Origin of the sequence: Burkholderia aenigmatica, from assembly GCF_902499175.1 — a bacterium.
In the GTDB taxonomy this organism is placed as follows: domain Bacteria; phylum Pseudomonadota; class Gammaproteobacteria; order Burkholderiales; family Burkholderiaceae; genus Burkholderia; species Burkholderia aenigmatica.
Genome location: NZ_CABVQC010000065.1, coordinates 1 through 54,279 on the forward strand (window position 1 = coordinate 1; position 54,279 = coordinate 54,279).

48 protein-coding genes and 2 pseudogenes are annotated in these 54,279 nt (G+C 64.1%); 13 read left to right on the forward strand and 37 right to left on the reverse strand.

The window, feature by feature from the left end:
* Window positions 1-193 precede the first annotated feature (193 nt).
* A complete protein-coding gene (locus tag BDO18943_RS33290; RefSeq protein ID WP_027789049.1) occupies window positions 194-532 on the reverse strand; it encodes a P-II family nitrogen regulator in 339 nt (112 codons plus the stop codon).
* A gap of 355 nt (window positions 533-887) precedes the next feature.
* Here BDO18943_RS33290 and BDO18943_RS33295 point away from each other — a divergent pair, with 355 nt between their 5' ends.
* The 3 genes and pseudogenes from BDO18943_RS33295 (at window position 888) to BDO18943_RS33305 (ending at window position 3,102) form a co-directional block, all read left to right on the forward strand.
* On the forward strand, window positions 888-1,139 hold the full coding sequence (locus BDO18943_RS33295) for an accessory factor UbiK family protein (RefSeq protein WP_006489451.1): 252 nt from the start codon (window positions 888-890) through the stop codon (window positions 1,137-1,139).
* A gap of 372 nt (window positions 1,140-1,511) precedes the next feature.
* Window positions 1,512-2,549, forward strand: a pseudogene (locus BDO18943_RS33300) (YifB family Mg chelatase-like AAA ATPase); the annotation flags it as partial.
* A 307-nt stretch (window positions 2,550-2,856) separates the two neighbouring features.
* Window positions 2,857-3,102 carry a helix-turn-helix domain-containing protein gene (locus BDO18943_RS33305; RefSeq protein WP_105778828.1) on the forward strand — a complete coding sequence of 82 codons (246 nt, stop codon included), beginning with the start codon at window positions 2,857-2,859 and terminating at the stop codon, window positions 3,100-3,102.
* Window positions 3,103-3,206: 104 nt separating this feature from the next.
* On the opposite strand, the gene BDO18943_RS33310 is transcribed toward BDO18943_RS33305, so the two are convergent.
* The 4 genes from BDO18943_RS33310 to BDO18943_RS33325 all read right to left on the reverse strand — a co-directional run bounded on the left by BDO18943_RS33310 (window position 3,207) and on the right by BDO18943_RS33325 (window position 6,905).
* Entirely contained in the window at window positions 3,207-4,349 is a 1,143-nt protein-coding gene (locus tag BDO18943_RS33310) for a serine/threonine-protein kinase (protein WP_210771959.1), read from the reverse strand.
* Window positions 4,346-5,374 carry a protein kinase domain-containing protein gene (locus BDO18943_RS33315; RefSeq protein ID WP_175025626.1) on the reverse strand — a complete coding sequence of 343 codons (1,029 nt, stop codon included), beginning with the start codon at window positions 5,372-5,374 and terminating at the stop codon, window positions 4,346-4,348. The genes BDO18943_RS33310 and BDO18943_RS33315 overlap by 4 nt, the downstream gene beginning before the upstream one ends.
* A 64-nt stretch (window positions 5,375-5,438) precedes the next feature.
* Window positions 5,439-6,632, reverse strand: a complete 1,194-nt coding sequence (locus BDO18943_RS33320) for a PP2C family protein-serine/threonine phosphatase (RefSeq protein WP_175025627.1) — start codon at window positions 6,630-6,632, stop codon at window positions 5,439-5,441.
* Window positions 6,633-6,710: 78 nt separating this feature from the next.
* The gene (locus BDO18943_RS33325; protein WP_105855466.1) at window positions 6,711-6,905 is read right to left on the reverse strand and encodes a type II toxin-antitoxin system Phd/YefM family antitoxin; all 195 of its coding nucleotides are present in this window, start codon (window positions 6,903-6,905) and stop codon (window positions 6,711-6,713) included.
* A gap of 310 nt (window positions 6,906-7,215) precedes the next feature.
* Here BDO18943_RS33325 and BDO18943_RS33330 point away from each other — a divergent pair, with 310 nt between their 5' ends.
* The gene (locus BDO18943_RS33330; protein WP_235996257.1) at window positions 7,216-8,322 is read left to right on the forward strand and encodes a helix-turn-helix domain-containing protein; all 1,107 of its coding nucleotides are present in this window, start codon (window positions 7,216-7,218) and stop codon (window positions 8,320-8,322) included.
* Here BDO18943_RS33330 and BDO18943_RS33335 read toward each other — a convergent pair.
* A complete protein-coding gene (locus BDO18943_RS33335; RefSeq protein WP_175025628.1) occupies window positions 8,316-9,077 on the reverse strand; it encodes a hypothetical protein in 762 nt (253 codons plus the stop codon). The genes BDO18943_RS33330 and BDO18943_RS33335 overlap by 7 nt on opposite strands.
* 647 nt (window positions 9,078-9,724) lie before the next feature.
* On the opposite strand from BDO18943_RS33335, the gene BDO18943_RS33340 reads away from it, so the two are divergent.
* Together BDO18943_RS33340 and BDO18943_RS33345 are read left to right on the forward strand one after the other, a co-directional pair.
* Window positions 9,725-10,219: a 3'-5' exonuclease family protein gene (locus BDO18943_RS33340; RefSeq protein ID WP_175025629.1), complete on the forward strand. Its 495-nt coding sequence runs from the start codon at window positions 9,725-9,727 to the stop codon at window positions 10,217-10,219.
* Between the two features lie 96 nt (window positions 10,220-10,315).
* Window positions 10,316-11,380 carry a sensor histidine kinase gene (locus tag BDO18943_RS33345; protein WP_175025630.1) on the forward strand — a complete coding sequence of 355 codons (1,065 nt, stop codon included), beginning with the start codon at window positions 10,316-10,318 and terminating at the stop codon, window positions 11,378-11,380.
* A 28-nt stretch (window positions 11,381-11,408) separates the two neighbouring features.
* Here BDO18943_RS33345 and BDO18943_RS33350 read toward each other — a convergent pair whose 3' ends face one another.
* From BDO18943_RS33350 to BDO18943_RS33370, 5 genes are all read right to left on the reverse strand, one after another.
* Window positions 11,409-12,071, reverse strand: coding sequence for a hypothetical protein (locus tag BDO18943_RS33350; protein WP_175025631.1), 663 nt, complete (start codon window positions 12,069-12,071; stop codon window positions 11,409-11,411).
* A gap of 65 nt (window positions 12,072-12,136) precedes the next feature.
* Entirely contained in the window at window positions 12,137-12,553 is a 417-nt protein-coding gene (locus BDO18943_RS33355) for a hypothetical protein (RefSeq protein WP_146606243.1), read from the reverse strand.
* Complete coding sequence (locus tag BDO18943_RS43180; protein WP_407649941.1) at window positions 12,534-14,336, reverse strand: site-specific integrase; 1,803 nt, start codon at window positions 14,334-14,336, stop codon at window positions 12,534-12,536. Before BDO18943_RS43180 ends, BDO18943_RS33355 begins: the two co-directional genes overlap by 20 nt.
* Window positions 14,337-14,338: 2 nt before the next feature.
* A complete protein-coding gene (locus BDO18943_RS33365; protein ID WP_175025633.1) occupies window positions 14,339-16,024 on the reverse strand; it encodes a hypothetical protein in 1,686 nt (561 codons plus the stop codon).
* The gene (locus BDO18943_RS33370) at window positions 16,021-17,157 is read right to left on the reverse strand and encodes a tyrosine-type recombinase/integrase (RefSeq protein ID WP_175025634.1); all 1,137 of its coding nucleotides are present in this window, start codon (window positions 17,155-17,157) and stop codon (window positions 16,021-16,023) included. The genes BDO18943_RS33365 and BDO18943_RS33370 overlap by 4 nt, the downstream gene beginning before the upstream one ends.
* Window positions 17,158-17,247: 90 nt before the next feature.
* Between BDO18943_RS33370 and BDO18943_RS33375 the strand changes: the two are divergent.
* Window positions 17,248-17,847: pseudogene (locus tag BDO18943_RS33375) on the forward strand (ATP-binding protein); the annotation flags it as partial.
* 333 nt (window positions 17,848-18,180) lie between these two features.
* On the opposite strand, the gene BDO18943_RS33380 reads toward BDO18943_RS33375, so the two are convergent.
* Window positions 18,181-18,753, reverse strand: coding sequence for a hypothetical protein (locus tag BDO18943_RS33380; protein ID WP_175025635.1), 573 nt, complete (start codon window positions 18,751-18,753; stop codon window positions 18,181-18,183).
* 160 nt (window positions 18,754-18,913) lie between these two features.
* On the opposite strand from BDO18943_RS33380, the gene BDO18943_RS33385 reads away from it, so the two are divergent.
* Entirely contained in the window at window positions 18,914-19,450 is a 537-nt protein-coding gene (locus BDO18943_RS33385; RefSeq protein ID WP_166965148.1) for a TlpA disulfide reductase family protein, read from the forward strand.
* Between the two features lie 96 nt (window positions 19,451-19,546).
* Here the strand turns inward: BDO18943_RS33385 and BDO18943_RS33390 are convergent, their stop codons facing one another.
* The 9 genes from BDO18943_RS33390 to BDO18943_RS33430 all read right to left on the reverse strand — a co-directional run bounded on the left by BDO18943_RS33390 (window position 19,547) and on the right by BDO18943_RS33430 (window position 32,667).
* Window positions 19,547-20,902, reverse strand: a complete 1,356-nt coding sequence (locus BDO18943_RS33390) for a sigma-54-dependent transcriptional regulator (RefSeq protein WP_043187179.1) — start codon at window positions 20,900-20,902, stop codon at window positions 19,547-19,549.
* 94 nt (window positions 20,903-20,996) lie between these two features.
* Complete coding sequence (locus tag BDO18943_RS33395) at window positions 20,997-23,009, reverse strand: sensor histidine kinase (protein WP_175025636.1); 2,013 nt, start codon at window positions 23,007-23,009, stop codon at window positions 20,997-20,999.
* A 4-nt stretch (window positions 23,010-23,013) separates the two neighbouring features.
* Window positions 23,014-24,303 carry a dicarboxylate/amino acid:cation symporter gene (locus tag BDO18943_RS33400; protein ID WP_011353316.1) on the reverse strand — a complete coding sequence of 430 codons (1,290 nt, stop codon included), beginning with the start codon at window positions 24,301-24,303 and terminating at the stop codon, window positions 23,014-23,016.
* A gap of 356 nt (window positions 24,304-24,659) precedes the next feature.
* Entirely contained in the window at window positions 24,660-26,354 is a 1,695-nt protein-coding gene (locus BDO18943_RS33405; protein ID WP_175025637.1) for a cation acetate symporter, read from the reverse strand.
* An 11-nt stretch (window positions 26,355-26,365) separates the two neighbouring features.
* Window positions 26,366-26,671, reverse strand: coding sequence for a DUF485 domain-containing protein (locus BDO18943_RS33410; protein ID WP_089431721.1), 306 nt, complete (start codon window positions 26,669-26,671; stop codon window positions 26,366-26,368).
* 238 nt (window positions 26,672-26,909) lie between these two features.
* Window positions 26,910-28,115, reverse strand: a complete 1,206-nt coding sequence (locus BDO18943_RS33415) for a CaiB/BaiF CoA transferase family protein (protein ID WP_175025638.1) — start codon at window positions 28,113-28,115, stop codon at window positions 26,910-26,912.
* 30 nt (window positions 28,116-28,145) lie between these two features.
* On the reverse strand, window positions 28,146-29,282 hold the full coding sequence (locus BDO18943_RS33420) for an acyl-CoA dehydrogenase family protein (protein WP_175025639.1): 1,137 nt from the start codon (window positions 29,280-29,282) through the stop codon (window positions 28,146-28,148).
* A gap of 14 nt (window positions 29,283-29,296) precedes the next feature.
* Window positions 29,297-30,505 (reverse strand): acyl-CoA dehydrogenase family protein, encoded by a 1,209-nt coding sequence (locus BDO18943_RS33425; protein WP_175025640.1) that lies wholly within the window; start codon window positions 30,503-30,505, stop codon window positions 29,297-29,299.
* A gap of 29 nt (window positions 30,506-30,534) precedes the next feature.
* A complete protein-coding gene (locus BDO18943_RS33430; RefSeq protein ID WP_175025641.1) occupies window positions 30,535-32,667 on the reverse strand; it encodes a 3-hydroxyacyl-CoA dehydrogenase NAD-binding domain-containing protein in 2,133 nt (710 codons plus the stop codon).
* 249 nt (window positions 32,668-32,916) lie between these two features.
* On the opposite strand from BDO18943_RS33430, the gene BDO18943_RS33435 reads away from it, so the two are divergent.
* From BDO18943_RS33435 to BDO18943_RS33445, 3 genes are all read left to right on the forward strand, one after another.
* Window positions 32,917-33,879, forward strand: coding sequence for a LysR family transcriptional regulator (locus BDO18943_RS33435; protein ID WP_122946352.1), 963 nt, complete (start codon window positions 32,917-32,919; stop codon window positions 33,877-33,879).
* Window positions 33,880-33,951: 72 nt separating this feature from the next.
* Window positions 33,952-35,829, forward strand: coding sequence for a gamma-glutamyltransferase (gene ggt, locus BDO18943_RS33440; RefSeq protein ID WP_175025642.1), 1,878 nt, complete (start codon window positions 33,952-33,954; stop codon window positions 35,827-35,829).
* Window positions 35,826-36,422, forward strand: coding sequence for a hypothetical protein (locus tag BDO18943_RS33445; protein ID WP_175025643.1), 597 nt, complete (start codon window positions 35,826-35,828; stop codon window positions 36,420-36,422). The genes ggt and BDO18943_RS33445 overlap by 4 nt, the downstream gene beginning before the upstream one ends.
* A gap of 37 nt (window positions 36,423-36,459) precedes the next feature.
* Here BDO18943_RS33445 and BDO18943_RS33450 read toward each other — a convergent pair whose 3' ends face one another.
* The 6 genes from BDO18943_RS33450 to BDO18943_RS33475 form a co-directional block, all read right to left on the reverse strand.
* Window positions 36,460-37,422, reverse strand: a complete 963-nt coding sequence (locus tag BDO18943_RS33450; RefSeq protein ID WP_175025654.1) for an ABC transporter permease subunit — start codon at window positions 37,420-37,422, stop codon at window positions 36,460-36,462.
* Window positions 37,422-38,219: a taurine ABC transporter ATP-binding protein gene (locus BDO18943_RS33455; RefSeq protein ID WP_174946573.1), complete on the reverse strand. Its 798-nt coding sequence runs from the start codon at window positions 38,217-38,219 to the stop codon at window positions 37,422-37,424. The genes BDO18943_RS33450 and BDO18943_RS33455 overlap by 1 nt, the downstream gene beginning before the upstream one ends.
* A gap of 28 nt (window positions 38,220-38,247) precedes the next feature.
* On the reverse strand, window positions 38,248-39,264 hold the full coding sequence (tauA, locus tag BDO18943_RS33460) for a taurine ABC transporter substrate-binding protein (RefSeq protein ID WP_175025644.1): 1,017 nt from the start codon (window positions 39,262-39,264) through the stop codon (window positions 38,248-38,250).
* Between the two features lie 251 nt (window positions 39,265-39,515).
* Window positions 39,516-40,508 carry a lipoyl synthase gene (lipA, locus tag BDO18943_RS33465; RefSeq protein WP_175025645.1) on the reverse strand — a complete coding sequence of 331 codons (993 nt, stop codon included), beginning with the start codon at window positions 40,506-40,508 and terminating at the stop codon, window positions 39,516-39,518.
* Entirely contained in the window at window positions 40,501-41,259 is a 759-nt protein-coding gene (lipB, locus tag BDO18943_RS33470; RefSeq protein ID WP_175025655.1) for a lipoyl(octanoyl) transferase LipB, read from the reverse strand. The genes lipA and lipB overlap by 8 nt, the downstream gene beginning before the upstream one ends.
* 83 nt (window positions 41,260-41,342) lie before the next feature.
* The gene (locus BDO18943_RS33475; protein ID WP_175025646.1) at window positions 41,343-41,669 is read right to left on the reverse strand and encodes a DUF2917 domain-containing protein; all 327 of its coding nucleotides are present in this window, start codon (window positions 41,667-41,669) and stop codon (window positions 41,343-41,345) included.
* A gap of 102 nt (window positions 41,670-41,771) precedes the next feature.
* Here BDO18943_RS33475 and BDO18943_RS33480 point away from each other — a divergent pair, with 102 nt between their 5' ends.
* Entirely contained in the window at window positions 41,772-42,758 is a 987-nt protein-coding gene (locus BDO18943_RS33480; RefSeq protein WP_175025647.1) for a transcriptional regulator GcvA, read from the forward strand.
* Here BDO18943_RS33480 and BDO18943_RS33485 read toward each other — a convergent pair.
* From BDO18943_RS33485 to BDO18943_RS33530, 10 genes are all read right to left on the reverse strand, one after another.
* Window positions 42,742-43,050 (reverse strand): HP0495 family protein, encoded by a 309-nt coding sequence (locus BDO18943_RS33485; protein ID WP_011353335.1) that lies wholly within the window; start codon window positions 43,048-43,050, stop codon window positions 42,742-42,744. The genes BDO18943_RS33480 and BDO18943_RS33485 overlap by 17 nt on opposite strands.
* A complete protein-coding gene (locus BDO18943_RS33490; protein WP_175025648.1) occupies window positions 43,050-43,976 on the reverse strand; it encodes a D-amino acid aminotransferase in 927 nt (308 codons plus the stop codon). Before BDO18943_RS33490 ends, BDO18943_RS33485 begins: the two co-directional genes overlap by 1 nt.
* A 48-nt stretch (window positions 43,977-44,024) precedes the next feature.
* Window positions 44,025-45,338 carry a D-alanyl-D-alanine carboxypeptidase family protein gene (locus BDO18943_RS33495; RefSeq protein ID WP_175025649.1) on the reverse strand — a complete coding sequence of 438 codons (1,314 nt, stop codon included), beginning with the start codon at window positions 45,336-45,338 and terminating at the stop codon, window positions 44,025-44,027.
* 486 nt (window positions 45,339-45,824) lie between these two features.
* Window positions 45,825-46,469, reverse strand: coding sequence for an alpha/beta hydrolase (locus BDO18943_RS33500; protein ID WP_175025650.1), 645 nt, complete (start codon window positions 46,467-46,469; stop codon window positions 45,825-45,827).
* A 13-nt stretch (window positions 46,470-46,482) separates the two neighbouring features.
* Complete coding sequence (locus tag BDO18943_RS33505) at window positions 46,483-46,800, reverse strand: (2Fe-2S) ferredoxin domain-containing protein (RefSeq protein WP_011694422.1); 318 nt, start codon at window positions 46,798-46,800, stop codon at window positions 46,483-46,485.
* 147 nt (window positions 46,801-46,947) lie between these two features.
* Window positions 46,948-48,099, reverse strand: coding sequence for a VanZ family protein (locus BDO18943_RS33510; protein ID WP_175025651.1), 1,152 nt, complete (start codon window positions 48,097-48,099; stop codon window positions 46,948-46,950).
* A 19-nt stretch (window positions 48,100-48,118) separates the two neighbouring features.
* Window positions 48,119-48,757: an ABC-type transport auxiliary lipoprotein family protein gene (locus BDO18943_RS33515; protein WP_407649945.1), complete on the reverse strand. Its 639-nt coding sequence runs from the start codon at window positions 48,755-48,757 to the stop codon at window positions 48,119-48,121.
* Window positions 48,758-48,780: 23 nt separating this feature from the next.
* On the reverse strand, window positions 48,781-49,710 hold the full coding sequence (locus BDO18943_RS33520) for an MlaD family protein (RefSeq protein ID WP_043187140.1): 930 nt from the start codon (window positions 49,708-49,710) through the stop codon (window positions 48,781-48,783).
* A gap of 18 nt (window positions 49,711-49,728) precedes the next feature.
* The gene (locus BDO18943_RS33525) at window positions 49,729-50,643 is read right to left on the reverse strand and encodes an ABC transporter ATP-binding protein (RefSeq protein ID WP_043187138.1); all 915 of its coding nucleotides are present in this window, start codon (window positions 50,641-50,643) and stop codon (window positions 49,729-49,731) included.
* Window positions 50,640-51,764 (reverse strand): MlaE family ABC transporter permease, encoded by a 1,125-nt coding sequence (locus BDO18943_RS33530; protein WP_175025652.1) that lies wholly within the window; start codon window positions 51,762-51,764, stop codon window positions 50,640-50,642. The genes BDO18943_RS33525 and BDO18943_RS33530 overlap by 4 nt, the downstream gene beginning before the upstream one ends.
* A 293-nt stretch (window positions 51,765-52,057) precedes the next feature.
* On the opposite strand from BDO18943_RS33530, the gene BDO18943_RS33535 reads away from it, so the two are divergent.
* Window positions 52,058-54,127, forward strand: coding sequence for a bifunctional 2',3'-cyclic-nucleotide 2'-phosphodiesterase/3'-nucleotidase (locus BDO18943_RS33535; RefSeq protein ID WP_175025653.1), 2,070 nt, complete (start codon window positions 52,058-52,060; stop codon window positions 54,125-54,127).
* The last annotated feature ends 152 nt before the right edge of the window (window positions 54,128-54,279 follow it).

Here is a 54,279-nt window from a genome sequence, read left to right on the forward strand (position 1 = left end):
CGAAGCGACCGGCGCGGCGGCAGCCGAGGCATCGGAAGCCGTTGCGGCGGGCGCGGACGCAGCCGCGGCGGATGCCGCGTCGTCGGCGAGCGCGGAGCCGACGCCGGCCGCGATCAGCGAGCCGGCCATCAGCAGGGACATCAGAAGTTTGCGCATCTTGGGTTTCCTCTTGTCGCTTGTCTTGTCTGTTCTGTTACAGCGCGTCTGCGCCGGTCTCCCCGGTGCGAATCCGGATCACCTGTTCGATCGCCGTGACGAAGATCTTGCCGTCGCCGATCTTGCCGGTGCGCGCGGCCCGCTCGATCGCCTCGACCGCCTGGTCGACGAGATCGTCGGACACGGCGGCCTCGATCTTCATCTTCGGCAGGAAATCGACCACGTATTCGGCGCCGCGGTACAGCTCGGTATGCCCCTTCTGGCGCCCGAACCCTTTCACCTCCGTCACCGTGATGCCTGAGACGCCGAGGGCCGACAGCGCCTCGCGCGTCTCATCGAGCTTGAACGGCTTGATGATTGCGGTAATGAGTTTCATGAAGTCCTCTCGCTGGGTTGTCCCGTCGAATTGGTTGGAATGTTGTAACGGACTCTTCTCAGCAACTCGCATGCCATGTTGGCCCGAGCACCGTTTCAAAGGGCTTCATCAAGGGGTCGCATCCCGTGATGTAAGGTGCGGAAGCCCGGCCGAATGGTCAACATGGCCCGGTTTGCTGGCGCGGCGAAAGGATCGTTGCTAGAGTGCACGCACGTCCCGGATCACCGGGGCATTCACCCATGCGGGCGCCATGCCCGGAATTCGCGCTCCGGGCGCACCATTTCCGGTCATGCGTGCATCATGGGCACGTACGCAACTGAAGATGCACATTTTTTGTGCAAGGAAGGGGAATCACATGAAGCAACCCAGCGACGTTTTCAACGATCTGCAGTCGCGCGTCAGCGATCTGCTGAAAAACTCGCCGGCCAAGGACGTCGAGCGCAACGTGAAGGCCATGCTGTCGCAAGGCTTCTCGAAACTCGATCTCGTCACGCGCGAGGAATTCGACACGCAGGCCCAGGTGCTCGCCCGCACCCGCGTGCGCCTCGAGGAACTCGAGAAACGCGTCGCGGAACTCGAGCAAAAACTCGCCGCGCCGCAAGCCTGACGCCCCACCCGGCCGCAAGGTCCGGGCGCGGGCCGCCTCGTGCGGCCCGCGCCCGCCGCCCCCGAAGTACTGAACTGAAGTACTGAAGTCGCCCCCGCTCTTCGTCGTCCGTCGTTCTCCGCAGTACCCCCGCTCTTCGCTGTTCCTCGCTCTTCGCTGTCCCTCGCTCTTCGCTGTCCCTCGCTCTTCGCTGTCCCTCGCTCTTCGCTGTCCCTCGCTCTTCGCTGCACCCCGCTCTTCGCTGTCCGTCGTTCCGCAGTCCCTCGTTCTTTCCCCGCGCCACGCCGGCAAGCGCGCACCGATTCTCCGATTCCCGCGGCATGCGGCCCCGAACGGCCGTCGCCCGTCCGTCTTGTTTACAGGAGCCTCGCCATGTCGCTCGCCGTGGTGCGCAGTCGCGCGCCCGCCTCCGGCCGCGCGCCGGACGTCACCGTCGAAGTCCATCTCGCCAACGGGTTGCCGTCGTTTTCGATCGTCGGCCTGCCCGATCTCGAAGTCCGCGAAAGCCGCGAGCGCGTCCGTGCCGCGCTGCAGAACTGCGGCTTCGAATTCCCCGTGCGCCGCATCACCGTCAACCTCGCGCCGGCCGACCTGCCGAAAGAGTCGGGGCGGTTCGACCTGCCGATCGCGCTCGGCATCCTCGCCGCGAACGGCCAGATCCCGGCCGACGCGCTGGCCGGCCGCGAATTCGCGGGCGAGCTGTCGCTGACGGGCGCGCTGCGGCCGATGCGCGGCGCGTTCGCGATGGCGTGCGGGGTGGCGCGGGACTGGCAGGCTGCGGAAATCGGCGCAGCTTCCGGTTTGCGCTCCGGCGCCCTTTCCGATTCGGGCCACGGTGGCGGGGTGTCGGGTCCGGATTCGAGCGCCGCCGCCCTGTCGAGTGCCCCCGAGCTGTACCTGCCGCTCGCCAGCGCCGCCGAGGCCGCGCTCGTGCCGGGCGTCACCGTGTTCGGCGCGCCGGACCTGCCCGCGCTGTGCGCGCACCTCGCCGGTGCGCCGGACGCCCGGCTCACACCGGTCGCGGCGCCGTGCCTCGACGGCCTGCCGATGCCCGCCGCCCCCGATCTCGCCGATGTGGTCGGCCAGCGCGGCGCCCGCCGCGCGCTGGAAGTCGCGGCCGCGGGCGGCCATCACATGCTGATGGTCGGGCCGCCGGGGGCCGGCAAGTCAATGCTGGCCGCACGGCTGCCGGGCCTCCTGCCGCCGCTGACCGACGACGAAGCGCTGACCTCGGCCGCGCTCCTGTCGGCGAGCCGCCTCGGCTTCTCGCCCGCGCAGTGGCGCCGGCGGCCGTTCCGCGCACCGCATCACTCGTCGAGCGCCGCCGCGCTGGTCGGCGGCCGCAACCCGCCGCAACCGGGCGAGATCACGCTCGCGCACCTCGGCGTGCTGTTCCTCGACGAACTGCCCCTTAGGTATTGGGCTCCTGTCTGTCCACCCCGCCCACCTCAGTCAGCGGCCTCTGCAAGTAACTGCCCATGACTTCTTTGATGAGGCCTTGAATGGTTACTTTCTCCAATCGTCTCATCGAGAGCTCGGCCGATTGTCGAATCAGGGCATCCACCATCCCCTTCGGTAGCCGCAGCAGCACTTGTTCCGAATTGGGTTGACCTTCCCACGTTTGCATCTCCCGCCTCCTACCGGCCAACGCGCAAACGCGCCGAAATGGGTCGTAAATACCGTGGCCTTAAACAGATGATAAATGGACGATCGCCCTATGCAAAGGGTATCGTCCTCACCTGAATACGCCGAACACCTTGTGAGGCTGGGCTTGGCCATTCGATCGACAAGAAAGCAGCTAGCTCTCTCGCAAGAAGCGTTGGCTGATCTGGCTGGCATCGATCGTAGCCACATGGGGAAAATAGAGCGAGGCGAGCGCAACGTTAGCTTGCTCAACGTAGTACGCATTGCCCACGCTCTAGAATGCAAGCCGTCTGATCTGCTCAGAAGCGCTCAATTATGAACTGGCACGGTCCAGCCATTCAAAGATGACCGGACCTTCACATTCGTCGGCGAATGAATGCCTCGGGCTCTTGCCCATGTTGCGACAACCGACCAATTGCAGCATCACAAGTTTTCAGCGTCTTGCTCAGGCTCCCGGAGTTCTAAGACAGGGGATGCTCGAGCCTTAGGCTTGCCGGGATACACGCTGAACGAAACAGGTCGACCAACTTTGATCTTATTCGCCCCAAAGTACCCCGTTTTGTGGAAGAAAAATTCGCCCTTAGTGGCATCATCGGTGATATAGCCATAGCTTCCGCTGCCACCATCCAGATACTGCATTTTGTATTTCTGAATGACTCCAGTTCGACGTGTCGCAACGGCGTATAAGAGATCGTCACATGCACGAACAACCTCTTGAGCTTTGGGACGCGCTTCCGGGTCCACCTGAATGCAGCGCTCAATAATCTTCCAGAGATCGGTCTCCAACGCCTCGGTAGCCTTGTGCCCGCCGAACCACGAGGGTTCTTTCAACGTGATGCCCTTGACTGAGAGCATCGCGACATTCCGAATCGCCATGCGCCCATACCCGAATGGTGGCTCTCCGACGAGAAGCTGGTACGCAATGCACCCCAGCGCCCAAATATCCATAGGCTGTCCAGCCGACTTCCAGTCTTCCCAGCATTCTGGCGCCATATATGGCACCGCGCCGAGCAGCGTGTTGGACGAAGTCAACGTCGATTCGTCTCTATCAAAAAGCTCCATCTCGGCAGCAATCTCCGATTCCGCGAGCTTTGCGATACCAAAATCCGTCAACTTGATCGAACTCAAGCTTGGATCACCCGAGGTCATAATGTTGCTTGGCTTAAGGTCTCGATGACAAATCCCAACTCGATGCGCCTCGTGTATCGCCCGCGCAATGTGATGAACAACATGTGCCGCCAACGCCGGGTCCAAAAACATGAATTCATTCGAGAGCCTCCGCCCGAGATCCACACCCTCGATGAATTCTTCGACCAGGAAAGTGAGTCTTTCGTCCTCGTAATAATCAAACGTCGAGGCCACGTTCGTATGAACGACGCGCGCTCCCATTTCGGCCCCGCGCCTAAATCGACGATCCTTCACGCCATCCTTCGGCGTCTTCAACGCCACATGGCGATCTAAAGCTCGATCGTAGCAACGATAAACTTCCTGCATACCACCGGCCGCATGAAATCCTTTGATCTCGTACCGGTCTATCAGTACTGCACCAGGTGCAAATTTACTCACAGGATTACCTCCGGTTGTGACGACGTGAATGTCACCCACTGCCTATTCGATCCGAGGTCTGGGCTACCGTAAGTCAATACGCACGACTCGTGCAATATCATCCCCACAACGGCCGGGTCATTATTTATATAAACGTGTCCGGAAACGTCAGTCACCATGAAGGCCAATCCGTCATAATTCGCCTTCAACGTACCCAACGAGCCAACTGTTATGGTCACATTGGGTTTTGCATGCGACAACTCAAAAACCTCTCGATTCCCCTCCGTAAACAGCCCCTTGTGCCTTCCCCTAGTCAAATGGCGAGCAAAAACTTTGCTGAACTCATCTGCATCCGGTCGCAAACTCGGATCAGGTTCCAAGCATGCATCAATCATTCGAATGATTTCCGTATGAAGAAGACCCGGGAGCGCCGTTTCAATCGAAGGAGCAAGGGCCGATTCTTGAGGCGGGCGCTCACGTAGCTCGCGCGGATATGTATCAGACGCCAATGCCCACGCACAAACGCCGAGGGCATATATGTCCATCTCTGGGGTAATTTTGGCGTGGGGGACGTAAAGCTCCGGGGCTGCGTAGACGAGAGTCCCCCTATTCATCTTGGTGTTGTAATCAACACCCGAGACAGAGATACCAAAATCAAATAATTTCAGAACACCCGACTCGGAGCTTTTAATATTATCCAGCTTGAGGTCTCGATGAATGATGCCGACCGCATGCAAATCCCTCAGAGCACATCCAATTTGATATAGGATTTTTATGTACAAGTACGGATCATCTTTTGCTTTCAGATGAAAATCGGTATACCCATCCCCACCAAGATACTCGATGATAATACCTCGCACACCCCCACTTTTCGACGTTATCACGTCGTATATTTCCACTACATGACGCGATCGTGCTCGAGACAGCCCCCGAATCTCGTTAAGCAGCTGATCGTTGTTACTTTCGTCCTGCATCGACTTAAACAACACCGTGCGATCGAGATATGAATCCCGCACCTTTTGAACACTCCCGAAACCACCGGGCATTACGGTGCCTGTAAGAGGTTTATAGCGCGACGGAAGCATAATATAATCAACCCCGTAGTTATATTTATTCCGACTTTGGCGAATCGTCGTCAGTCGAAACTACAATTTTTGGTCTCGCCTCGTTGTACTGCTCGTTAGCCTTCTCCCCAACCTCAAGGTCAAGCTGCGGGTTCGGACTATTTTCAACTGAGCTCTTTTTCTTATTCTTTCCGGACGATCTTCTCCCCCCCTTTTTTTCAGGTTGGGGAGCAGGCTCGCCCACTCCGGCCTTTTCTTGCATCCTCGGTTCCGCTCGCTGACGACCATAGACATCTGTCAGAACAAGCTTTGTGTCAGCGAACCAGAAAGTTATCCGATTACGGGGGTATCCGCCAACTCCGTAGCTTGAGGCCAGAGCTATAAATTGCTCGACATCTTGAATGGCGACAACTGATACGTTGTCGATCCCGCCCATCCAGAACGCAGATGTGATTACACGGCGGACCAAGTCTGATGCCGACGGGGCATTCCTCACTATTGCTGCAAACCCCTCTGGCGCGGCTTTCCATGCACCGTCAGACGCAATAACAGCGCCCCTTGTGAATTCATTACGCCCAAACACGACGATACGCAAGTCCGCAGAAGAGCGACCCGCCTCACCAATTGCCTGCGACAAACTCCCTTGCAACCCCCGCTCATTGAGAGCAGAGATGTCTGCTCCGCGCAGATTTCGCAACTCATTCTCCAAGGTGTCATCGACGCTCACTTGTCGAAGCTGCTGCTCACCTTGATCCCACGCAAAGAGGCGACTATCACCAATGTTGGCTGCCGCAATGTCTCCCCTTGAGGAGGCTAGCAGAATACTTGCTGTAGTCGCCCCCTTTCCGGCAAGCGCTCGCCGCACCACATCGTCCATATTGCGGACGAGTTGAGGCAACAGATCTCGGACGGGCGTAGCTTGAGAAACCTCCGCAAGGTCACCAATGCACGTTGCCAGCGCAATCGCAGCGGCCGCATCGCCCATCTCAGATCCACCAACTCCATCGCAAACTAGGGCGACAGCGAAACCCTGGCCACACAGCGACTTCACATGAGCAACGCCGGCCCGGTCTTCATTGCGTGCGCGTTGACTGCCAGGATGGACACCGATCGCGACATCCAGTGCCTCTATTTTCCTCGCGATTGGAGTACTCCAATCCGCGTACAAAATCTCGGCTAGCAGCTCTGGACCTGCTGCCCCGGATAGTGCGCGACGAAGGTCTTCGATTGGTCTATTCATCGTAATTTTTAATAGATGAGGCCATAACGCTGGTGATATAGGTAACAAAACACCAGCCGTGGTACTAGTTGCGTCACGTCAAGAGTCAGATCCGGAAATGCCACTCTCCGGAGCGCCCTCCACGTCAAGTGTCTTCAACCTCACATATTCCTCGACCGACAGGACGACCACCACCGGACGTCCGTGCTTCTCAACCATAACCGGCTGCGCCCTAGCCGTGTCGATGAGGCGGCCAAAATTGTACTTGGCATCTTTTGCCGACAATGTTTGCATGACTTCACCCAGCAAAATTTTCCACTCACATTATGGCCAAAATGGCCAAAAAGCAACAATATCTGCCAGCTCACTCGATTTCGGCACATCCCCCGTTCGCCCGGCGCGCCAGCGCCCTCGGCTGACGGGGAGGGCAGAGCAGACACCCTCAAAATATCGGACCGCCGCGCCCGACACGGTCGAGACCTAAATTTTCGCTGGATATTCGAGTGTGCTTTTGCTAACGTAGAACTTGACAAAACTTGACGGCCGCTGCTTGGTTCGCTACCATCCGCCGACTATGCTCAATCTCAGATCCGTTCAAGCCAAAATGGCCGAACTTGGCCTCACACAAGCCGCCGTTGCGGAGCAGTGTGGGGTCAGCAAGGAAGCCGTTTCAAATTGGTTGTCAGGCGAGTCCATTCCGCGCCCGAAGAAGCTTCGAGCTCTGTCGGAGACGCTGGGGCTTGAGATCGACGTATTAACAGCCGGCGAGGGCGTGTTGCCGTCGCCGGTTGTGGCTTACCGCACAAAGAAGAATCGTCCCGCTAGCGGCCCGGCACTTGAAGCAGCCGCAGAAGTCGCAAGCCATTTGCGAGAATTGGTGCCGTTCACTCAAAGTGGGAGTCTATTTTCGCCGCCGGTACTCCAGTCTCCCTCACTGGATGAGGACTATATTCGTCGAGCTGCTCAACAGACGAGACAGCGCATCGGTATATCTGAAGTTGCTCCACTCACCAGAGAGCAATTAATCGACCTTCATCGCGCATTCGGCTCCATTCTCGTGCCAGTCTTATGGGGTGAAGGCAAGTCTGGCCATGAAAATGCATTGAGCGTTTATTTGCCAGAATCGAAGACTTCGTGCGTCGTATTTAGCTTGAATGCGCGAAACGACGATTTCAACTACTGGCTCGCGCATGAGCTTGCACATTGCTATACCCTGCACGCTCTCCAGGGAGATGACGGCGAGGCGTTTGCTGAGCGCTTTGCCCAGGAGCTGCTGTTTCCACATGCGGCAGCCGAGGCTGCGCTTTCGGACATTTGCTCAAGCCCTTCACCAATGGAGCGAGCTCGCTATTACGCACAAGCACACGACATCTCAATTGTTACGGTCATCCGACAAATTGATCGTGTCGCGAGGCTGCAAGGTGTCGCACCGTCAGGACTTGAGACCGATGAGTTCTGGGAACACTGGAATGCAAACCGCACCACTGTCCCAACAGTCGGGCATGCTCTCTTTGGAGCTGAAAAGCTCAACCTCGCCGCTTACGTGTGTGAATGCGAGAGAGTCTTCGGCACGCCGATTTTTCAGGCAATTGCTCGTTGGCAACAGCATGAAGGGGGACGGTCACCGTCGTTTATCGCGGCCGCGCTCAATATGAGCTTGGAGGACGCAGTCGAACTCTCCCGCTACTTGGTAACTCACTGCTCTCACTGAAGCGTCGGCGCGAGCTCGCCGAATAATTGCTGATACAACTCGCGCCAGGCTCGAGGCAATTTTTCGTCGCAGCGCAGCCACGACGTAACCGTGTTCCTCCGCTCACTCGCATCGAAACAACCGGCCTGTTCCAACATGTGCAGCACATGAAGGCTGGTGATGATTTCGATCTGGTAATCGTCTTCGGACGTCAGATCCTCGACGATGAGCTTGAGAGGCCACTCATCGCTGGCAATTACGGCCTCAAATACCGCAGCAGTCGCAAGAAGCTCAAGATCACGTGAGGATAGGCTCTTGGGCGGAATCCCCTCGCGCGCGCAGTGCCTCTCGAGATACGCCTTAGCGTACGGCCTGAGCTGCCTGACCTCCATTGCGACGTCCTCCCGATCGTGATCCGGCAGGTCGGGCAAAGCCCCATTCACTTCTTCGGCGGCCAGATCTGCCGCCACCCATGCATATTCGCGCCCCAACCGCGGACTTTGACGAAATTCTTCAAGCAAAGAGCCCAAAGTCAAGATTCGATATCCGCCAACATCGGTCCCGAGAAACGGACGCAACGAGGAATGGTAAATCCGCAAAAAGCAGTTGGTGTCGACCAGCAACAACCGCGGTTCTTGCTCAATGCCATCATCCATTTGCCCGATACCACCCTCAATAAGATAGTTGCCGCTGTCGCGGCAAATGAGCGGGATTACGGACACCCATCCATTGCCACCGAAAGAATCTGACCGCATTATAGCGTTCAGCGGCACCAAGATCTGCCCCCTTTCCTGGAAAGGCCAAGTTATCCACAGATTTGGTGCCAATTCTGGCACTTTCCCTCAATCCACATGTCGATGCCAAGCTTTGAAAATGCGAGAAGCTCCACTGCTGAGGAGATTTGCGCACGCATTGCGGATCGCGTTCGCGCGGAACGCCGGAATCTACAACTCTCCCAACAAGAGTTTGCTATCCAGTGCCAGGTTCCGCTTCGAACATACAAGCGCTTTGAACTTGGGGAGTGCGATTCACTTGCAACTTTCGTCAAGATAGTTGCCGCGTTCGATCGCATAGTGGCGCTTGAGTTGCTATTTCCCCCCAAGCAAGTTGACACCGCACCACGCAATGCGGTTGCCTTGCTGAGCCGCCTGGTCCAACGACTCGACGACAAGAAATAGCCGGGCTCGCCTTGCACGCATGCACGGGAGGCCATCTGCCGCACGGAGCGCTAATACAGCACTAAATCAAGTTTGTCGGACAATGGTGAAGAGCGATCTGGTCGCAGCGGCGCCATCTACAATCTCGACGTACTCCATGCGAGACGTACATTGCAAGGAGAACCATCTTAGGGATAGCACTAGCCCAAAACGCCTCAGGTCCGTACGGACTCGGCATCAAAGCATCGGCATCGGAGTTCCCCAACATGCTGCTATTTCTAGATACCGAATACACAGGCTTTGGTCAGCTGCAGCCGAAACTCATCAGTCTCGCCCTCGTAGCCGAAGACGGCAAGCGGGAATTTTATGCCGAACTGAGTGACACATGGCAGCATGATGATTGCACCGAATTCGTAAAGCAGCAGGTCCTACCGCTGCTCACTGGGCCCGGCACGCCTCTTGTAGAAGCCCGCTCAACACTACGTACGTGGTTCGCAGATGCACCGCGCTTTGCAAAGGTCGCATGTGACTCTCAAAAGGATTGGGGATTCCTGCTTGACCTCCTCGGTACGCCCCGCCCCGAAAACCTTGCCGACCAGTACTATGATCTACGTCCGCTGATCGACACGGCCGTCTACCATTCTGCGGTAGATGCGTATTTTCAACTGGATGCCCGGGAGCACCATGCACTAGTAGACGCGCGAGCCTACCGGCGTGCCTGGCTTGCGTGGATGGACCACAAGAAAACGTTAACCCGCTAGACAGGGCCCCTTTCTGAATGTCGACACCATCGACGTTAGATCAATTGTTACTTTAATATCTATTGATCAAATTTTCTTATTTTGATCGGAGAAAAATTGGCACGCGATGAATTTTCGAGCTCGGTTAAACGAGCCCTTGCAGAACGAGCCGGATATCGCTGCTCATTTCCGGGCTGCGACGCAGAAACCATTGGACCAAGCGACGAAAGCGAAGATGCAACGTCAAACACTGGTACTGCCGCACACATATCAGCGGCATCCAGCGGGAAGGGCTCGAGACGATATGATGCCTCGCTAACGCCGGAACAACGATCGTCCATTGAAAACGGACTATGGTGTTGTCGTCACCACGGAACCTTGATAGACACTGATGAGGTGACCTATTCGACGCAGATGCTAAAGAAGTGGCGTGAGATTGCGGAACGAAAAGCGCAGATCCGGCAACGCCACCCAGGCGTACGACTCTCTAGACATCCAGAATTAGTCAACATAGGGATAGCAGTTGAATGCCTGAAGTTAGCCGCCGACAATCGCATCAATCAAATTATCGGACAGGCTATTGTTCACTGTTACATTGAGGACGTTTGGGGAAAATCGTTTGCAGATTCAATAAGAGACTTTCTAATCGAATATGCAAAAAACGCCTTCGAACACGCAGGGGCCAAAAGCATTACGATTAAACTTCAATCGCGAGAGATTGTTATCGAGGATGACGGAAAGCACTTTGATCCGAACACATTGATCGAACATTCTCATGGTCGAGGCGGACGAGCTGCTTACCGTGCATTGCGCAACACACTAAGGCTACCCACGATTTCGTCGACCAATCAATCTGGGACCGGAAATCTCGTATACCTTCCGCTTGTCGCCAATGCTTGGGAACTCGAAACAACCAATCCCTGCACTGTAAACATCGACATTCATAATCTTCGCTCTTCACGCTTTTCGTTCAAGTCATACGACTCTTGCGATTGCATCTACATAGTTGCCCCAGAATACATAAGCTACAGCGACTGGACACCGCTTGGAGGAATCGTTTACTCGGCACAACAGACGGGGAAGCGAATTGTTGTCATCGTGTCGAAAGCATCTGCCGGCGTCATCGAGTTCGGTCGCGAGCAATTGCCGGGCGTTGAAATAGTTGAATGGGGGAGGGAATGACGTCCCTCCGATTACAAAACTATGCGCGCTAGTTCTCATATTGATATCGGACAGCAAACTCTTTAATTCTGGCAAACATCTTCCCCACTCTCACTCCAGCAAGTCTCTCAACAGCAGATTGCCAACCAAATCCTACCCATAGACACATTAAAGCACCTGAAAATGCTGCAGCGCCGAGCGAGAACGATACAAGCATTTTACTTGTCGTAGGATGGACGCCGTCGAAAATGATCCAGTCCGGGTGAAAGAAATGTGCGTATGTTGTAAATGACATCAAGACGCCCCCAGCGATCGTGAACGTTTTCGCGGCACCCCAAACAACAACGTTGTATGCTGCCGAGATGAATTTGGGGGTCACGGCGCACCCAAAAACTCCGCAACAAATGAAGGTTGCAGCTTGAGGCACAACCACCATCGAGAAGATCGCAATATAAAATCCTATGCCACCCAACAAATCATAAGAATGCTTGAGCAGTGTGTTTTTCAGGAATGAGCCAAATTCGGTAAGCGGCACTCCATCCGAACCGATCGCCCCAAGCGCGATCGCCGTCTCCGTCAGTATTGGTGTAACTACCGAAGTTAGCCAAAACACAAATGTGATTACCGCAATCACGTCGGCACGATTTCGACGCAGGTCAATGATAAATGCCGCGGATATTGCTGGAAAGAAGATAGCTAGCAAGACGTACATCGCTCAGTTTCCAATAAGATATTTTTATCTTTTAATCAGCAAGGCCTTTCGACTTGCAAGATTAATCAAACACTACGCTCGCGCGCTGCCGGGCTGCTGTTCGGCGGTGATGAGCTCAGTCGCACGCGCAGCGCCGAGATCTCTGCTTGTTGTTCGATGCACACGATCATTAACGCATGGTATTTAGTTTCGACATCTTTCAAGCGCGCAGCTAAGATCTTTGACTGCTGCCGGCGCTTCTTCTTGTGCGTCGCATCCGGCGCGGCAGAGGCATCTAGTGAAGACCTTAGGATTTCTTCAACAAGATCGCGATGGTTAGCATAGAGATTTGCCCGATTCACGCCGGCCGCCCGACAGATCCTGCTGACGGAAAGCTTCTGAGAGGCTCCCGCTCCTTCGAATAGCAAAAGCGCCGCCCGCACTCGCTCCGAAACGGTCAAATCCGATGTCCTATCGGCGTGATCACTGACATCCGTCATCATTCGTCACCAATTGGGATTTCTTGACAAGTTGCGCAAGCACATTTCGTGATGTTCTTAACCGTCCGTCTACAAGCAGCCTCGTTTGCTCCGGCAATCCAGGACGGGCCAAAAATGCTTCTTCGTCACGCACACGCGCTTCCCACCAGGATCGATGTTCGGCCGTAACTACGAAGTTCCGGCATCCTCCGCAAACGTCAGGTGAGCGATAGATCTCATTTGGCCCGCGATCGTCGCCTCGGCACGCAGAATGCACTTTGGAGTACACGCAATATCCCCAGTCACATGGCGCAAGCTGCACCCCTTTATCAATCAAATTGCTAACCAGCGCTGTAAGACTCTTCCTCCCCCGGAATTCCGCCGCCTGACTTCGGATACGTTCAATTGCAGATGCCGCCTTACCTCCAAGGCTATTGCACGTCAGAAGCTGCTCCAGGCCCCGGGCTAGCTCTAGCCTATCTTGCTCCTTAAGCAGCCGGAAAAGTTCGTGATCCGGCCTCACATAGCAATCGTCTGTAAACGACCGATACGCATGCCCGAGCTGTGCGGCGACTGATTCCAAGCGGCTTTTGTCACGCTTCACTGCAAGTTGCGCGAATGTCTTCCTCAACATATGTGGATGGATCGATGCAGCCTGCACGGCGTCCGCTCTAACGCCTGCTGCCGCAAACATTCTAAGCCGCCTCATTAGCGCAGTCGGCGTCCATCGCCGTAGCCGCCGACCATGCATGAACATAGGAGCACCTGTAGGTCGCTGCACTAACAATGCTTCAGATCTACGATTTCCCGAAATCCGAAACGACGTCAGCCTCGCTAAGTACTCCACAATTCTTGGAACGGGGTCACCGGCCACCCATCGTCGCATCGCTCCTCGTTTCTTTGCAGCAGGGCCGTTGAGATAGACCAGGGGAAAATCTTTGTCTACGCCGTCCGTAGCAAGACAATCAACATTCAGTGCTATCAGTTCACTGGCGCGAAATCCAACGAGAACGAGCAACAAGAAGACGCACGCACCCTCTGTAACGGAGAGGGCTAGACCAAGCGTCTGAGGCACAGGAGCCGTAATGGTCAGTGCGTCACACAGTTTCAGATATCGAGGGTCGGTGGCGACCATACTGTAGAACGTCTTCGACCGCTTCCTGCGTTCCCAGCGTCTTAGCCCCACTGACCTCTCGCTTTCCTTCCACGCATCGTGCACAACCTCCTGCACGAAGATCCCGAATTGATCGAGCCAGGTTAGACCGTCTCTTATCAGAGCGAAGGCCACATCGTCGTCCAGCGCAGACCATGGCCGAGCAGGCCGCGTCCTCACCCGTGTTCGTATCTCATTCTCTAACAAAGCGATATCGACGCGGATCGGATACGGGTACTTTCCTCTGAGTTCCCACATGAGACTGAACTCATAGATCCAGCGGTTGACGGTAGTTTCGCACGGCGAAGAACCACGTGGCTTGATTCCGTGAAAGAACTCCAAAAGGTGGTCCGCATCGATATCCGAAAAACGCCATAAGTTCCTCGCAACCATCCATCGTACGATCATCCTCAACCTGCTGAAACCCTGACAGAGCGTGGTGGGGCTGTACGACTTACGTCTCGGGTTCGTCGGTCCATACATCAAGAGGTAAAGCGCTTTTGCCGAGCTCAGAAGAACATGTCGCTGATGTTTCGTTCCAACACGTGCAGGAATCACGTCCCCCCAAGAGATCGTGAGATCACCGTCGGGCTGCAGTCTGCTTGCCTTAATACGCCATACTATTCGCCCTGCATCAGCAATACTCGTATCCATGTCTATTCCAAGCGAGGGATGTATGTCGATTGCGCCAATTGCTGCGCCTTAGATAAAACCGCTTTCGAGACGGCGGGCAAGATTGTTTCCGTGATAATCGATAGTGTATCCGCGTAAAGTAATTGATACCTTTTCGTCCGGCCGAGTCGCACCGCCTGGTCTCTGGCGTTTTCAATTGCTTGTTTCGCAGCGAGCAGTCGCGCGACTACGCGAGGGTCATCCAGTGGCACAAGTGAACCCGGGCAGGTGCTACAACGTGTGAAGTTCAAACAGCGACTCCCTATTGGCGACGTTCCATCGAGTCCTGCGAACGGATCGCGACACTCAAAACCAAATACAGTATCGGCGGCATTCTCGCTCCGAAAATTTGCATCGCTATCCTTCATAGGTGAACGATCGCCGCTCCGGGCGTGCCTAACCAGCTTCCCCTGAAACTCTGCAATAACTCGATGATGTGACAGTCCAATACTGTCCGCATGCGTGTATAGGGCAGTCGTGCGTGCATCCGCATGGTTTAGCCTACGTCTGGCTACGTCGATGGTCCCAGCCTGTCGATAGTGTGCCCAAGCAGAAGCTGGACGTAAGTCTTTGAAATCAAACTCCGGCAATTTATGACGGCGCAAGAAATCGGAAAGGTAATTATGAAGAGACTGCACGCTCGGGACTCTGGGCTCGTGACTTCTGACTCCCCGCGCAAGAAAAACGCAGTTTCGTTCAGCGATGCTCGCGTGCGGCCGGATCTCTTTGTTGAGAGCCGTCAACCTACGTATGAGATTGGGTGCAGACCACTCTTTACGAGTGGGAAAATCTACACGCTGTTCGCAATGCGCCCGTGGCTTATACCAACTCAGACATTCAAGATCGTCCCGCAGAGGATGAGCATTGATACAGTCGACTTGAATCATTCTAATCGACATTGGATTCCCGCCCGTTTGAATTAGTATCGCCAAGTAAAATGGCAAAACGTCTTCGATCGTCACGAAAAGGTCCTTGATGATTCTCATCAGGCCGCCGAGTTGTGCAACACGGCCAGCTAGAGCAAGACCGCTCCGGTTAACAACCTGTTGCCCCGGGATTTGACCTTGGCCAATTCTCAGCAAGTCACCGACTGTCTGCACAAAGAGTTGATGCAACAAGTCTCCTCTGTCACCAGCGACCATCAATTTCCGACTGGTCATCAAGCGTGATTCTGTGACTTCGATCTCTGCATAACAGGCCGCCAGCACATTGCGAATCGTGGACACTTCGATTTTCAACCTAGGAACCGGCGCCTCTCGTATAAAGGGTGCAGCTACGAGACATGCATTCTGCGGCACTATTCCAGGCACGTTGCGTGCGCACCAGCGGAGAATGGTGAACGCTGTCTGTTGATGACTTTGCGCGGTCGACTCCCTCAAATCAGCCCTCCCGATCCACTCATGAAACAACTCCGCAATTGATTCTGGGAGCGGCAACTTTCGATGGATCTTCTGTTCTTGCAGACAGAGGATCAGCTTCCTTATGCAACGATGGGCCTGCTTCTGCGTCTCGATGGCTGTGTGTCCGTACTCAGCAGCATGCGCCCGCAGAAATGCGGATGCCATTGCGGGCGAGACATCAAGTGCGGAAAGATCGAACCTCACGACGACTTCCCCGTCCTCGCCGACCAAGCTATCGCACAAGTGCGCCTTCTCGCGCCTCAATCTCATGCTGATGCTCCGTAAAGGTACTCAAGAGCGCTGACGACAGCATTATTGGTAACGTCCATTGCGCGCAAATATAGCTCGGTTGTTTCGCTATGCGCGTGCCCCATAAGCACCTGCAGTGTTTTAAGCGAGTTCCTCGCTTCACCTATTTGGCCGACACTGATGCGGTCCAAAAAGCGGAGCACATTTACGGCATATGTGTGACGCAAATGATGTAATGTGGCATCGGTGCCGATCAAGGTGGCACATCGTCTAAATTCTCCCGAAAGTGAACGACGAGAAAGAGGGCGGCCGTTTTGACCCAGAAAAACGTAGTCTTCAAACCCAGGATCAGGTTCATATCGATCAGTTATTACGTACCACTGAGTTTCCTCGATGAGCGATGTTGGCACGTACACCGTAAGTTCTCTGCCGCCTTTTCTGCTGATCTGTACTTTTGCCAGTCCATCTTCCTGAAATGGAAGAGTCTCAGGTCGCGGAAGTGCCGAGCACCGAAGAATCGCCAGTTCGAATCGGCGAAGGCCCGTGACTAGTGCCCAACGGAATGCAAGCTTGTACGGGTGTCGTACAAGGCTGAACAATCCCCGAAGCTCGTCAGGCCCCAATAGCCGCGGATGACGGCGAACCACACGAGGAGACAGCCTTCTACCGCATGCGTTCGGGGACAACAAATAGGCGCCCAACGGAGACGGATATCCATTGTTTTGGCACCACTTATGAAATTGGATCACAACAGCCACACGAAGGTTGGCAGTTGCGGTTGATGTTGAATTCCGTCCGTAGCCGCGAGAATGGCAGAGTTCGGCCCGAAACAGTTGAAGCAATTCCTCGCTGGCCTCATCCAAAGTCAGACCGACCGCGGAGACGTAGCGCAGCCATGAAAGAAGGCTTTCGCCATAGGTCCGAGCGGTGTCGTCTGTGACTCCGCGACTTGTAATGGCGCATCGCGCAAGAAACAAGGTGGGTGCCCAGACCGGTATCCCGAAGGAATCCACCACGGCTCTTAATGTTGGGAGAGGTGAATAGCGGCACAGGACATGTTCGAATGCAGTCACACCGGCCGCGTTACAGAGCTCGCGCCAAGTCCCGTAGACGTTCGGGCGAAGTGATACAAGGCGGAAAATTTCTTCCTGCATATGAAGCTCCCACGATAACGATGCATCGCCATCAAATACTCTGCTCGTGTATCTGGAGAAATAAAACATACAGACAACCGACTTCACCTAATCCCGGAATTCGACCGGCACGTGCTCGAAATGCTGCGCGAGCCGCTGGAGGCCGGCCGCATCACGATCTCGCGCGCGGCTCAGCAAGCCGACTTCCCGGCCGCGTGCCAGTTGATCGCCGCGATGAACCCCTGCCCGTGCGGCTGGCACGGCGATCCGTCCGGGCGCTGCCGCTGCTCGCCGGACGTCGCCGCGCGCTACCTGCGTAAGCTGTCTGGGCCGCTCGTCGACCGCATCGACATCCAGATCGACCTGCCCGCGCTGTCGCCGGCCGAACTGGCGACGCGCGTAACGGCGCCCGGCGAGCCGAGCGCCGCGGTGGCGGCACGGGTCGCGCAGGCGCGTGCGCTGCAACTCAATCGGCAGGGCAAGACGAATCACATGCTGAGCGGTCGCGAGACGGACGACCTGTGCCGCCCGACCAACGAAGGCGAACGGCTGCTGCGCGAGGCCGGCGAGCGCTTCGGCTGGTCGGCGCGCGCGTATTACCGCGTGCTGAAAGTCGCGCGGACGATCGCCGACCTGGCCGGCGACCCGCTGCCGACGGCCGCGCAGATCGCCGAAGCGATCCGCTACCGACGCGCGCTGACGGCGCTCTGAGCGCTCTCGGAGGACAAAATCCGGCTGTCAAGACTTGACTTATGCACAATTTCGCGAATCCGGCCCCGGATCCCGGCTCGGCGAGACCTTTGCGGCACGGAATCCGTATCCCATTGTTTTGATTGATTTTTCTCAAAACGCGAGCGATCCGCCAAACGGGCCGAAAGGCCGTCTGGCGTGGCTCAGCGGGAAATTCGGGCAACTTTTCAACAAAGTTATCCACATGCGCTGTGGATAGCCGAAAAAACCCCGCAAAATCCGACGACTAGCGCCGAAAGCTGCGAATGAACTTTCAGTTGTCACAGAGTGTCTGAGCGCCCTCGCCGGCCGCCGTCAGTCGAGTTTGAAAGACCCGAAAAACTGGTCGAGCTGCTCCTGCGTGAGCGGCCCGTCGGCAATCACGACCGCCTGGTACGCGTGCCGGCCGCGCGTGACGAGCCGCGCGACGATCGTCTTGTGCGCGCGATCGCCGCCGGCGGCCGCGCCGGCGATGCGCAGCTCGAGCCCGTTCACCGCACCGCCGGCCGCGAGCGGCACGGGCACCGCAGCCGTCTGCGGCGCGCCTTCGAGGTTGCGGGACAGCCCGGCGCGCAGGAACTCGAGCGCCGCACGGCGCGTGTCGTCACGGTCGTCCGGCAGCGTGAGCGTGCCGACCGCGAACACCGCGCCGTCAACGTGCGCGGCCTGCATCCGCATCGGCATCGATGCGCCGCCGATCGCCACCGGCTGATTCTCGACGGTCGGCTTCGCCGGCAGGTCGATCGTGTAGCCGGCATCGTTGTGCAGCGTGCGCCAGTCGTACGACGGCGAGCACGCGGCCAGCGCAACGCTCACGCACGCGAGCGCGGCGAAGTGTCGCAGCGGACGAAAAAGGGGGCACAACGAAACGGTGACTTCCTTCGGCATGGCGTGGGTCGGGCAGGCAAAACGGGCATTATCCGCCGAACGTGGATTCCGGGATGTGTGGCCGCCGCCGGTGCGCGCGCCGCATTCGCGCTAAAATGAGCGCCGAATTTCGATGTCCTTTGCATTGATCCGCGTCATCGACCGACTCCGAGAGCACCAGATGAACACCACGCCTCCCGCCCGGCGCAGCGCCGGCCCCGTCCGCTACATCGTCGCCGCCGTCGTCGTCGCGGCGATCGCCGTCGCCGGCTTCTTCGCATTCAACGGCAAGTCCAGCGTGCCGGACGCCACGTTCACGCTGCTGTCGGGCCAGAAGGTCTCGACTGCAGGCGATCTGAAAGGCAAGGTCTATCTCGTGAACTTCTGGGCGACGAGCTGCGCGACCTGCATGCAGGAAATGCCGCAGATGGTCGATACCTACAATCGCTTCAAGGGCCAGGGTCTGGAATTCGTCGCGGTCGCGATGAACTACGATCCGCCGATGTACGTCGCGAACTATGCGCAGACGCGCCAGTTGCCGTTCAAGGTCGCGCTCGACGACGGCAGCGTCGCGAAGCAGTTCGGCAACGTGCAGCTCACGCCGACGACCTTCGTCGTCGACAAGGACGGCAAGATCCTGAAGCGCTACGTCGGCGCACCTCAGTTCGCAGAACTCGACGCACTGCTCAAGAAGGCACTCGGCAGCAACGCGGCCTGAGCGCCGCCGATCCGGCTCGAAGGGCCGCGCACCGCGCCCTTCTCCGCACGACGGACCGCACGACCGGGCAACCCGGTTCCGCGGTCCGTCTGCTTTTCAGCGCTCGGTTTCGCCTTTCGCCGACAACCCGTAGCGCTTCATCTTCTCGTACAGCGTCGCCTTGCCGACATGCAGCCGGTCGGCCGTCGCGGCAACCGCGCCGCCCGTCTGGTTCAACGCCTCGGCGATCACCGCGCGTTCGAATTGCTCGATGCGCTCCTTCAGCGTCTGCTCGTTGTCGGCTTCGTCGCCGCCCGCGCCCGTCTCCTGCGGCATGTCGGCCACGCCGAGCACGAAGCGGTCGGCCGCGTTGCGCAGTTCGCGCACGTTGCCGGGCCAGTCGCGCTGCATCAGGCTCGCGCGCTGCCGGTCGGTCAGCACCGGCGCGGGCCGCGCGTAACGTACGGCCGCATCGAGCATGAAATGCTCGAACAGCGGCACGATGTCCTCGCGGCGCTCGGCAAGCGGCGGCAGCGCGATCGTCACGACGTTGAGGCGGTACAGCAGGTCACGCCGGAACGTGCCGGCCGCGACGAGCTCGCTCATGTCGCCCTTCGCAGCCGCCACCACGCGGCAGTTCACGCGGATCGGCTGGTTCGAGCCGAGCCGCTCCAGCACGCCGTCCTGCAGCACGCGCAGCAGCTTCACCTGCAGCGCGAGCGGCATGCTTTCGATTTCGTCGAGAAACAGCGTACCGCCCGACGCGTATTCGAGCTTGCCGACCCGGCGCTTCGCGGCACCGGTGAACGCACCGGGCTCGTAGCCGAACATCTCCGACTCGAACATCGGCTCGGGCAGCGCGCCGCAATTCACCGCGATGAACGGTTTGTCGCGGCGCGGCGACAGCTCGTGCAGGCTGCGCGCGATCAGCTCCTTGCCGGCGCCCGTGTCGCCGTTGATCAGCACCGACGCATCGGTCGGCGCGACGTTCGCGATCAGCTTGCGCACCTGCTCGATCGCGGGGCTGCGGCCAATGATGCGCGGCGCGACGACGTTCTGCCCGGCCAGCTCGCGCCGCAGCGCGTGGTTCTCGAGCACGAGCTCGCGCCGCTCGAGTGCGCGGCGCACCGTCTCGATCAGGCGCTCGGCCGCGAATGGTTTTTCGATGAAGTCGTACGCGCCGTCGCGCATCGCCTGCACGGCCATCGAGATGTCGCCGTGCCCCGTGACGAGGATCACGGGCACGTCGGGCACGCGCTCGCGGCACTGCGCGAGCACGTCGAGCCCGCTCGCGCCAGGCAGCCGGATGTCGCTGACGATCGCGCCGGCGGTATCCGCGACGATCGCCTTCTCGGCCGCTTCGGCCGACTCGAAGCCGGCGACGTCGAACCCCGCCAGCTGAAGGCTCTGCACGCTTGCCCGGCGAACGAGCGCATCGTCTTCGATATAGATCACTTGCAGCCGGTTGGCCATCGTACTCACTTGCTCCTGACGGGCCGCGCGGCGGCAGCGCGCGCGGCGTCGTTGATACCGATCGTGCGCCGATCGGGCGGGCGGCGGGGCGCGCCTAGCGCGGCGTGCCCGCCGGCTCGGACACGGAGTCCGGATGATGCGTGCGCGTGCGCCGCAGCGTCAAGACGAACAGCGCGCCGCCCGACGGCGCGTTGCGCGCGGTCAGCGCACCGCCCGCGTCGCTCGCGATCGACGACGAGATCGCCAGGCCGAGCCCGAGCCCGCGCCCCATTTCCTTGGTCGTGAAGAACGGCTCGAACAGGCGCGGCAGCAGGTCCGGCGCAATGCCGCAGCCGTTGTCGCGCACCTCGACCGCGAGCGTGGCCGCCGACACCGCGATCGTCACTTCGATCGCCGGCGCCGCAACGCCGGCCACCGCGTCGAGCGCGTTGCCGAGCAGGTTGATCAGCACCTGTTCGAGACGCAGATCCTCGCAACGGGCGACGAGTTCGGGATAGTCGCGCGCCAGGTCGAGCGGCGCATCCTGGGCGGGCGACACGGTCGCGTCCTGCAGCGTCAGCGTGAGCGCGACGCCGCGCAGCCGCTCGTCGAGCAGCGACAACACGCTGCGCAGCGCACGCACGACGAGCGCCTGCTCGTTGCGCGGCTTCGCGCGGCCGACGAACAGCTTCAGCTGGTTCGTGATCTTGCCCATCCGCTCGGTGAGCGCGGCGATCGCCTCGAGGTTCTCGCGCGCGGCGCCCTGCTCGCCGCGATCGAGCAGCACGCGCGTGTTGTCCGAGAAGCTGCGCAGCGCCGCGAGCGGCTGGTTCAGTTCGTGCGTGATGCCGGCCGCCATCTGGCCGAGCGCGGCGAGCTTGCTCGCCTGGATCAGTTCGTCGTGCGCGGCGCGCAGTTCCTGCTCCGCGCGGATCCGGTCGCCGACCTCCTTCTGCAATTGCTCGTTCGCTTCCGACAGGTCGGCCGTGCGCTCCTCGACGCGCCGGTTCAGCTCCGCGTACGCCTGCTGCAGCAGCGCGCGGCCGCGGATCATTTCGCGCACCCGCGCGCGGCGCATCCGCCAGTAGAACGCGAGCAGCGCGACCGACACGAAGCCGAAGCCCGTGACGATCGTCGCGTTGCGCGCATCGGCGTCGACGGGGGCGACCGGCGCGAGCGTGACGAGCAGCCAGTCGGGCTCGCCGATCCGCCGCTTGCTCGCGAGGAAGCGCGGCGCACGCAGGCCGGGGCCGAGGCGCACGATCTCCGCATCGGGGCCGAGCACCTGTTCGATGCGCAGCGGCAGCGGCGTGACGGGCTGCTGCGCGTACTGGCGCGTCTCGTAGATCGACGCGGCGACGGGCCCCGTCAGCGGCCGCAGCGTGTGGTACTTCCACGCGGGCACCGACGACAGGAACACGACGCCGTGATCGTCCGCGACGACGAGCGGCTCGGACGCATCGGCGCCCTGGAACCATTCGAGGTTGAGCTTCACGACGACGACGCCCGCGATCCTGCCGTCGCGCCACACGGGCTGCGAGATGTAGTAGCCGGGATCGCGCGAGATCGTGCCGATCCCGAAGAAGCGGCCGACCTGCCCGTTCATCGCGTCGAGAAAATACGGGCGGAAGCGGTATTCGATCCCGACGAAGCTTTCGGGCGCGCGCCAGTTGCTCGCGGCGACGCACAGGCCGTCCGCGCCGATCACGTAGGTGACGGTCGCGTGCGCGTGTTCGTTGAGGTCTTCGAGATAGCGGTTGACGCGCGCGGTGTAGTCGGCGCGCTTCGGCTCGGCGAGCAGGTCCTGCACGTACGGATGGCTGCCGAGCAGATAGGGCAGCGATTCGTAGCGGTCGAGTGTGCTCTTGAGCGCGTTGGTGGTGCGGTCGACGCGCACTGCGGCGTTGCGCTGCAGCTCCGCGACGCCTCGCCGCCAGGTGATCGTCCACGTCAGCGTGCACGCCGCGGCGAGCACGGCGGCAAGCACGACGAGAATGAGCAGGCGGCGCGTCACGGTCGAGGCTTCCTGGCGATGCGGATCGCCTATTGTGTCATAGGCCTCCGCCTCGTCGCCCTGGCCGCCGCGGGCCGCGCCGCCGGCGGGCGGTGCCGCCGCCTGCTCGTTCATGGTGTCAGACGCCAGCCGTCTCGGTCGTCGTGACCTCGCCGCCGCCCGTCAGCGCCTGGCGCAGCTTGTTGCGGTCGAGCTCCTTCTCCCAGGCCGACACGACGACCGTCGCGACGCCGTTGCCGACGATGTTGGTCAGCGCGCGGCATTCGCTCATGAAGCGGTCGATGCCGAGGATCAGCACCATGCCCGACAGCGGGATCGTCGGCACGACGGCGAGCGTCGCGGCGAGCGTGATGAAGCCCGCGCCCGTGACGCCGCTCGCGCCCTTCGACGTCAGCATCGCGACGGCCAGCAGCGTGAGCTGCTGCATCCACGTCAGTTCGATGTTGGTCGCCTGCGCGATGAACAGCACGGCCATCGTCATGTAGATGTTGGTGCCGTCGAGGTTGAACGAATAGCCGGTCGGCACGACGAGGCCGACGACCGAACGCGAGCAACCGGCCTTCTCGAGCTTTTCCATCAGCTGCGGCAGCGCGGCTTCCGACGAGCTCGTGCCCAGCACGATCAGCAGCTCTTCCTTGATGTACGACACGAAGCGGATGATCGAGAAGCCCGTGAAGCGCGCGATCGTACCGAGCACCACCAGCACGAACACCACCGACGTCAGATAGAACGTGCCGATCAGCTTGAGCAGCGGCACCAGCGAGCCGACGCCGTACTTGCCGATCGTGAACGCCATCGCGCCGAACGCGCCGATCGGTGCCAGCTTCGTGACGATGTGCACGATGCCGAACAGCACGCGCGTGAGCCCGTCGATGAAGTCCGTCACCACCTTGCCGCGCTCGCCGAGGTGCGCAAGCACGCTGCCGAACAGCAGTGCGATCAGCAGGATCTGCAGGATCTCGCCCTGCGCGAACGCATCGACCATCGTGTTCGGGATGATGTGCATCAGGAAGTCGACCGTCGACTGCCCGTGTGCCTTCGCCGCATACGACGCGACGGCCTTGCCGTCGAGCGTCGCCGGATCGATGTTGAAGCCGACGCCCGGACGCAGGATGTGCGTCGCCGCGAGGCCGAGCAGCAGCGCGAAGGTCGACACGATCTCGAAGTACAGCAGCGCCTTGCCGCCGACGCGGCCCACCTTCTTCATGTCCTCCATGCCGGCGATGCCGGTGACGACCGTACAGAAGATGATCGGGCCGATCACCATCTTGATCAGCTTGATGAACCCGTCGCCGAGCGGCTTCATGTCGGTGGCGAGCGCCGGGTAGTAGTGGCCGAGGATCACGCCGACGATGATGGCGAAGATCACCTGCACATAGAGCACTTTGTAGAAGGGTTTCTTCTTCACGATGGTTCCTGCTGAAGTAGATGAGCCGATGGAAACGGCGTCACGCGCGCGGACGAATGTCAGGGGAAGAATCTTTCGCCCGCGCGGCTGCCGTGCCGCAACAAGCGATGCCTCAGGACGTCCGGAGGGGAAGGAAGGCAGTGGTCATCGATTGTCTCCTTGCTTGCTGTAGTAGTTCGGCCGGGGGATGGCCGTGCGCTTTATATTGCAAGGTCGATGCCAGGTGTCCGGAAGCCCTCAAGCCGTTGTTTTTATTGTATTTCTCATAATGTGGCAGGCAAGGAAATCCGGGATTCCGGATTTCCGGAAAACATCCGTCCGGCGATCCGGACGGATATCCCATTTCGTCTAATGAATCAATGCTGCACGGCGCGGCCGGCGAGCACGCCCGTCTGCGCGTAGAACTCCTGCTGCGCGAACGCGTCGCGCTCGCGCCGTGCGCGCTCGCCGCGATCCAGCAGCGAGCCGACGACGATCCCGATGAACGCGAGCGGCACCGATACGAGCGCCGGGTTGTCGAGGAACACCGGCGCATGCGCGTGGTGCAGCACGTCGACCCACACCGACTTCGACAGCACCGTGAGCGCGACCGCCGACGCGAGGCCGAGGCCGCCGCCGAGCACCGCGCCGCGCGTCGTCATCCCGCGCCAGAAGATCGACATCGCCAGCACCGGGAAATTCGCGCTCGCAGCCACCGCCGCGACGAGCCCGACCATGAACGCGACGTTCACGTGCTCGAACAGGATCGACAGCCCGATCGCCACCGCCGACAGCGCGATCGTCGCCGCGCGCGAGATGCGCATCTCGACGCGTTCGTCCGGTTTGCCGCGCGCCCACATCTGCGCGTACAGGTCGTGCGAGATCGTCGTCGCGCCGGCGAGCGTCAGGCCCGCGACCACCGCGAGGATCGTCGCGAACGTGACGGCCGCGATGAAGCCGTAGAACCAGTTCCCGCCGACCGCCTGCGCGAGCTTCACCGCGACCATGTTCGAGCCGCCGAGCAGGTCGTGCGTGAGGTTGAACGAGCCGTCCGCGCCGAGCTTGAAGAACTCCGGATGCTGCGCGAGCAGCACGATCGCCGAGAAGCCGATCACGAACGTCAGCAAATAGAAGTAGCCGATGAAGCCGGTCGCGTAGAGCACCGACTTGCGCGCCTCCTTCGCGTTCGGCACCGTGAAGAAGCGCATCAGGATGTGCGGGAAGCCGGCCGTGCCGAACATCAGCGCGATGCCGAGCGACAGCGCGTTGGCCGGATCGCGGATCAGCTTGCCGGGGCCCATGATCGACAGCGCGCCCGGATGCACGGCCACCGCGCGGCGGAACATCTCGTCGACGCTGAAGCCGAATTCGCTGAGCGCGAGCACGACGAGCAGCGTCGCGCCGCACAACAGCAGCACGGCCTTGATCACCTGCACCCAGGTGGTGGCCGTCATCCCGCCGAAGAACACGTACACGACCATCAGCACGCCGACGATCAGCTCGGCCGTGCCGTACGACAGCCCGAACAGCAGCTGGATCAGCTTGCCCGCGCCGACCATCTGCACGACGAGGTACAAGACGACGATGGTCAACGAATTCGCGGACGTCAGCAGCCGGATCGGCCGCTGCGCGAAACGGTACGCGACGACGTCGACGAACGTGAACTTGCCGAGGTTGCGCAGCGGCTCGGCGATCAGGAACATCACGAACGGCCAGCCGACCAGGAAGCCGATCGAGTAGATCAGCCCGTCGAAGCCGAACATGAACACCATCCCGGACAGCCCGAGGAACGACGCAGCCGACATGTAGTCGCCCGCGATCGCGAGCCCGTTCTGCAGCCCGGTGATGCCGCCGCCGGCCGTGTAGAAGTCGCGCGTCGAGCGCGTGCGGCGCGCGGCCCAGCGCGTGAGCGCGAGCGTCGCGAACACGAACGCGAAGAACATCCCGATCGCGACCGGGTTCAGTTCGACCTTGCCGGGCATCGGGCCCGCAACGGATACCGCGTGGGCGGCGGAGGAAACGAACGCTACGGGAACGGCAAGCGCGCCGAGCGCGATCGAGGGTCGTCGCATGTGGGCCTCCGTCACGAACGCTGCAGGATCGCGTCGACGCGGCGGTCGAACGCACGGTTCGCGCGCAGCACGTAGCACGCGGTCAGGCTGATCGCGACCAGGATGATCGCGACGCCCGTGGCGATTCCGACCGTCATGGTCGCGCCGCGGTACAGCGGCGCGGCGAGCACGTGCGGCGCGAGCGCGACGAGCAGGATGAAGCCGTAGTACGTGGCGATCATCAGCGCCGTCAGCGTGAAGCTGAAGCGGCGCCGCGCACGCACGAGCTGCTGGTAGTCACGGCGCGCCGTGACCGATTCGATGACGGAAAGCTCCATGGTGTCTCCTGTCGACCAGAGTTAGCGCTTTAGCGCTTACTCGGGTCCCATGCTTCGCGGTCGACCAGAGTTAGCGCTTTAGCGCTTACTCGGGTCCCATGCTTCGCGGTCGACCGGAGTTGGCGCTTTAGCGCTTACTCCAGTCCCCGCAGGGCGACCTCCTCGTCGTCGCGAGGGGTGTTTTGTGGATGGCCGGCGCGTCTACCGATCCGCCCGCGCCGCGGCGGCAAGAAATGCGCTACACGACGCGATCCGCACGCAGCCGCGCGACCTCGTCGGCCGACATCCCGAGCCAGCCACCGAGCACCGCATCCGTATCCGCACCGAGCACCGGTGGCGCACCGCGCACCGGCAGCCGTGCGCCGTCGAACCGATACGGCGGCGCAAGCACGTCGACGCCGCCCGCGACCGGGTGCGGCTGCCGCGTGACGAGCCCCGCGCTCGTCGCGCGTTCCGACTTCAGCGCTTCGTGCAGCCCGAGCACTTCCCCGCACGGAATGCCCGCATCGGCGAGCGCCGCGAGCAACGTCGCGCGCGACCGGCTTGCGAGTTCGCGACGAATCTCCGGCAGCAGATCGGCGCGACTCTCCGAGCGGCCGAGGTTGGTCTTGTAACGCGCGTCGGCCGCGAGATCGGGCCGCTCGATCGCCTCGCAGAAGCGCGCGAACTGCGTGTTGTTGCCGACCGTGATCACGAGCGGGCCGTCGGCCGCGTCGAACACGCCGTACGGCACGATCGACGGATGCGCGTTGCCGTAGCGCGGCGGGTCCTCGCCCATCAGCAGCGCGTCGAGCCCGTAGTACGCGGTGATCATCAGCCCGCAGTCGAACAGCGCCATCTCGATGCGCCGCCCGCGCCCCGTCGTATGGCGCTCGTACAACGCGGCGAGGATCGCCTGCGCCGAATACATGCCGGTGAACAGGTCGACCGCCGCGACGCCGAACTTCAGCGGCGGCTGGCCGGCTTCGCCGTTCAGCGCCATCAGCCCGGCCTCGCCCTGCACGACGAGGTCGTAGCCAGGCCGTGCGGCCTCGGTGCCCGAACGGTCGTAGCCGGAGATCGCGCAGTGCACGAGGCGCGGATTCAGCTCGGCCAGCGCGTCGTAGCCGAGCCCGAGCTTTTCCGCGCCGCCGAACTTGAAGTTGTGAAGCACGACGTCGGCCTGCGCGGCCAGTTCGCGTGCGAGCCGCTGCCCTTCGTCGGTCTGCAGGTCGAGACAGATCGAGCGCTTGCTGCGGTTCACGCTGTTGAAGTAGGTCGTCTCGGTGTCGCCGATCCTCAGGCCCCAGTCGCGCGTATCGTCGCCGCGCGCCGGATGCTCGACCTTGATCACTTCCGCGCCGAAATCGGCGAGCACCATCGCGCACCACGGGCCCGCGAGCACGCGCGAGAAATCGAGCACCTTCACGCCGGCCAGCGGCAATGCGCGCGATTCGTTCGTCATCCTTGTCTCCTCCATTCGCGTCGTTCGTTCTTACGGTTTCGACAGCGCGATATAGCGCGCGAGATGGTGATCCTCGTCGCCGAGCTGGTGATCGATCATCACGAGGCGCTTCGCGTAATGCGACAGCGGAAGCTCCCACGTCATCCCGATCCCGCCATGCAACTGGATGCTCTCCTCGGCGACGAGCGTGCCGATCCGGCCGATCGTGTACTTCGCCGCCGCGAGCGCGCGTTCGCGCACCGCGCGCGGTGCATCGAGCTGCGCAGCTGCGTTGATCACGGCCGAGCGCGCCTGCTCGACTTCGAGCAGCAAGTCGGCCATCCGGTGCTGCAGCGCCTGGAAGCTGCCGATCGGCAAACCGAACTGCTTGCGCGTACGCAGGTAGTCGAGCGTGTATTCCTTCGCGACGTCCATCGCGCCGAGCGCTTCCGCCGACAGCGCAAGCAGCCCGTAGCCGAGCACGCGCTCGAGCAGCTCGGCACCCGCTTCACCGTCATGCGCGCCGAGCGCGGCATCGGCCGGCAGCGCGACGCGTTCGAAGCGCACTTCGGCCGCGCGGCCGCCGTCGATCTTCTGGTAGTCGCGCAGCGATACGCCCGGTGCGTCGGCCGGCACGACGAACAGGCCGATGCCGGACGCATCGTCGTCGTGACCCGACACGCGTGCGCTGACGACGAAGAACGCCGCCTGCGCGGCCTGGTCGACGACACCCTTCGCGCCCGTCAGCAGCCAGCCGTCGCCCGAGCGCTCGGCGCGCGTGCGCACGGTCGTCAGTTCGTAGTGCGAGCCCGGCTCGTCATGCGCGAACGCGGCGCTCGCACTGCCGTCGATCAGCGCGGCGAGCCGGTCGCGATGCGCCGCGCCGCCGGCGAGCGACAGCGCACGGCCCGCGAGCAGCGCGCCGAGGAACGGCTCGACGACGAGCCCGCGCCCGACGCATTCGAACACCACGGCGATGTCGAAGCCCGCGCCGCCGAAACCGCCGTCGGCTTCGGAAAACAGCGCGCCGACCGTACCGAGTTCGGCAAAGCGCTGCCACATCGCGCGATCGAACCCCTCGGCCGACTGCGCAATGCGATCGCGCACCGGGAACGCGTACTGTTCGGCGATGAAGCGGTTCAACGTATCCGCCAGCATCCGGCGGTCTTCTGTGTGCTGAAAATCCATCGTCGCGTCCCTCGTTACAGCCCGAGCATCATCTTCGCGATGATGTTCTTCTGGATCTCGTTCGAGCCGCCGAAGATCGACAGCTTGCGGTTGTTGAAGTACTGCTGCGCGGCGCTCGCGGCTTCGTCCGGGCCGACCGGCTCGCCGTCGTAGTCGGCATCGAGTGCTTCCTCGACGAACGGCTGCGCATACGGCCCCATCGCGCGCCGCATCAGCGCGGTGATCTCCTGGCGGATCTGCGTGCCGCGAATCTTCAGCATCGAGCTTTCCGCACCCGGCGCGCCGCCGCCCGCGACCGCGGCCAGCACGCGCAGGTTGGTCGTGCGCATGTTCTCGAGTTCGATCTCGACCCGCGCGATACGCGCCGCGAAGAACGGATCGTCGGCAAGCGGCCGGCCGTTCTTCGTGACCTTCGCAGCCACCGCGCGCAACCGGTCGAGCGCGGCCGTCGAGAAGCCGATTCCGGCGATGTTGGTGCGCTCGTACGTGAGCAGGTATTTCGCGTAGGTCCAGCCGCGGTTCTCTTCGCCGACGAGGTTGTCGGCCGGCACGCGCACGTCGGTGAAGAACACCTCGTTCACTTCGTGCTCGCCGTCGAGCGTAATGATCGGACGGACCTCGACGCCCGGCGTGTTCATGTCGATCAGCAGGAAGCTGATGCCTTCCTGCTTGCGCACGTCGGTCGCGGTGCGCACGAGGCAGAAGATCATGTTCGCGTAGTGGCCGAGCGTGGTCCACGTCTTCTGGCCGTTCACGACGTAGTGCTCGCCCTGCGCGTCGATGCCGCGCACCGCGCTCGTCTTCACCGCCGCCAGATCGGAACCGGCGCCCGGCTCCGAGTAGCCCTGGCACCACCAGTCGGTGCCGTCGAGGATGCGCGGCAGCCAGCGGCGCTGCTGCGCTTCGTTGCCGTACTTGATCAGCACAGGGCCGAGCATGTTCACGCCGAACGGCACGATGCGCGGCGCACCCGCGAGCGCACACTCGTTGTCGAACAGGAACTTCTGCGCGACGCTCCAGCCGGGGCCGCCGTATTCGCGCGGCCAGTGGCTCGCGAGCCAGCCGCGCGCGTTGAGTGTCGCGTGCCATTCGCGCATGTCGTCGCGCGTGAGATGCAGGCCGCCCTTCACCTTGCGCGCGATGCGCGCGGGCAGTTCGGCTTGCAGGAAGCGCTGCACTTCCGTGCGGAAGGCTTCCTCTTCGGGAGTGAAATTGAGGTCCATCTTCGGTCCGTTACGAATGCGGTGAGCGTTCAGTCGATGCGGTTCAGGCTCGCGAAATCCGCGCCGCGCGCGACGAGATCGACGAGCAGCGGCGACGGCTTCCAGAACAGCGGATCTTCCTTCGCGAACGCACGGATATCGGCGAGCACGTTCGCGAGGCCGACCGTGTCCGCGTAGTGCATCGGGCCGCCGCGATAGCGCGGGAAGCCGTAGCCGTACAGGAACACCGCATCGACATCGAGCGGGCGCAGCGCGATCTTCTCGTGCACGACGTTTGCACCTTCGTTGATCATCGCGGCGAGGTAGCGGCGCATGATTTCGTCGTCGGTGAATGTGCGCGGCGTGACGCCCTTCTTCGCGCGCTCTTCGGCGACGATCGCTTCGACTTCCGGGTCCGGTGTGCCGACGCGCGCGCCGTCCGGATACAGGTAATAGCCGCGCGCCGTCTTCTGGCCGAACCAGCCGCGCTCGCACAGCCGGTCGGAAATCTCCGCGTAGCGTGCCCGCGGGTCACGCGTCGCCGCGCGGCGCTTGCGGGTCGCCCAGCCGATGTCGCCACCCGCGAGATCGACGACCTGGAACGGCCCCATCGGGAAACCGAATTCGCGCACCGCGCGGTCGATCTGGTACGGCGACGCGCCGTCTTCCATCAGGTAGTCGGCCGCCGTCCGATAAACCGCGAGGATCCGGTTGCCGATGAAGCCATCGCACACGCCCGCGCGCACCGGCGTCTTCTTCAGCTGCTTCGCCAGCGCGAACGCGGTCGCGACGACGTCCGCGCTCACGCGCGCCGGCACGACGATCTCGAGCAGCTTCATCACGTTGGCCGGCGAGAAGAAATGCAGGCCGATCACGTCGGCCGGCCGGTCGATGCTCGCGGCCAGTTCGTCGATGTCGAGATACGACGTGTTGGTCGCGAGCACCGCGCCCGGCTTGCACACGCGCGCGAGTTCGGCGAACACGGCCTGCTTCACGGCCATGTCTTCGAACACGGCCTCGATCACGACGTCGGCCTGCGCGAGCGCGTCGTACGACGTGCTGCCCTTGAAGCGCGCGAGCCGCGCCGCGTGCGCGGCTGGCGTCATCCGCCCTTTCGCGACGAGGCCGTCGTACACCTTCTCGACGTGCGCGCGGCCGCGCGCGAGCGACGCTTCGTCGCGTTCGATCATCGTCACCGGCAGCCCGGCATCGAGCGCCGCGACCGCGATGCCCGCGCCCATCGTGCCGCCGCCGACCACGCCGATCCGCTCGACCGGCCGTGCGCTCGCGCGCCGCGCCTCGGGCGCCTTCGCCGCTTCGCGCTCCGCGAAGAACGCATGCACGAGGCCCGCGCGCTGCGGGCTGTCGACGCACTGAAGGAACAGGCTGCGCTCGAACTTCATCCCCGCGTCGAACGACTGCGTGAGTGCGGCCTCGACCGCGTCGACGATCTTCGCGGGCGAGAACAGGCCGCGCGATTTCTTCGGCAGCTCCGCGCGCGCCGCATCGATCACGGCCTGCGCGGCCGCGCGGTCGGCCAGCCCCTGCGCGTCGCACGTGCGGCGCACCGGTGCGCCGAGCGACACGAGTTCCTGCGCGTAGGCCAGCCCTTCGGCGAGCGTGTCGTCACTGTGCGCGACGCGGTCGACGAGGCCGAGCGCGAGCGCTTCGTCAGCGCTCGCGTGACGGCCCGTCAGCATCAAGTCGAGCGCGGCCTTCGCACCGATCAGGCGCGGTGCGCGCTGCGTGCCGCCCGCGCCGGGCAGCAGGCCGAGCGTGACTTCGGGCAACCCGAGCTTCGTGCCGGGCACCGCGAGCCGGTAATGCGCGGCGAGCGCGACTTCGAGGCCGCCGCCGAGCGTCGCGCCGTGCAGCGCGACCACGACCGGCTTCGTGCCCGATTCGATCCGCTCGCACACGTCGGGCAGCGACGGCGGCACCGGCGGCTTGCCGAATTCGCGGATGTCGGCACCCGCGATGAAGTTGCGGCCGGCGCCGACGATCAGCACCGCGCGGATCGCGTCGTCGGCCTGCGCGGCGTCGAGCGCGTCGGCGAGGCCGCGCCGCACATCGGCGGACAGCGCGTTGACAGGCGGATGGTCGATCGTGACGACGAGCACCTTGTCGCGCCGCTCGCGCGTGACGGTGCCCGCCGGGCTGATGGGGGAAGCGGGTGAATTCATCGTGTCTCCTTGACGCGGCGGCCGGTGCGTCGACGCCGGTTCGTGGCTCGCGGCATCGCGAGCGGCGCCGGGGCACCCGCCCCGGTCCCGCACGAAGCGGGACAAGATCCGGCCATACGCCGGGCATGACCCGATTCTCGATTGATCGAGATTCATTGACAATTCCCTCTCGCTTTTACAAGCTGTCAAGTCTGACTTGACACTGAATGCTTCCAACCGTTAAACGGGACGGATCAGGAGACGCGACGCATGGACCTGAACGCGCTGACGCTGCTCGTCGAGATCCTCGACGCCGGCAATCTCAGCAAGGCCGCGCAGCGGCTCAAGATGAGCCGGGCGAACGTCAGCTACCGGCTGAACCAGCTCGAACGCTCGATCGGCCAGCAGCTCGTGCGGCGCACGACGCGGCGTATCGAGCCGACCGAGATCGGGCTGAAACTGTACGAACACGGCCGGCGCATCCGCAACGAGCTGCTGGCCGCGCAGGAATCGGTGACGACGCTCGGTCAGGACCTGCAGGGCCGCGTGCGGCTGTCGGTGCCGAGCGGCTACGGGCAGATGGTGATGTCCGACTGGCTGCTCGCGTTCAAGCGGCTGCATCCGGGCATCGTGCTCGACGTCGTGTTCGAGAACCGCGTGGAAGACCTGATGCGCGACGAGATCGACATCGCGGTGCGCGTGATGCCGGAGCCGCCGCAGAACCTCGTCGCGCGCGACATGGGCGCGGTGCGCTACGTCGCGTGCGCGTCCGCCGCATTCGCGGCCGAGCACGGGATGCCGGCGAGCCTCGGCGCGTTGTCGGCCTCCCCCGTCGTCACCGCGACGGTGATGGGCCGGCAGCTCCGGATCGCCGCCTATCTCGGCGACGAGCGCCACGAGGTGCTGCTCGAGCCGACGCTGGTTTCGGAGAACTTCCTGTTCCTGCGGCAGGCGATCCTCGGCGGGATCGGCGTCGGCATCGTGCCCGACTACGTGGTGCACGACGACATCCGGCGCGGCACGGTCGTCACGTCGCTCGACGCGTACCGGCTCAGTATCTTCGGCACGCACATGTACATGCTCTACATGCCGAACCGGCACCACACGCGCGCGACGTCGACGTTCATAGAGTTCATCCTCGAACAGGCCGGAAAGACCGGCCGGGGCGGGCCCGGCGCGATGGGTCAGGGTTTCCTGTCGGGTGACAAGCCGCCGGCCGCGCGGCGACAATAGCGCGCCCGGGGCGGGCAGCCGCGCTGCGCCGGCACCGTCGCCTCCTTCGAATTCACTGCTGCCGAGGGTTCAATGTTCGACCGGATTCGTCCGCATTCGCGCTCCTGGACGCTGCTCGCCGCCGTCGCGCTCGTCGCGTTCAATGCCGGCTGCACGTCCCCGTCCACGCCGCCGTCGGGTGCGGTGGTGCCCGTCGCCGCCGCATCGGGTGCCGCCGTGCCGCTGCCCGGCGTCCACGCGCCCGAGCTGTCGTCCGGCTGGACCGACAAGCCGGGCTGGACCTCGCAGCACTTCATGATCGCGGCCGCGAACCCGCTCGCGACGCAGGCCGGCTACGACATGCTGAAGGCGGGCGGCACCGCGATCGACGCGGCGATCGCCACGCAGATGGTGCTCGCGCTCGTCGAGCCGCAATCGTCGGGGATCGGCGGCGGCGCGTTCCTGCTGTACTTCGACGGCAAGGCGACACAGGCCTACGACGGCCGCGAAACCGCGCCGGCCGCCGCGACCGACCGCCTGTTCTACGGGCCGACCGGCCAGCCGATGAGCTTCTACGAAGGTGTCGTCGGCGGGCGTTCGGTCGGCACGCCGGGCGTGCTGCGCATGCTCGACGCCGCGCACCGCGCGCACGGCAAGCTGCCGTGGCGCCGGCTGTTCCAGCCGGCGATCCGGCTCGCCGAGCACGGTTTCACGATCAGCCCGCGGCTCGCGATGCTGATCGCGAACGACAAGTACCTGAAAAACGATCCGGCCGCGCGCGCGTACTTCTACAACAAGGACGGCACGCCGAAGGCGGTCGGCACCTTGCTGAAGAACCCCGCGCTCGCGACCGTGCTGCGCCAGGTCGCCGAGCGCGGCGCGAACGCGTTCTACAGCGGCGCGATCGCGCGCGACATCGTCACGAAGGTGCGCAAGCACCCGACCAACCCGGGCCTGCTGTCACTCCAGGATCTCGCGCGCTACAAGGCGAAGGTGCGCACGCCGCTGTGCGCCGATTACCGGCGCTCGGTCGTGTGCGGGATGCCGCCGCCGTCGTCGGGCGGCCTCGCGATCGCGCAGATGCTCGGCATCCTTGAAGCGATGCCCGACTGGCAGCAGATCGGCGCGCAGAAGCCGGTGCGCAACGACGTCGGCTACGAGCCGACGCCGTTCGCCGCGCACCTGTTCAGCGAAGCCGGGCGCCTCGCGTATGCGGACCGCGCGCGCTATGTCGCCGATCCCGATTTCGTGCCGCTGCCGGGCGGCAGCTGGGCGAGCCTCACCGACAAGACCTATCTCGCGCAGCGTGCGCACCTGATCGGCGACAGCAGCATGGGCATCGCGCAGGCCGGCACGCCGCAGGGCGCGACGCTCGCGATGGCCGACGACCGCAGCCCCGAGCTGCCGTCGACGTCCGACATCGCGATCGTCGACCGCTACGGCCAGGCGCTGTCGATGACGACCAGCATCGAGGACGCATTCGGCTCGCGGCTGATGGTGCGCGGCTTCATGCTGAACAACCAGCTCACCGATTTCTCGTTCGTGTCGAACGACAACGGCCGGCCGGTCGCGAACCGCGTGCAGCCCGGCAAGCGGCCGCGCTCGGCGATGTCGCCGGAGCTCGCGTTCGACAAGAAGACGAAGCAGGTGACGATGGTCGTCGGCTCGGCCGGCGGCCCCGCGATCATCAACCACGTCGCGAAGACGCTGGTCGGCGTGCTCGACTGGGGGATGACGATGCAGCAGGCGATCGCGCTGCCGAATTTCGGGTCGATGAACGGGCCGACGCAGCTCGAACGCGGCCGCGTGTCGGACGCGCTCGCCGACGGGCTGAAGGGCCGCGGGCACGACGTGCAGGTCGTCGAGATGAACTCGGGACTGCAGGGGATTCAACGGTTGAACGTGCAGGGGCAGACGGTGTGGTTCGGGGGGGCCGACCCGCGGCGGGAAGGCGTGGCGATGGGCGAATGAGCGACAACTTCACCTACCTGGTCGACCCGGCGATTTCGCTTGCCGACGCATCTGCCGAAGCGCAGCGCATGATCGCGTGGCTGCAGGCACGCAAGATCGTCGGCGCCGCGACGCGCGTCGGCGATCTGTATCGCGACTGGGGCCGAACCCATGGCTTCGACGCCGGCGAACTCACGGAAGACGACGGCCTCGCCTATCCATTCGGGTCCGGTTATGCCAGCGCGTGCGACGCCCGTGCACGCGTGCCGCCGCCGGTCCCGAACTGGCTGACCCTGATCATCGAGCGCCGCGTCTTCGATGCCGGCGGGAACGGTCTGGAGATCGTCTGCCCGGCCTGCAATGCGGAGCAAACGGCATTGGGCCAGGCGTGGGGCGATGCGTTCACACGGTGGTTCCACGGGGACGACGACGCGCCGCTCCAGTGCGGTGCATGCGGCCATCGGCAAGCCGTCACGCAGTGGCGCTACGATCCGCCGTGGGCATTCGGTCATCTCGGCTTTTGCTTCCACAACTGGCTGCTGAGCGAAACCTTCATCGACGAATTCGGCGCGGCATACGGCCGGCCGCTGACCGTCGTCTATCAGCACATCTGAATACCCCGCCGATACGACCGATCGCGCAGCGCCCTGCCTACCCGCGCCCCTTCCACGGCACCACCCGCCGCTCGACCCAGCGCATCGCGAGATCGAACAGCCACGCGATCGCACCGATGATCAGGATGCCCATCACGACGATGTCGGTGCGCAGGAAGCTCGACGCGTTGAGCACCATCTGCCCGAGTCCGGCCGTCGCGGCAACCATCTCGGCCGCGACGAGCGTCGTCCAGCCGAAGCCGATCGCGATCCGCAGCCCGGTGAGGATTTCCGGCAGCGCGGCCGGTAGCACCACGTGGCGCACGATCTGCGCGAAGCTGCCGCCGAGCGAATACGCGGCATTGATCTGCTCGACCGTCGCGGCGCGCACGCCGGCGCGCGCGGCCATCGCGATCGGCGCGAAGCACGCGAGGAAGATCACGACGAGCTTCGCCGTTTCGTCGATACCGAACCAGATCACGACGAGCGGCAGGTACGCGAGCGGCGGCAGCGGCCGGTAGAACTCCAGCAGCGGATCGAGCACGCCGCGCGCGACGCGGCTCACACCCATCAGGATGCCGGCCGGCACGCCGATCGCGGTCGCGAGCAGGAACGCGCCGAATACGCGCGCAGCACTCCACAGCAGATGCTCGGACAACGGCAGGCCGCCCTGGATGCGCCCGTGCCATGCGTCGACGAATGCCGCCCACACGGCTTCCGGTGCGGGCAGGAACAGCGGCGGCAGCCACTGGCGATGCGTGGCGACCCACCACAGCACGGCCAGCACCGCGACCGTCGCCGTGCTCAAAGCCGCCGTCTTCCCCTCCCCCGGCAACCGGTAGCGGCGCGACGACGGCGCACGACGCGCGGCCGCCCGTACCTGCGTGCGATCGCCCTGCTCGAAACCTGCGGCCGTCTGGCCGGCCGTCCACGAATCCTGCGTGCTCATGCTGTCCTGCCTGTGCAAAGTGCTGATCCGACCGCGTCCGACCGACGCGCCCTGTCGCGCGAGTTCGTGCATCACGCGGCCACCTCGGCAGCCTCGTCGCGATGCAGGTACGCGATCAGCCGCTCGCGCCACGCAATGAAATCCGGTGAAGACTTCACGGCACGCGCATCGCGCGATTCGACGTAGCGGCGCGCGAACGGCAGCTCGAAGGTTTCCGCGATCCGGCCGGGGCCGGGCGTCATCACGACGAGACGCGTCGCGAGGAACAATGCCTCCTCGACATCGTGCGTGATGAAGAACACCGTCTTGCCGGTGCGCGCCCACACGTCGAGCACGAGCGCCTGCATCGTGCCGCGCGTCATCGCGTCGAGCGCGCCCATCGGCTCGTCCATCAACAGCACGCGCGGATCGCTCGCGAGCGCACGCGCGATGCCGACACGCTGCTGCATCCCGCCCGACAGCTCGTACACGCGCGCATGCGCATGACCGTCGAGCCCGACGAGCGCGAGCATCTCCCGCGCACGCGCTTCGCGTTCGGCCTTCGACACGCGCGCGAAGCGCAGCCCGAGCGCGACGTTGTCGAGCACGTCGAGCCACGGCAACAGCGCGTACTTCTGGAACACGACGCCGCGATCGGCGCCGGGGCCCGTGACCGGCACGCCGTCGACGCGCACGTCGCCGGTCGTCGGCGCGACGAAGCCGGCCATGCAGTTCAAGAGCGTCGTCTTCCCGCAGCCGGACGCGCCGAGCGCGACGACGAATTCACCGGCATCGATGCGCAGGTCGACGCGCGCGAGCGCCTGCGTCGTCGGCCTGCCGCGCTCGCCCGGATAGGCCACCGATACCTGACGAACTTCCAGCGTACTCATGCTCGGGACTCCGCGATGATCGCCGCGCTCAGCGCGCGGCCTTCTGCACGAACTGCGGATCGACGCCGGTCGAATAATCGGCGAGCACCGTCTGGATCGTGCCTTGCGATTTGAGGAACGTGGCCGTCGCCGCGAGCGACTTCGCGGCACCCGACTGCGCACCACCGCCGAGCCACGTTGACGATGCCTGCTCGGCCGGCGTCGGGAATGCATAGAGCGCGAGGCTGGCCGGCACGTCCTGGGCGTTCGCGCCCGATACCTTCGCGACCGCCGCGACCTGCGGCGAGCCGACCTTCCACGCCGCCGCATGCGCGCGGTAGTCGGCATCCGCGGCCGCGAGCACCTTCACGAAGCGCGTGACGAACTCGGGGTTCTCGCGCGCAAACTTGCGGCTCACGACGAAGCCGTCGAAGGTCGCCTTGCCACTTTCTTTCGCAACCTGGCCCGACGTGGTCAGCACGGTGCCCGACTGCTTGACCTTCGCGAGCACCGGATCCCAGATGTAGGTCGCATCGATGTCGCCGCGTGCCCACGCGGCCGCGACTTCGGGCGGACGCAGGTTGACGATCTTCACGTCGTTCGGATTGACGCCCGCGGCCTGCAGCGCGACGAGCGTGTGAAAGTGCGACGTCGACACGAACGGCACGCCGACCTTCTTGCCCTTCAGCCCCGCGACGGTCGTCACGCCCGAGCCGTTGCGCGCGACGAGCGCCTCGGCATCGTTGATGTTGTCGAGCACCCAGAACAGCGAGATGTCGAGCCCCTGCGACAGCCCGGCCGCGATCGGGCTCGAGCCGGCCTCGCCGAGTTGCACGGAGCCCGACGCGAGCGCGCGGATCACGTCGGCGCCGCTGTCGAGCTTGCGGAACGTGACCTTGTAGCCGGTCGCCTTTTCGACTTCACCGCTCGCCTGCGCATAGCGCCACGGCACCACCATGTCCTGGTACGCGATCACGACTTCGCGCGATTCGGCGTGCGCCGCACCGAGCGCGGCCAGGGCGGTCAGCGCGACGACGGCGCGGCGGATGAAGCTGAAACGGGACATGCGGCTCTCCTTCGGAATGCGGGCATTGCTGCGGGAGAGCCGACTATAGGAGCTTTGTGCGCCGCGGGAGCGAACTTATCCTGCGAAGCTATCGATGCCGTTTCAGCTTTGCTTTCCACGTTCGACTGGATTGTGTGTCCGGTCGGGTGGCGATTGCCATGCGAACGCAGGAATGGCATCCGCACCAACAAAAAAGCCCGCATCGCTGCGGGCTTTTTCGGTTTCGCCGGAAGACGGCGAAGCAAGGACGCTCAGACCACTCCGGCCCCGTGCGCCTGCAGATCGGCGTGATAGCTCGACCGCACCATCGCGCCAACGGCCGCGTGCGTGAAGCCCATCTTGTACGCCTCTTCCTCGTACATCTTGAACGTATCCGGATGCACGTACGCGCGCACCGGCAGGTGGTGCTCGGACGGCTGCAGGTACTGGCCGATCGTCAGCATGTCGACGTCGTGCGCGCGCAGGTCGCGCATCACCTGCAGGATTTCCTCTTCGGTTTCGCCGAGGCCGACCATCAGGCCCGACTTCGTCGCGACGTCCGGATGCAGCGCCTTGAAGTCCTTCAGGAGCTTCAGCGAGTGCGCGTAGTCCGAACCCGGGCGCGCTTCCTTGTACAGGCGCGGCACCGTTTCGAGGTTGTGGTTCATCACGTCCGGCGGCGCGGCGTTCAGGATCGAGATCGCGCGGTCGAGACGGCCGCGGAAGTCCGGCGTCAGGATCTCGATGCGCGTATCCGGCGACTGCTCGCGCACTTCGCGGATGCACTCGACGAAGTGGCCGGCGCCGCCGTCGCGCAGGTCGTCGCGGTCGACGCTCGTGATCACCACGTACTTGAGCTTCAGCGCGCCGATCGTGCGCGCGAGGTTCTTCGGCTCGTCCGGATCCAGCGGATCGGGGCGGCCATGGCCGACGTCGCAGAACGGGCAGCGGCGCGTGCACTTGTCGCCCATGATCATGAACGTCGCGGTGCCCTTGCCGAAGCATTCGCCGATGTTCGGGCAGCTCGCTTCCTCGCACACCGTATGCAGGTTGTGCTCGCGCAGAATCGTCTTGATCTCGTTGAAGCGCGAACTGCCGGTGGCCGCCTTCACGCGGATCCACTCGGGCTTCTTCAGCTTCTCGATCGGAATGACCTTGATCGGGATGCGTGCCGTCTTCGCCTGCGCCTTCTGCTTGGCGGTCGGATCGTAGGCAGCGGTCGCGGCCGAATCGGCCGGTGCGGGGGAAGCGGTAACGTCAGTCATTCGAATGTTGTTCCAGTGCCTGCGGCTTGTCGGCGGCCGCGGATGCGCCGTCGAGGTTGGCGATCAGACGGCGCACCAGCGTATGGGCGACGTCGTTCCAGTCGGCGGCAACCTCGAGGCTCGCCATGTCGACAGTTTCCAGTCCGGCATAGCCGCACGGGTTGATCGCAAGAAACGGGCGCAGATCCATCTTCACGTTCAGGCTCAGCCCGTGATAGCTGCAGCCGTTGCGGATCTTCAGGCCGAGGGCGGCGATTTTCGCGCCCTCGTGCACGCCGGATGCCACGTAGATCCCGGGCGCACCCGCCTTGCGGACCGAAGCGAGATTATACGCCGCGAGGGTTTCGATCACGGCCTCCTCGATCTTCGTCACGAGCGTGCGCACCATCAGCTTGCGCCGGCGCAGGTCCAGCAGCAGGTAGGCGACGATCTGGCCGGGGCCGTGGTAAGTGATTTGCCCGCCGCGGTCGACCTTCACGAGCGGCACGCCGCTGTCGGCCACCAGCAGGTGGGCCGGGTCGCCGGCCTGGCCGAGCGTGTAGACGGGCGGGTGCTCGACCAGCCAGATCTCGTCGCCGGTGTCGGCCGTGCGCGTGTCGGTGAACGCGCGCATCGCGTCGAAGCTCGCTTCGTAGGTCTCGACGCCCCGCCAACGCACGGTGACCGGCGGAGCCGGCTGACCCGGGGACCCGGCGGACGATGCGGAAACGGCAACAGGCGTGGACACGATGGAAACCGGCGAAACGGACATGGGCGGTAGTTTACCGAAAACCCGTGGGTCTCGCCGGCCTTGGAGGGGGACGGATCGCCGGTATCCGTCGGAGGAAATGATGGTCAGACGGTGCGCCATCCGTCATGGAGCAGCGCGCTCACGCGTTCGCGCAGCCGTGCCAGCCCGCCAAGCGCGACTTCCCCGGGCGGCCGCGACACCGAGAACGCCACGCGCGTGCCCTCCCGGCCTTCCGCGCTAAGCCACAGCCGCTCGCCGCGGCGCAGCTTCAGCGTTTCGCCGTCGACCAGGAAGTAATCGTTGACGTCGTTGCTGCGCGTCGCCCACACCGGCCCGCTCTGGACCACCAGCCGCGTGCTGCGTCGTACCTTCATCGGCACGGTTTCGCCCGCGGGGATTTCGAACGTGATGCTTGAAGAAATTTCTTGCATGATCGACTCCGCCAATAAGTGCTTCGATGGCTACAATCGTAGTCACTTCAAGGCGTCTGACAAAACGACCAATTTTCACGTCGATGTGAGGAAAATTAGCAAATGGACCTCCGCCAGCTACCTGCGCTGAACGCGATTCGCGCGTTCGAAGCCGCCGCCCGTCACGAGAATTTCTCGCGCGCCGCCGACGAGCTGTACGTCACGCACGGCGCGGTCAGCCATCAGGTACGCGCGCTCGAGGAGGAGCTCGGCGTGCAGCTGTTCACGCGCAACGGCAAGCGGCTGTGCCTGACCGACGTCGGCATGCGCTACGCGCAACAGATCCGCACCGCGCTGATGGTGATCGCCGACGCGACCCGCGACGTGCGCGCGAGCGACCGCGACCGGCGGCTCGTGGTGTCGATGCTGTCGTCGTTCGCCGCGCGCTTCATCACGCCGCGCATCGGCACGTTCATCGAGCGGCATCCGGAAATCGACGTCGAACTGCAGTCCACCAACTCGCTCACCGATTTCGCGCGCGACGACGTCGATCTCGCGATCCGCTTCGGCCACGGCAACTACCCGGGGCTGCATGTCGAGCCGCTGTTCGACGAGGTGTTCTTTCCGGCGTGCGCGCCAACGCTGAACGGCGGCAAGCTGCCGCAAACGCCCGCCGATCTCGCGCACTACAACCTGTTGCGCTCGGACGACGAGCTGTGGCGGCCGTGGTTCGACGCGGCCGGGCTCAAGACGCTGACCGAGCCGAAACGGGGGATTCTGTACCAGGATTCGTCGAACCTGCTGCTGGCCGCGATCGACGGCCAGGGCATCGCGCTGGTGCGCCGCTCGCTCGCGGTGCACGACCTGCTCGACGGGCGCATCGTGCGCCTGTTCGACATCGACGGGCCGAGCCCGTGGCACTATTTTTTCGTGTGTCCGCCGCCGCTCCTGAACACGCCGCGCGTGCAGGCGTTCAGGACCTGGCTGCTTCAGGAAGTCGCCGAATACAAGCAGCTGTGCGACGAGCTGGACGCGCGGCGCGCAGCGGGGAAGACCCCCGCCGAGTGCGCGCAAGAGGGAGGCTGGAAGGCGCTTAGAGTACGACCTTGACCATCGGATGGCCGGTCAGTGCGCGGTAGATGTTGTCGAGCTGTTCCTGGCTCGTCGCCCGCACGGTGATCGTGAGGCCCGTGTAATTGCCGCCGCTCGACGCGCGCTCTTCGATCTTCTCGACATCGATCTCGTTGTCGTGAACGGCGACGACCTTGAAGATCGTGTCCTTGAACTCCGGGTGCGCCTTGCCCATGATCTTGATCGGGAAATCGCACGGGAACTCCAGCAGCGACTCCTTCCGGGTATCGATCGCGCCGGTCACCTCGATGGTTTTGGTCGGTTCGCTCATCATTTGCTCCGGGTTAGGTCAAACTGTTCAAACTCGCGCGCTTTCGCGCGCTGGTACGCGTCATACAACGCCGCGAACACGGGGCCCGGCTTGCCGCCCTGCACGGGCAGATCGTCGAGCGACGTGACGGGCAGCACTTCCTTCGTGGCCGACGTGATCATGATTTCGTCGGCCGCGCGCAACTCCACTTCGCTGATCTCGCGCGCGACGAACGGGATCTTGCACTCGTCGGCCAGCTCCTCGATCAGCGCGTAGCGGATCCCCTCGAGGATCTTGTTGCTGCGCGGCGGCGCGAGCAGCTCGCCGTTCTTCACGATCCACACGTTCGACGACGAGCCTTCCGTCAGGTTGCCGTCGCGCAGCTGCAGCGTCTCGAACGCATCGTGTTCGGCCGCATGCTGCGCCATCAGCACATTGCCGAGCAGCGAGATCGACTTGATGTCGCAATGCAGCCAGCGGCGATCCTCGGCCGTCACGCAACGCACGCCCTGCGCGCGTTCTTCGTCGGACGGCAGGCGCAGCGGGCTCGTCATCACGAACACCGTCGGCACCGCGTTCGCCGGGAACGCGTGGCCGCGCTTCGCGACGCCGCGCGTCACCTGCAAATAGACCAGCGCGTTGCCGTCGCCGAGCCCTTCGGCATTCGCCGCGACGACGCGCTCGATCAGCGCACGCCAGCCCGCGTCGTCGTGCGGGCTGACGATGCCGATCTTCTTCAGGCTGCGCTCGAGCCGCGCCAGATGCTGTTCGATCCGGAACGGCACGTGCGCGCCGTCGTGCGCATAAACGGGGACAACTTCATACACGCCGTCGCCGAAGATGAACCCGCGGTCGAGCACCGGTACACGGGCTTCCGACAGCGGCACCATTTCCTCCTGCGACGACACGCTGAGGTAGACGATCGGTTCAAATTCGGCTTGGCTCATAGCAATGACAGATGGGGATGAAGTCGTAAAAACAAAGGCCCGTCGTGCTTACTTCTTCTTGCTGAACATCAGCAGGATCGAGTCCCAGATACGCCCGAAGATACCCGCTTCCGGCACCGCCTGCAGTGCGACGACCGGGAATTCCGACAGCGTCTTGCCGTCGGCGACGATCTTCACGGTGCCGACCTGCTGGCCTTCCGCGAGCGGCGCGATCAGCGGCGCGTTCACGTCGACTTCCGTCTTGACCTTGTCGCCGAGGCCGCGCGGCACGGTCGCCCACTGGTCGCCCTTCACGCCGACCTGCACGGTGTTTTCCTTGCCCTTGTAGATGCGCGGCGTCGACATCGCCTGACCGCCCTTGAACAGGCGCACCGAATCGAACGCGCTGTAGCCGTAGTTCAGCATCTTCATGCTGTCCTGCGTGCGCTCGCCTTCCTTCTGCTCACCCATCATCACCGACACCAGGCGGCGCTGGCCATCCACACCCGGGATCGCGCGCTTCGCCGACGCGATCAGGCAGTAGCCGGCCGCTTGCGTATGGCCCGTCTTCAGGCCGTCGACCGTCGGGTCGAGCCACAGCAGACGGTTGCGGTTGCCCTGGCGGATGTTGTTGTACTTGAATTCCTTCTCCGAGAAGATGCTGTAGTACTGCGGAAAATCGCGGATCAGGTGCGCGGACAGCTTCGCGAGGTCGCCGGCCGTCGTGTAGTGGTTCGGGTCGGGCATGCCGTTCACGTCGGCAAAGTGCGTGCCCTTCATGCCGAGGCGCGCGGCCTCGTCGTTCATCAGCGTGACGAACTGCCCTTCGCTGCCGCCGACGAGTTCGGCCAGCGCGATCGCGGCGTCGTTGCCCGACTGGATGATCATCCCGTACACGAGGTCGTGCACGGACACCGGCTTGTTCGCCTCGATGAACATGCGCGACTCGTCGCGGCCGACGCGGCGCACGGCGTCGCTCGGCGTGACGATCTGCTCCATCGAGATCTTCTTCTTGTCGAGCGCTTCGAACACGAGGTACGCCGTCATCAGCTTCGTCAGCGAGGCGGGCTCGACGCGTTCATCGGCATTGCCCGACGCGAGCACCGTGTTGCTGGTCGCATCGACGAGCACCCACGAGTGCGCATTCACGCCCGGCGGCGGCACTGCGCCCGGCATGTAGGTCGCGGGCGCGCCGGTGAATTGCTCGGTGGCGGCCGGCGCCGCATGCGCGGCCTTGGCCTTGGCGGCCGGCTTCGCCTCGGCGACGACGATCGTCGACGCGAGCGCGACGGGCAGCATCACGCCGAGCGCGACGTTGCGCGCGGCGGTGCCGAAGGCGATGGAGGAAGCGAGGGACTTGAGGCCTTGGGGAGACAGACGCATGATCGATTCAGGCTGATGGCAGAAAGTGCGGTGCGAAACGCGCAGGGTTGAACGGCAAGGCGGCGGGCGTTTCGGGCACTCGCCCGAAATCGTCGGGCGACGCGAAACGCGCCGGTTGGACTCGTGCGGACGCGTTCGGTTCGCTGCCGTCGCGAGCGGGCGGACAGGCGGCGAAACGAGCGCCGCATGGGCCCAGCCGGGCCGCGGGCAACGCGGATTGCGGCCATTATACGTGGCCGCGCAGGGCGTTTTCGCGAACCGGGCGCCGGACAGTTGCGCATCCGCATCGGGCTCAGGGTGCCGGCAAGCTGCACGTCATCGCACGCGAAGCTGTGCGAAAGGCTTACGCAGGCGGTATGGAAGTCGGGTTGCGCCGCGCGGCGGCGGCGCGATGTCGTGCGGGGGAACACGCATCCAGCGCATGCCGGATGTCGTGTATGCGACGCGACGCAGGCAGCCGGCGTCATGCCGGCACCCGCGCGCCGGCTAGCGCCAGGCGTCGACGATGATGCGCTTCAGCACGTGCAGCTTGCGATGCAGGAAGTGCTCGGCGCCAGGGATCACGACGACCGGCAGTTCCTGCGGCCGCGCCCAGTCGTACACCGACGCGATCGGCACCGTGTCGTCGGTCTCGCCGTGGATCACGAGCGTGTTCTCGGGCACGTCGGCTACCTGCCAGCGGCTCGCGGCCGTGCCGACGAACACCATCCGTTCGATCGTCCCGCCCGCGTCGCGCAGCCGCTTCGCGACGTGCGACAGCACGAAGGTGCCGAACGAGAAGCCCGCAAGCACGAGCGGCAGGTCCGCATACGCGGCCTGCGCGCGCATGTGCGCGAGCACCGCGAGCAGGTCGTCGGCCTCGCCGGTGCCGTTGTCGTGCACGCCTTCGGTCGCGCCAACGCCGCGGAAGTTCGACCGGAACACGACGTAGTTCAGCTGCACGAGCGTGCGCGCGAGTGTTTGCGCGACCTTGTTGTCCATCGTGCCGCCGAACAGCGGATGCGGATGTGCGACGAGCGCGATGCCGCGTGGCGCGGCAGTGCCTTCGCGCACGGCGTCGGGCAGGTCGACCGCGATTTCGATCTGCCCGACCGGGCCCGCGATCAGCGACTTCTGCGTATGAACGTTCATTCGGCCGGCCCGCTCAGATCTTCAGGCGGTCGACGACCTTGCCGTCGCGCAGGTGCGATTCGACGATCTCGTCGATGTCGGCCTGGTCGACGTACGTGTACCACGTGCCTTCCGGATACACGACCATCACGGGCCCTTCCTCGCAGCGGTCAAGGCAGCCGGCCTTGTTGATGCGAACCTTGCCGGGCCCCGCGAGGCCGAGCTCCTTCACGCGCTTTTTCGCATATTCCTGCATGGTCTGCGCGTCGCATTGCGCGCAGCTCGGGCGTTCGGCGCCCGGTTCGCGCTGGTTCAGGCAGAAGAAGACGTGGTGCTGGTAGTAGGAATCCATGATGGTGACGAGCAGCCCGGCGCGAGGCCGTGCGGAAAGAGGATCTGCGGCTGCCGCTGCGCGGCGCAGCGGAGGATGCGGAAGATTATAGCGAGCGGCGCAGCCAGCTGCCCGCGATACCACTGCCGCGCCGCCGCAGCCACTGCTTCAACGACGCAACGCGGCCGGCAGCCACGCATGCTCGACGCGCTGGCCGAGCCAGATCAGCGCCGCGTAGGGCCAGATCCACGCGAGCCAGCGCGCGAGGCTGTTGAAGTGCACGTAGCGGCCCTGCCGCCAGCCCGACAGCGTGAAGTCGAAGAACGGATTGACGGGCAGCAGGTTCACGAGCGCCACGCCGGCCAGCAGCGAGAGCGCCGCGAGCGTCGCGCGCCAGGTCGCCGGCACGTGCAGCGCAACGAGCGCGGCCGCGAACCCGAGTTCGATCCCGAGCCGCGCGCCAGGCGTCGCCCATACGACGACCAGGCCGGTGGCCGACTGCATGAAGGTTGCGGCCGCCTTCAGCACGAGCGTCGCGGCGACGAGCGCGATCAGGAGCCGGATGCGCGGCGCGCGCGGCCGCATCGCGAGCGACGCGATCGTCAGCGCGGCGAACAGCATCAACCCGCCGAGCGCGGCCTCCCACGCGGAGTCGGACAGCCAGCCGTCGACGCGCTCGGGCCATTCGCCCACACGCCACGCGGCCGGCAGCCACGCGAGCAGCGCGTCCTGCATCGACGCGTCGGCACGCTCCCACAGCGCGGCCGGCCAGTCGCCGATGCCGAACAGGAACGGCGACGGAAACAGGATCGCGAACGGCCATAGCCCGGCGAGCAGCAGCGGCGTCGCACCGTCGTCCTCGAACCATGCGAAGCGCAGCCGGCGCAGTGCGCCGCGATCGAGCAGCGCACCGGTGGCCGGCGCGACGAGCGCCGCGCCCAGCAGCGCGCCGAGCGCGTTGGCCGCGAGATCGAGATTCGACGCGACGCGCGTCGGCAAGTAGGTTTGCAGCGCTTCCATCGAGCCCGACAGCAGCACGCCGAGCCCGGCCGCGATCAATGTCGCGGCCACGCCGCGCCAGCGCGGATGCAGCGCGAGCACGGCAAGCGCCCCGAACGGCATATAGCCGAGCACGTTCGTGACCACGTCGAATGCGGTCACGTAGCGCTGCATCGGCGCGAACAGATAGTCGAACGGCCCGATGCCGAGCGACACCCAGCCTTCGAACGGATACAGCGATGCGTAGACGATGAGTGCCGCATAAGCGGCAAAGGCCTGCCGCGCGAGCGGCGATGCGCGAGGGGTACCGGTCGCGCTCATCGCGGCTGCGCGGCACGCGTCACGGCGTACCCGCGTAAGCCTGCATGCCGACCCATGCGGCAATCTGCGACACGAGCTCGTTGCTCGCCGTCGCGAGCGCACGGGCACCGCCCGCTGCGTCCGGCGTGCTCGACGGCGCACGCGCGACGAACGTGCGCTGGCCGAGTACCTTGCCGTCCAGCGTCAGCGTCGCGCGCGCGGTGACGGCGCCATGGCTCTGCGACTGGCCGTCGAACACCTGTTCGAATTCGTTCAGGTCGACCTTGAGCGTCGGCGCACGCACGCCGTCGGACCCTTCGAGCACCGTGCCGCGCGACGACAGCGCGCCGCGCAGCCGCTGCGTGAGCAGTTGTGCGGGCGGCGCGGTCCAGCGGCTGTCGCGATAGACCGCCACGTGCTGCGCGTCCACGTATGCCAGGCGATACGCGAATTTGTCGGAGTCGAGCGCGTCGGGCGCGGCGACGTCGAGCACCTTCAGCGCGGGGCCGGGGCCGGCGGTCACGACCGACGTGGCCGGCCCGAGGTCGTAGCGGACATTCGACAGCGCCGCGCTATTGCCGGCGCAGCCGGCCGCGAGCGACAGTGTCAGCACGGCAAGCGCGGCCGCGGCGGGACGCAGCGCGCGGTCAAGGATTCGTGGCATGGCGTGTTCCTGCATGATGTTTCCGGTTTCGATGGGTGTCACTGCCCGGCCGTCGCACCCGGCCACGTGAAGCCCGGCTCGCCGGGCCCCGGCGCCGCACCGGGCGAACCGAACAACAGACTGCGCGGGTTGCGGCCAAGTTCACCGGCCACGTCCTTCAATTGCCGCGACGCGTCGCCGACGCTGCCGGCCAGCGCGTTGAAACGCGGCAGCGTGTCGTACTGCACGCGCGCGTTGAGATCGTTCAGCGCGACGCCCACCTGCTCGGCGGCCGTGCCGGCCTTGTTCAGGTTCGACACGAGCGGCCCGTTCGGCTGCATCAGCGTGTTCGCCGACGCCATCGCACGGTTCACCTCGTGCATCGTTTCCGGCAGCGCGGTAACCGCCGGGCCGAGCTGCTTCGTCAGCGTGGTAGCGCCATCGGCCGCGTGCTGCAGGCTTTCGGCGGTCGCGCGCAACTGCTCGCGCATCTCGGGCGACATCAGCGCATTCGCGCTCTTCGCGGCGAGTTCGAGCTGTCGCAGCAGCACGTCGCCGCGCTCCTGGATCTGGTCGAACAGGCTCGGCCGCATCGGGATCTGCGCGATCGCCTTGGTCGACGACGGCAGCGGCGCCAGGTCGCGGCCCGTGTCCTCGAGCTGCACGAACGCGATGCCCGTCACACCCTGGAAGCCGAGGCTGCCGTAGGTCGACTGCGTGATCGGCGCGTCGTGGTCGACGAGGATCCGGATCCGGATCTGGCCCGGGTGCGCGCGATCGAAGCCGATCGACTGCACCTTGCCGACGTCGAGGCCGCGAAAGCGCACGGCCGCGTCCGGGAACAGCCCGGTCACGTTGGTGCGCGCGAGCAGGTCGTACGGCACGCGCACGGTGCGGTCGACGTTGAACCAGAACACGGTGCCCGCGATCGCGAGCGTCAGCGCGATCGTGAACAGGCCGGCCCAGAACGCATGTGATTTGTTTTCCATTCGCGGATTCCTTCGTGCCTACAGCTCGACGCTCGACAGCGCCGGTTCGAGGGCCGCCTTCGGCAGCTTCGCGCGCCGCTCGGGCGGCAGCGCCTGCAATGCGCGGCGCCCGCGCAGCCCCAGGAAATATTCGTGGATGAACGGATGGTCGACGTTCGCGGCCTCCTCGACCGGCGCCGCGACCAGCACCTTGCGGTCGGCCAGCACCGCGACGCGCGTCGACAGCGCGACCATCGTGTCGAGATCGTGCGTCACCATCACGACGGTCAGCCCGAGCGTGCGGTGCAGCGTCGCGATCAGCTCGACGAATTCGTCCGACGCCTGCGGATCGAGGCCGGCCGTCGGTTCGTCGAGGAACAGCAGTTCGGGCTCGAGCGCGATCGCGCGCGCGATGCCGACCCGCTTGACCATCCCGCCCGACAGCGCGGCCGGCATCTTCGACGCGTGCTTGCACGGCAGCCCGACCATCTCGAGCTTCAGCATCACGATGTCGTGCAGCAGATCCGGTGGCACGCGGCCGAGCTCGCGCAGCGGCTGCGCGACGTTGTCGAACACCGTCATCGACGAGAACAGCGCGCCCTGCTGGAACAACATCCCGGAGCGCGTGCGCATCATCCGCGCGCTCGCGTCGTCGATCGTCGCGGTATCTTCGCCGAACACCTTGATCGTGCCCGACGTCGGCCGCTCGAGGCCGAGGATCTGCCGCACGAGCGTGGTCTTGCCGGAGCCCGAGCCGCCGACGATCGACACGATCTCGCCGCGCTTCACGTCGAAGTCGAGCTTCTGGTGAATGATGTTGCGCCCGTAGCGCTTGGTCAGGTTGCGCACCTCGATCACGAGGTCGTCGGTATCGGCCGCCGCGGCTGGCCCGGTGCCGACCGACCCGGCACCGACTGCCGCGGCGTGCGCGGTCGTTTCGTTCGATGCGTTCATCCGAGCCCCACGTTCTGGAACAGGATCGCGAACACCGCGTCGGCGAGGATCACGACCGTGATCGACGATACGACCGACGTGGTCGTGCCTTCGCCGAGGCTCTGCGAGTTCGCCTTGATCCGGAAGCCGAAATGGCACGCGACCAGCGCGATCAGCATGCCGAACACGACGCCCTTGCCGACGCCGATGTACAGGTTCGCGATCGGCACGACGCCCGGCAGCGAGCGCACGAAATAGTTGACGTCGATCCCGAGCACGAGCTTCGCGGCAAGCGCGCCGCCCGTCAGCGCGATGATGTTGGTCCACATCACGAGCAGCGGCATTGCAATGCCGAGCGCGAGCACGCGCGGCAGGATCAGCCGCAGCCCGTGCGGGATGCCCATCACGCGCATCGCGTCGAGCTCCTCGGTCACGCGCATCACGCCGATCTGCGCGGTGATCGCCGAGCCCGAGCGGCCCGCGACGAGAATCGCCGACAGCACCGGGCCGAGCTCGCGGATCACCGACAGCCCGAGGATGTTCACGATGTAGCGGTTCGCGCCGAACATCTGCAGCTGCTGCGCGGACAGGTAACTGAGCACGATGCCGATCAGGAACGCGACGAGCGCGGTGATCGGCAGCGCCTGCGCGCCGGCGCTGTAGATGTTCGCCGAGGTTTCCTTCCACGGCATCGTCTTCGGACGGCGCAGCACCGACAGCGCGTCGAGGATCACGAGGCCGAACATCGCGATGCCGCCCTGCAGGTGTTCGCCGAACCCGAAGATCGCCTGGCCGAGCCGCGTGACGGGATCGTAGCGCACCACGCGCTCGGGCGCCTCGCGCTCGGTGTCGAGCCGCTCGATGCGCTCGAAGATCGTGCGCTGCGTGGCGCTCAACGCCACACCGGCCGGCAGCTTGCGACCCCACACGCGCCACAGCGCCTGGCCGCCGACGTGGTCGAGCCGCTCGATGCCGGACAGATCCCATTCGCTCACGCGCCCGGACGCGATGCTCGCGATACGGCGCGCCACCGCGCCGCGATTGCGTGCAAGCGCGAGCGCGGTCCACTGGCCGTACAGGCGCACCGTCTGGCCCTGGCTGCCGGCGTCGACCGACAGGCCGGGAGGAGTCTCGAAGTCCAAGGGCAGGTTGTTTGCAAAAAGGTGACAGCGGCCATTGTAGCGAACCGCCCGACGACGCGACGTGAGGATTTCCGTGGGGGGCGCCTAGTTGGAGACGCCTGGCCGGGAGCGCCCGCCCCAGGTGCGCGTGGCAGCCGCCGCACCCTGCCAGTTGCCGGCTTCACCACCTTTCATTCTTCCGTCACGTTTCCTTTCGATACTCTCACGCGCCGCACATCAGGCCGTCGGCGCCCCGCGCCGCCATTCGTTGCGTACTTCGCATTTCAAAAACAGAACACCGAACAGGACAACCGATGCGTCTCCCCCTGCTTTCCCGCCGTCGCGTGCCGGCCATCGCCGCGCTCGCCAGCCTCGCCTTCATCCTCGCCGCCTGCGGCGGCGACGACGTCACTTCGCCGCCGGTGACACCGCCGGCGGCCCAGGCACCCGTCGGCACGACGGCCACGCTCGCCCTGCTGGAGACGACCGACCTGCATACCAACGTGCTGTCGTATGACTATTTCAAGCTCGCCGCCGACAATTCGCTCGGCTTCGAGCGCGTGTCGACGCTGATCGCGCAGGCGCGCGCGCAGTATCCGAACACGCTGCTGCTGGATAACGGCGACACGATCCAGGGCACCGCGCTGTCGGACTACCAGGCGCTCGTGAAGCCGATCGGCTGCGACCAGACGCTCGCGATCTACAAGGTGATGAACGCCGCGAAATTCGATGGCGGCGGGATCGGCAACCACGAATTCAACTACGGGCTGCCGTACCTGTCGCAGGTGACCGGCAACACGTTCGAGGTCGACGGCCTGCCGGCGCCGGCCCAGCAGAAGAAGTGCGCGGGCCCGAACTTCCCGCAGGTGCTCGCGAACGTGATCAGCGCGAAGACCAACGCGCCGCTGTTCACGCCGTACACGATCCTGACCCGCACCGTGACCGCGACCACGCCGGACGGCAAGACGGTCAGCGCGCCCGTGAAGATCGGCATCATCGGCTTCACGCCGCCCGCGATCATGAACTGGGACAAGCGCTGGCTCGACGGCAAGGTCTACACGACCGGCCTGAAGGAAGCCGCGGAGAAATACATCCCCGAGATGCGCGCGAAGGGCGCCGATCTGATCGTCGCGATCTCGCACGGCGGCCTCGACAATTCCGCGTATTCGCCGACGATGGAGAACGGCAGCTGGTGGCTGTCGAAGGTGCCGGGCATCGACGCGATGCTGATCGGCCACTCGCACCAGGTGTTCCCGGACGCGAACAGCACCGTGTCGCAGTTCAATCTGCCGGGCGTCGACAAGGTCAAGGGCACCGTCAACGGCGTGCCGACCGTGATGGCCAACTACTGGGGCAAGCACCTCGGCGTGATCAAGCTCGGCCTGAAGTTCGACGGCAAGGCGTGGGGCGTCGACAAGTCGCTGACGACCGTCGAGGCGCGGCCGATCCAGAACGCCGACAAGAGCTACGTCGCGGCCGATCCGACCGTGTCCGCCGCGATCGCCGCCGAGCACCAGGCGACGATCGACTACGTGAAGACGCCGATCGGCTCGACCGACTATCGGATGAACTCGTACTTCGCCGATGTCGGCGACCCGGGCGCGATCCAGATCGTCAACGAGGCGCAGGCCGACTACGTGAAGACCTACGTGCAGGCGAACCTGCCGCAATACGCGTCGCTGCCGGTGCTGTCGGTCAGCGCACCGTTCAAGAGCGGCTTCGGCGGCGGCACCGACTACACCGACGTCGCGCCGGGCGCGCTCGCGATCAACAACGCGGCCGACCTGTACCTGTATCCGAACACCGTGTACGCGGTGAAGGTGAGCGGCGCCGACGTGAAGAACTGGCTCGAAACCGCTGCAAAGCGCTTCAACCGCATCGACCCGACCAAGTCGACCGTGCAGCCGCTCGTCAGCACGTTCCCCGGCTACAACTTCGACATGTTCACGTCGGCCGATCTCGCTTATGAAATCGACGTCACGCAAGCGGTCGGCAGCCGGATCAAGAACCTGACGTACAAGGGCGCGCCGATCGACCCGAACGCGCAGTTCATCGTCGCGACCAACAACTACCGCGCGAGCGGCGGCGGCAACTTCCCGGGCCTCGACGGCAGCAAGACGATCTTCGCGTCGCCCGATGCGAACCGTGACGTGCTGATCGCGTTCGTGAAGCAGCGCGGCAAGATCACGCGCGCGGCCGACGGCGCGCAGCGCAGCTGGCGCTTCACGAAGCTCGCGAGCTCGGTCGCGCACGTGCAGTTCGCGTCCGCGCCGAACCGCCTCGGCGACGCGGCGGCAGCCGGCCTGACCGGCATCACGCAGGTCGTGGCCGACGACGGCTCGGGCAAGAACCTCGCCACCTACGAAATCGACCTCACCCAATGAGACCCGCGATGCAACCGATCCGGACGATGCGGCCGGCCGAAACCGGCCTCGCCGCTGCCGCGCGGCGCCTGCTGCGCGCGAAACTCCCGCCGGCCGCGCTGCTCGCGGCGGCGGCCGTGACCGTCGCGGCCGTCGTCGCGACGACCGGCCTG

Coding starts and splice junctions, on each gene's coding strand:
- BDO18943_RS33290 (WP_027789049.1), bottom strand. CDS start 532: ATGAAACTCATTACCGCAATCATCAAGCCGTTCAAGCTCGATGAGACG.
- BDO18943_RS33295 (WP_006489451.1), top strand. CDS start 888: ATGAAGCAACCCAGCGACGTTTTCAACGATCTGCAGTCGCGCGTCAGC.
- BDO18943_RS33305 (WP_105778828.1), top strand. CDS start 2,857: ATGCAAAGGGTATCGTCCTCACCTGAATACGCCGAACACCTTGTGAGG.
- BDO18943_RS33315 (WP_175025626.1), bottom strand. CDS start 5,374: ATGCCCGGTGGTTTCGGGAGTGTTCAAAAGGTGCGGGATTCATATCTC.
- BDO18943_RS33320 (WP_175025627.1), bottom strand. CDS start 6,632: ATGAATAGACCAATCGAAGACCTTCGTCGCGCACTATCCGGGGCAGCA.
- BDO18943_RS33325 (WP_105855466.1), bottom strand. CDS start 6,905: ATGCAAACATTGTCGGCAAAAGATGCCAAGTACAATTTTGGCCGCCTC.
- BDO18943_RS33330 (WP_235996257.1), top strand. CDS start 7,216: ATGGCCGAACTTGGCCTCACACAAGCCGCCGTTGCGGAGCAGTGTGGG.
- BDO18943_RS33340 (WP_175025629.1), top strand. CDS start 9,725: ATGCTGCTATTTCTAGATACCGAATACACAGGCTTTGGTCAGCTGCAG.
- BDO18943_RS33350 (WP_175025631.1), bottom strand. CDS start 12,071: ATGTACGTCTTGCTAGCTATCTTCTTTCCAGCAATATCCGCGGCATTT.
- BDO18943_RS33355 (WP_146606243.1), bottom strand. CDS start 12,553: ATGATGACGGATGTCAGTGATCACGCCGATAGGACATCGGATTTGACC.
- BDO18943_RS43180 (WP_407649941.1), bottom strand. CDS start 14,336: ATGGATACGAGTATTGCTGATGCAGGGCGAATAGTATGGCGTATTAAG.
- BDO18943_RS33365 (WP_175025633.1), bottom strand. CDS start 16,024: ATGAGATTGAGGCGCGAGAAGGCGCACTTGTGCGATAGCTTGGTCGGC.
- BDO18943_RS33370 (WP_175025634.1), bottom strand. CDS start 17,157: ATGCAGGAAGAAATTTTCCGCCTTGTATCACTTCGCCCGAACGTCTAC.
- BDO18943_RS33380 (WP_175025635.1), bottom strand. CDS start 18,753: ATGCCGAAGGAAGTCACCGTTTCGTTGTGCCCCCTTTTTCGTCCGCTG.
- BDO18943_RS33385 (WP_166965148.1), top strand. CDS start 18,914: ATGAACACCACGCCTCCCGCCCGGCGCAGCGCCGGCCCCGTCCGCTAC.
- BDO18943_RS33390 (WP_043187179.1), bottom strand. CDS start 20,902: ATGGCCAACCGGCTGCAAGTGATCTATATCGAAGACGATGCGCTCGTT.
- BDO18943_RS33395 (WP_175025636.1), bottom strand. CDS start 23,009: ATGAACGAGCAGGCGGCGGCACCGCCCGCCGGCGGCGCGGCCCGCGGC.
- BDO18943_RS33405 (WP_175025637.1), bottom strand. CDS start 26,354: ATGCGACGACCCTCGATCGCGCTCGGCGCGCTTGCCGTTCCCGTAGCG.
- BDO18943_RS33410 (WP_089431721.1), bottom strand. CDS start 26,671: ATGGAGCTTTCCGTCATCGAATCGGTCACGGCGCGCCGTGACTACCAG.
- BDO18943_RS33415 (WP_175025638.1), bottom strand. CDS start 28,115: ATGACGAACGAATCGCGCGCATTGCCGCTGGCCGGCGTGAAGGTGCTC.
- BDO18943_RS33420 (WP_175025639.1), bottom strand. CDS start 29,282: ATGGATTTTCAGCACACAGAAGACCGCCGGATGCTGGCGGATACGTTG.
- BDO18943_RS33425 (WP_175025640.1), bottom strand. CDS start 30,505: ATGGACCTCAATTTCACTCCCGAAGAGGAAGCCTTCCGCACGGAAGTG.
- BDO18943_RS33430 (WP_175025641.1), bottom strand. CDS start 32,667: ATGAATTCACCCGCTTCCCCCATCAGCCCGGCGGGCACCGTCACGCGC.
- BDO18943_RS33435 (WP_122946352.1), top strand. CDS start 32,917: ATGGACCTGAACGCGCTGACGCTGCTCGTCGAGATCCTCGACGCCGGC.
- ggt (WP_175025642.1), top strand. CDS start 33,952: ATGTTCGACCGGATTCGTCCGCATTCGCGCTCCTGGACGCTGCTCGCC.
- BDO18943_RS33445 (WP_175025643.1), top strand. CDS start 35,826: ATGAGCGACAACTTCACCTACCTGGTCGACCCGGCGATTTCGCTTGCC.
- BDO18943_RS33450 (WP_175025654.1), bottom strand. CDS start 37,422: ATGCACGAACTCGCGCGACAGGGCGCGTCGGTCGGACGCGGTCGGATC.
- BDO18943_RS33455 (WP_174946573.1), bottom strand. CDS start 38,219: ATGAGTACGCTGGAAGTTCGTCAGGTATCGGTGGCCTATCCGGGCGAG.
- tauA (WP_175025644.1), bottom strand. CDS start 39,264: ATGTCCCGTTTCAGCTTCATCCGCCGCGCCGTCGTCGCGCTGACCGCC.
- lipA (WP_175025645.1), bottom strand. CDS start 40,508: ATGACTGACGTTACCGCTTCCCCCGCACCGGCCGATTCGGCCGCGACC.
- lipB (WP_175025655.1), bottom strand. CDS start 41,259: ATGTCCGTTTCGCCGGTTTCCATCGTGTCCACGCCTGTTGCCGTTTCC.
- BDO18943_RS33475 (WP_175025646.1), bottom strand. CDS start 41,669: ATGCAAGAAATTTCTTCAAGCATCACGTTCGAAATCCCCGCGGGCGAA.
- BDO18943_RS33480 (WP_175025647.1), top strand. CDS start 41,772: ATGGACCTCCGCCAGCTACCTGCGCTGAACGCGATTCGCGCGTTCGAA.
- BDO18943_RS33485 (WP_011353335.1), bottom strand. CDS start 43,050: ATGAGCGAACCGACCAAAACCATCGAGGTGACCGGCGCGATCGATACC.
- BDO18943_RS33490 (WP_175025648.1), bottom strand. CDS start 43,976: ATGAGCCAAGCCGAATTTGAACCGATCGTCTACCTCAGCGTGTCGTCG.
- BDO18943_RS33495 (WP_175025649.1), bottom strand. CDS start 45,338: ATGCGTCTGTCTCCCCAAGGCCTCAAGTCCCTCGCTTCCTCCATCGCC.
- BDO18943_RS33500 (WP_175025650.1), bottom strand. CDS start 46,469: ATGAACGTTCATACGCAGAAGTCGCTGATCGCGGGCCCGGTCGGGCAG.
- BDO18943_RS33505 (WP_011694422.1), bottom strand. CDS start 46,800: ATGGATTCCTACTACCAGCACCACGTCTTCTTCTGCCTGAACCAGCGC.
- BDO18943_RS33510 (WP_175025651.1), bottom strand. CDS start 48,099: ATGAGCGCGACCGGTACCCCTCGCGCATCGCCGCTCGCGCGGCAGGCC.
- BDO18943_RS33515 (WP_407649945.1), bottom strand. CDS start 48,757: ATGCAGGAACACGCCATGCCACGAATCCTTGACCGCGCGCTGCGTCCC.
- BDO18943_RS33520 (WP_043187140.1), bottom strand. CDS start 49,710: ATGGAAAACAAATCACATGCGTTCTGGGCCGGCCTGTTCACGATCGCG.
- BDO18943_RS33525 (WP_043187138.1), bottom strand. CDS start 50,643: ATGAACGCATCGAACGAAACGACCGCGCACGCCGCGGCAGTCGGTGCC.
- BDO18943_RS33535 (WP_175025653.1), top strand. CDS start 52,058: ATGCGTCTCCCCCTGCTTTCCCGCCGTCGCGTGCCGGCCATCGCCGCG.